Source organism: Streptomyces sp. NPDC048275 (assembly GCF_040652275.1).
In the GTDB taxonomy this organism is placed as follows: domain Bacteria; phylum Actinomycetota; class Actinomycetes; order Streptomycetales; family Streptomycetaceae; genus Streptomyces.
Map to the genome: position 1 here is coordinate 1 of NZ_JBEZLR010000015.1, position 56,950 is coordinate 56,950.

The following is a 56,950-nucleotide window of genomic DNA, read 5'->3' on the forward strand; positions in this document are numbered from 1 at the left end:
AGATGTTCATCACCGGCCCCGACGTCGTCAAGGCGGTCACCGGCGAGGAGATCACCCAGAACGGCCTGGGCGGCGCGGACGTGCACGCCGAGACCTCCGGCGTGTGCCACTTCGCGTACGACGACGAAGAGACCTGCATCGCCGAGGTGCGCTACCTCCTGTCGATGCTGCCGCAGAACAACCGCGAGAACCCGCCGCGCGTCGCCTCCGAGGACCCGGCCGACCGGCGTGGCGAGATCCTGCTGGACCTGGTCCCGGCGGACGGCAACCGCCCGTACGACATGGCGAAGGTCATCGAGGAACTCGTCGACGACGGCGACTACCTCGAGGTCCACGAGCGCTGGGCCCGCAACATCATGTGCGTGCTGGCCCGCCTGGACGGCCAGGTGGTGGGCATCGTCGCCAACCAGCCGCAGACCCTCGCCGGCGTCCTGGACATCGAGGCCTCGGAAAAAGCTGCGCGCTTTGTCCAGATGTGCGACGCTTTCAACATTCCGATCGTCACCCTCCTGGACGTCCCCGGGTTCCTCCCCGGTGTGGACCAGGAGCACGGCGGGATCATCCGGCACGGCGCGAAGCTGCTGTACGCGTACTGCAACGCGACGGTGCCGCGGATCTCGCTCATCCTCAGGAAGGCGTACGGAGGTGCCTACATCGTCATGGACAGCCAGTCCATCGGGGCCGACCTCACCTACGCCTGGCCCACGAACGAGATCGCGGTGATGGGCGCGGAGGGCGCGGCCAACGTCATCTTCCGCCGGCAGATCGCCGAGGCCGCCGACCCCGAGGCCATGCGCGTACGCATGGTCAAGGAGTACAAGGCCGAGCTCATGCACCCCTACTACGCGGCCGAACGCGGCCTGGTCGACGACGTCATCGACCCCGCCGAAACCCGCGAAGTCCTCATCCGCTCACTGGCGATGCTGCACACCAAGCACGCCGACCTGCCCTCCCGCAAGCACGGCAACCCCCCGCAGTAACCCTGCGGATCCTCCGCGGCAGTGCCGCGGAAACCTCTCTCACGGAGACTGAAACCTATGGACACCCCTGACATCCGCGTTGAGAAGGGCCACGCCGAGCCCGAGGAAGTCGCCGCCATCGCGGCCATCCTCCTGGCCCGCGCCGCCGCCCAGCCGGACACCACCCCGACCCACCGCGGCCGAGCGAAGGCCGGCTGGCGTCGCCTGGAGCGCGAGCCGGGCTTCCGCGCCCCGCACAGCTGGCACGGCTAGGCTGCGCCGCTCAAGCACGAGGAAGGGCCCGCTCCCTGAGGAGCGGGCCCTTTCCCTGTCCTACGAAAGGTCCCACAAAGGGCCCTAGGGAAGGTCCTACGAAGGGACCCACGAAAGGTCCCACGAAGGGCCCCAGGGAAGGTCCTGCGAAGGGACCCACGAAAGAAAGGGGCGCCCTCTCCACCGGAATGGAGAGGGCGCCCCTTCTGCGCTCGTCGCGCGGACGCGCTAGCGCAGGCGAGCCATGAGAGCGTGCTCGACCAGCGTGATCAGCGCGCTCTTCGCGTCCGCACGGTGCCGGGCGTCCGTAGTGATGATCGGCGCGTCCGGACCGATCTGCAGCGCCTCCCGGACTTCCTCCGGGTTGTACGGCTGGTTTCCGTCGAAGCCGTTGAGGGCGATGACGAACGGCAGCCCGCTGTTCTCGAAGTAGTCGACCGCGGGGAAGCAGTCGGCGAGACGGCGGGTGTCGACCAGAACGATGGCGCCGATGGCGCCGCGAACCAGGTCGTCCCACATGAACCAGAAGCGGTCCTGGCCGGGGGTGCCGAACAGGTACAGGATCAGGTCCTGGTCCAGGGTGATACGACCGAAGTCCATGGCGACGGTGGTCGTCGTCTTGTCTCCGGTGTGCGTGAGGTCGTCGATGCCCGCGGAAGCAGACGTCATCACGGCCTCGGTGCGCAGCGGGTTGATCTCCGAGACGGCGCCGACGAACGTGGTCTTGCCCACGCCGAAGCCGCCCGCCACCACGATCTTCGCGGACGTGGTGGAGCGGGAAGGCCCTCCGCTAGAGCTTGCGAAGTCCACTGAGCACCCTTTCGAGCAAAGTCACGTCTGGCTGGCCGCCGGCGTTCTCGTCGCCGCCGGGCTGATGGATGGCGACCAGGCCCGCCTCCGCCAAGTCGGCGACGAGAATCCTGGCCACGCCGAGAGGGATCGTCAGCAGCGCCGAGATTTCGGCCACCGACTTGATCTCCCGGCAGAGGTTGCAGATCCGCTGATGTTCGGGCAACTGGCCCTGCATCTGGTGCGGTTGTGCGGTGGTGTGCACCAGCGCCTCGATGGCGAGCTGGTAGCGGGGCCTGGTGCGGCCGCCCGTCATGGCATACGGGCGCACCAGAGGGTTGTTCGAAGACCCCGCGGGCGCCGCCTCTGGGGTGCGTCGCTGCGGTTGCACAGGCTGGATGCGCGGCGCCGAAGGCTGGTCGTACGGCGAGGGACCAGGACCCTGGGGGCCCTGGGGCGCGTACGGCTGGCCACGGTGGCTGGGCGCGGAGGGGAAGTTGAACCGGTTCGGGTTCTGAGAACCGTCACCCTGGCCCTGCCCCTGGCCGGGGCCGTACGACCAGTTGCCCGAAGACGAACCGCCTGGGGGTGTTGCCACTTTCTCCTCCTCCGACTGTGCCGGGTACCCATCACTGTGGGACCGCGTCCCGAAACCTTACGGCCACGGAACACCAAAACGCACGGTCTGTCTGCTAGTTGAGAAGGCTCCCTTGGAGCTCCGCTCGAAGGTCCGGGGTCAGGACCGTACCTGCACGGTCCACCAGAAGGGCCATCTCGTACCCGATGAGGCCGATGTCCGCTTCGGGGTGTGCAAGGACCGCGAGTGATGAACCATCGGATACGGACATGATGAAGAGGAATCCTCGCTCCATCTCCACAACTGTCTGGTTCACACTGCCGCCCTCGAAGATGCGGGAAGCTCCCGCGGTCAACGAGGTCAGACCGGACGCGACGGCCGCGAGCTGGTCGGCGCGGTCACGGGGAAAGCCTTCGGACATCGCCAGAAGGAGTCCGTCGGCGGAGACCACCACCGTGTGGGACACCCCAGGGGTGTTGTCCACGAAGTTGGTGATCAACCAGTTCAGGTTCTGCGCCGCCTGGCTCATCGGGCTCACACTAACGCTCCTGGTTGTAGGTGCTGTCAGGCCCACCGCGAGGATTCCCGGTGGCCTGGCCGTTCGTGTCACTACCTGCATTGCGCCCCTGCTGCACGCCGCGGCGCAGGTTGCTCAGCCTGCCCCGGATGTCCTCAGGAGCACGGGAGACCTGGGGGCCGCCCTGTGGGGTCGATTCCGCGGTTCCCTCGACCAGGTTGGCCTTGGGTACCCGCCGCGGCAGGCCGGAAGAGGTGACTCCACCCGCCTTGGGCTTCTTGAGCTGCTCGGCGCGCTGCCAGCGGTCGTCGTTGGACGAACGCCAGTCGTCGTTGCCCGGGGTGGCCGCAGGCGATACCTGGGACCCCTGGCCGACGGGCCGCTGGCCGTTGGTGCCGCTCGGGGCGGATCCGCGGCGCGGCAGCCCGGAGTCAGTCAGCGCGTGCGGGGCGGAAGGTGCCGGCCCCGGACGGCTGAAGCCTACGCGGTCCTGCTCACCTGCGTCAGCGGCCTGCGTGGATTCCGCTTCCGGAGCGTACTCGGACCGGTAACCGTTCTGGTACCCGTCCTGCTGCGGCCAATCGTCCTGGTGGGACGGCTTTTCGAAGCCGGAGAAGGCGTCCTGCGCGGCGCCACGGGCCCCGGAGTGCTCCCCCTGGACCGGTTCCGCATACGAGGGCTCCGGGTAGCCGCCGTTCGACGGGAAGTACGACTCGTCGTACGTCGCCTGCTGCGGTTCCTCGTACGCCGTCTGCTGGTCGTACGTCGCCTGCTGCTCCTCGTACGCGGGCCGGCCGTTGTCGTACGACGGCTGTCCGTTGTCGTAGGCCTGCTGGGGCACCTCGAAGTCATCCTGGTACCGCGGGGGCTCGATGGCCTCCGGCTGGCCCTGTGCCTGGGCCTCCAGGGCCGCACGGCGCTCCTCGCGCATCAGCGAGCGGCCTACGGGGTCCAGTTCGCGGATGTCGTCGGGGACTTCCGTGTAGCGGCTGTCGTCGAAGCCGAGCTCGGCCGCGGTGCGCAGCGGCTGCTGGGCCTGGAAGGCCTGCTCCGGCTGGAAGGCCTGCTGCTCCGGGATGATCTGCGAGACGGTGAACTCGTCACGCTGAAGGTGCTGTTCGCCGCCGCCACCACCGTGGGTGATCGCGTCGGGGAGCATGACCAGGGAGGTCGTACCGGCCTGCTCGCCGGAGGGGCGGAGCTGGACGCGGATGCCGTGCCGGTCGGACAGTCGGCCGACCACGAACAGACCCATGCGCTGCGAGATCGCGGCGTCCACGGTCGGCGGGTTGGCCAGCTTGTGGTTGATGTCGGCGAAGTCCTCGGCGGTGAGACCGATGCCCTTGTCGTGAATCTCGACCATGATCCGACCGTCGGGGAGACGGGTTGCGGTCACGCGAACCTTGGTCTGCGGGGAGGAGAACGTGGTGGCGTTCTCCAGCAGCTCGGCGAGCAGGTGCACGAGGTCGGTCACGGCGCGGCCGTGGATCTCGGCCTCCGGGACGCCGGAGAGCTCGATGCGCTCGTACTGCTCCACCTCGGAGGAGGCGGCGCGCAGGACGTCCACGAGGGGCACCGGCTGGTCCCAGCGGCGGCCGGGCTCCTCGCCGGCGAGGACCAGGAGGTTCTCGCCGTTGCGGCGCATACGGGTCGCGAGGTGGTCCAGACGGAAGAGGTTCTCCAGCTGGTCCGGGTCGGCCTCGTTGTTCTCCAGGTCGGTGATCAGGGTCAGCTGGCCCTCGATCAGCGACTGGTTGCGGCGCGACAGGTTGGTGAAGATCGCGTTGATGTTGCCTCGCAGGAGCGCCTGCTCGGCGGCCAGTCGGACCGCCTCACGGTGGACCTGGTCGAAGGCGCGGGCGACTTCGCCGATCTCGTCCGTGGTGGTGATCGGGATGGGCGTGACACGGGTGTCGACGCGGCCCGGGTCCGTGCGCGAGAGCTGGTCGACCAGCATCGGCAGACGCTGCTCGGCAACACTGAAGGCCGCGTTGCGCAGCTGGCGCATGGAGGTGCTCATCTGGCGTGCCATGATCCCGGCGAGGATGAACGCGGCGAGCAGGGCGATGACGACGATGGCGCCGTTGATGTAGGCGTCGCGCTGGGCGTCGGAGGCGATGGACCCGGCGTCGGTGACCGCTCGGTCGATGAGGTCGCTCTCGAGCTCGCTGTAGCCCTCGAACTTGAGGGTGGCGGCAGACATCCACGTAGCGGGAGTGATGCCCTTCGCGGCGAGCTCGGTGGGCGTGGCGCCACTGGCGATCGCCTGGACCATCTTGTCCATCGCGGGCGGCGCCACGAAGGTCTGGCCCGCGGCCTCGGCCTTGCTCTTGGCCTCGGCGAGCCGGCTCTTGCCCTCCGCGGTCTTCTCCTCCATCACGCTGGTGAGCCGGGTGGCGTCCTGCTCGGTTCCACCGGAGACGTACTCCTGAAGAGCGACGTTCTCCAGGTAGGCGTACGACGTGAAGGAGGTGAGCTGCTGCGCGCGGTTCTGCGGGTTGGTGCTGGGCTTCACGAGCAGGTGGGAACCGATCGAGCGCTGCAGCGACTCGGCGCCCTTGGCGAGCGCGATGGCGTACACCGTACGGCCGTAGCTCGTGATGTTGCCGGTGCCGAGGCCCAACTCGTTCGAGAACTCCATGAGCAGGTGCTCGATGGCGACGTAGCCCTCTTCGGTCTGCACCGGCTCCATGGACTTCGTGAACGCCGTTTTGCGGATCTGCTCGAGCTGAGGCTCGGCCTTCTCCACCAGGCTCAGTCGCCGCTTGAGCCCGTCCGTTTCCGGCATCCCGATGACTTCTTGGTGGAAGGCGTCGGCCTTCTCATCGGTGAGGGCACGAGCCTTCTTGACCGTCGCGTCGTTCCGATCGCCCAGCAGCAGAGGCTCGGCGGAGATGTCGCGCTCGTTCAGCATGGCCTCGGCGTATGCGCCGGCGGCCGCCACGACCTTCGCCACCTTCTCGGCGTCGCGGGCCTCCTGCCAGGTGTCGATCGAGCCCTTCACCTGGAAGCCGCCCATGACGAGGCCGACCAGCACGGGTATGAGCAGGATCGCGTTCAGCCTGGTGGGCACACGCCAGTTGCGGGGGGACAGACGGCCGCCGCTCGGCGCGGGCGCCGGTGGGGGCTCAGGGGCAGGCACCTGTACGGGCGCCGCTCCGCGCGGCGGCGGGGTGAAGTTGCCCCGTGCCGACGGCTCGGGACCGTTCTTGCTTCGCCTCACTCGACCAACAACCTCTCGGCGTCGGCACCTACGTTGTGCCGCGGTGTGTCCAGCGCCCTTGTCTACCGGGCAGTTCAGCGCATTCCAGCACGTCAGGCGGCGCCGTTCCAAACACTCGGAACCGATGGTTCCGGGTGACGGATACCCCAGATAAAACGGTCATAAAGAGCGAGCCCCGCCAAAAGGCGGGGCTTTTGTGAGCGCAGCGGCACCGGGTGACCGCGATGCGTGTCGATGCCCGTGGAATCCAATGTCGAAACGTTATGAACACTGAGGCCGACCGTGTCAAAGGACACAGCCGGCTCCAGAGCGTCTACGACAACTGCCTTATGCAACTGTCGACTTGAGTGCTACCTGAGACGTGCCATGAGAGCGTGTTCGACCAGCGTGATCAGCGCACTCTTGGCATCCGCGCGGTGCCGGGCGTCCGTCGTGATGATCGGCGCGTCCGGACCGATCTGCAGCGCCTCGCGCACCTCTTCGGGGTTGTAGGGCTGGTGTCCGTCGAAGCCGTTGAGGGCGATGACGAACGGCAGCCCGGAGTTCTCGAAGTAGTCGACCGCCGGGAAGCAGTCGGCGAGACGGCGGGTGTCCACCAGGACCACGGCACCGATGGCGCCGCGGACCAGGTCGTCCCACATGAACCAGAAGCGGTCCTGACCAGGAGTACCGAAGAGGTACAGGATCAGGTCCTGGTCGAGGGTGATGCGGCCGAAGTCCATGGCCACCGTGGTGGTGGTCTTGTCCCCGGTGTGGGTGAGGTCGTCGATGCCCGCGGACGCGGACGTCATGACGGCCTCCGTGCGCAGCGGGTTGATCTCCGAGACGGCGCCGACGAACGTGGTCTTGCCCACGCCGAAGCCACCCGCCACCACGATCTTCGCGGAGGTGGTCGTCCGACCTCCGTCAGAGCTTGCGAAGTCCACTGAGCACCCTTTCGAGCAAAGTCACGTCCGGCGCGCCGCCGTTGTTCTCATCGCCGCCAGGCTGGTGAATGGCGACGAGTCCGGCCTCTGCGAGGTCCGCGACGAGGATCCTGGCCACACCCAGCGGCATGGACAGGAGGGCCGACACCTCTGCTACCGACTTGACCTCACGGCACAGGTGGCAGATTCGCTGGTGCTCGGGGAGCAGCCCCATCAACTGCGCGGGGTCGGCCGTAGTGCTGATCAGCGCCTCGATGGCGAGTTGGTACCGCGGCCTGGTCCGGCCGCCGGTCATCGCGTACGGACGTACCAGCGGCTGGTCGCCCTCGTCCTCGTACGGCTGTGCGTACGGATCATGAGAGGCGGTGGGCGGTGTCATTAATCCTCCGGGCGGGACAGCAGGTGGGTCAGTCGTGCCGTCTGGATGGGGCCGGTGGGGGGATTGTGGCGGCCGGACGGTGATTTCGTGCTTTCTCTGGAACCCAGGGGGTTCAGTGGAGCAGACTTCCCTGTAGCTCGGCGCGCAGGTCCGGCGTGAGTACGGCGCCTGCACGGTCGACGAGCAGCGCCATCTCGTAGCCGACGAGGCCGATGTCGCATTCCGGGTGGGAGAGGACCGCAAGGGACGATCCATCCGAAACAGACATGAGGAAGAGGAAACCGCGCTCCATCTCGACAACCGTCTGTGCCACCGTGCCGCCCTCGAAGATCCGGGATGCCCCGGCGGTCAACGAGGTGAGCCCCGAGGCGACGGCCGCGAGCTGGTCGGCGCGATCGCGCGGGAAGCCTTCGGACATCGCCAGAAGGAGCCCGTCGGCGGACACGACGACGGTGTGGGACACCCCGGGGGTGTTGTCCACGAAGTTGGTGATCAACCAGTTCAGGTTCTGTGCGGCCTGGCTCATCTGACTCAACTAACGCTCCTGCTGGTGAGTGGGGCTGGGGAAGCTGCCGGTCTGGCCGGTACCGGCCTGGCGACCCTGCTGAATGCCCCGACGGAGATTGGTCAGCCGGCCGCGTACGTCATCGGGCGCACGTGAGACCTGCGGACCGCTTTGGTGCTGTTGCTGCTGTGCCGTGCCCGCGACGAGGTTGGCTCGCGGGACGCGGCGCGGCAGGCCTGAGGTGGTGACCCCACCCGCCGACGGCTGACGGACGCGTTCTGCCTGCCGGACGAGGTCGTCGTTCGGCGTGCTGCGCCAGGAGGTGGGGGCCTGTGCGGCGGCCGGCCGGTGCTGAGGGGTCGCGGGGGTCTGCGGCTGTTGCTGCGGAGCCTGCGAGCCGTTGTTGTGGACGCCGTTGTGGGCGCCGTTCTGCGGGCCGTTGTGAGCGCCGTTCTGGGAACCGTTCGCCTGACCGTGGAACCAGTTGGTCTCCAGCGTGTCGTACAGCGGCGTCCGTCCGTCACCCGGGCCGGTCGCCGGCGGCAACGCCTCGGGCTGCTGCGGACGCGCGGGCCGCTGCGGGGCCTGCGGCTGCTGGAACTGCCCGGTGGACGACGGGTCCTGGCGGTTGCCGTAGCCGGGCGTCGCGAACTGGCCGGGGGACGAGGGGTCCTGCCCGTTGCTGTAACCCGGCCGTGCGAACTGGCCTGTGGACGACGGGTCCTGGGAGTTGTTGTAGCCGGGCGTCGCGAACTGGCCGGTGGACGAAGGGTCCTGGCCGTTGCCGTAACCGGGGGCGGCGAACTGGCCCGTGGTGGACGGGTTGTGGCCGGCCGGAGCGGTGCTCCCGGAGCTGAAGACGTCCGGACGGACGAACTGACCCGAGTTCTGCCCGGCGTTCTGCGGCGCGTTCGTGCCGGGGCGCGGGGCGTCGAAGTCGGGGCGGGCGAACTCCGAGGTGGCAGCGGCGGAGGCCGGAGCACCGGGGCCCTGACGGTTGTCGATGCGTGGCATCTCCGAGGTCGCCCCCGGGCCCTGCCGGTCGTCGATCCGCGGCATGCGCGAAGTGGCGTCGGGCTCCTCGTGACCGCGCGGGGCGTCGAGGGACGCGCGCGGCACGGGCGGCTGCGCGTTCTCGTCGCTCCAGCTCGGCCTGGACTGCTGCGGGCTGCCACCGGGCAGCTCGGCACGCGGGCCACCGCGCCCCGGGAGCTGCGGCCTGCGACGGCCGCCGCCCTTGTTGCCCGACGGCTGCGGCTGCTGCGGAGGTGCGGCCGCGGGGGAGCTGTCACTGAAGTCGAAGCCGCCCTGGCGGGCGCCGGGTCCGTCGCCGAAGCTCTGGGGCGCACCGGGTCCGGCGGACTGAAGGCCCTGCGGGGCGCCCGACGGGCTCTGCCCGAAGAGACCGCCACCGGACGGGGCCGGCCTGCCCTGCTGCGGATTGCCTCCCGGACCCTGCGGCCCACGCGCTCCACCCGGCGCACCCGGGCGACCGCCCTGGTTGCCGCCGGGCAGCGCGGCCCGCGGACCCTGCCCCGCACCGACCTGCCCGCGCTGCGGCGGAGCACCGAGGAGACCGCCACCTGCGGCGGGGGCACCCGCCCCGAGGGACGGACCGCCACCCTGGCCACCGCCGCGGCGGGCCGCGGCGAGTCCGGCCGAGGCCTGCGCGGCGGCCGGACCGCCGGAGGCGGGAGCGCCCTGGCCCGGCTTGCCCGGAGCCTTCTTGCCGCCCTGGGCGACATCGACGGGGAGCATGACGAGCGCGGTGGTGCCACCCGAGTCGGACGGACGCAGCTGGATGCGGATGCCGTGGCGCTGCGACAGACGACCGACCACGAAGAGGCCCATGCGCCGGGAGACGGAGACGTCCACGGTGGGCGGCGAGGCGAGCCGCTCGTTGATCGCGGCGAGGTCCTCGGGGGACAGGCCGATACCGGTGTCGTGGATCTCGATCAGCACGCGGCCGTCGGGCAGCGCGTGACCGGTGACCTTGACCTTGGTCTGCGGGGAGGAGAACGAGGTGGCGTTCTCGAGGAGCTCGGCGAGCAGGTGCACGAGGTCGTTGACGACCCGGCCCGCGACCTGGGTCGCGGGGACCGAGGCCAGCTCGATGCGCTCGTACTGCTCCACCTCGGAGGCGGCGGCGCGGAGCACGTCGACCAGTGGGACCGGGCGGGTCCAGCGGCGGCCGGGCTCTTCACCGGCGAGAACGAGGAGGTTCTCACCGTTACGACGCATGCGGGTCGCGAGGTGGTCAAGCTTGAACAGGGAGGACAGCTGGTCCGGGTCGGCCTCGCGGGACTCCAGTTCGGAGATGAGCGAGAGCTGACGCTGGATGAGGCCCTGGGAGCGGCGCGAGAGGTTAGTGAACATCGCGTTGACGTTGCCCCGCAGCAGGGCCTGCTCGGCGGCGAGTCGCACGGCCTCGCGGTGCACGTCGTCGAAGGCCGCGGCCACCTGGCCGATCTCGTCCCGGGAGTGCACACCGACGGACTCGACGGAGGTGTCGACGTCCTGCGGGTCGGACTCGGAGAGCTGCTTGACCAGCTCGGGCAGACGGTCCTGGGCGACCTTGGTCGCGGTGTCCTGCAGCCGGCGCAGCGAGCGGATCATGGACCGGGCCACGACGAAGGCGCCCACGAGCGAGACACCGAGGACCAGCAGGATCAGCGCACCGGAGATGATCGCTTCGCGCTGCGACTCGTTGCGCAGCTCACGGGCCTTCTGCTCCATCTGGTTGAGCAGCGTCAGCTCGATCTTCGACATCTGCTCGATCTTGGCGGAGTCGTCGTCGACCCAGTCCTTGTACGAGCGCTTGTCCTGGGTGCTCAGACCGTCCTTCGAGTCGAGTATGCGCTTGGCGTACTGGTCGGCGGACTGGATGGTCGGGTTGCCCTGGTCGATGGGCTTGGTGAGGTCTTCTGCCCCGGCGCCGTAGATGCTGGCGAAGCTGGTGCGTTCGGAGGTCTCGCTGTCCTTCGCAGACTTCGCGTACAGCCGGTCGTTCTCGGACAGCTTGCCGAAGACGTCTTTGTCCTCGGGCAGCGCGGCGCCGATGACGGCGCGCTGGATGGAGGCGTATTCCTTGGCGGAGGAGAAGGCGGACAGAGCGCGGGTGCGCGTGATCATCTCCGGGTTGCTGGTCGCCTGCGCCATGTCCTGCGAGAGGTCGATCAGTTGGGCGATGAGGCGGTGGTACCCGTCGACCGTCTGGGAGGAGTTCCGGGAGTCGCTGTAGGCGCCGTTGCGGATGGTGCTGAGCTTGTTCAGCTCGCTCGCGATGGCGACGAGGCTATCGCGGACGCCGGTGAGCTGTCCGCTCGCGCTGGCGTCGTCGACCTCCTGGGTGCCCGCGATGAACTGCTTGCGGGCGTTGTCCGTCGCGTCGCGGACGCTCTTGACCGTGTAGTCGGTGGGCGTCGCGCCGTGCGCGAGCGGGCCCGCCGACTGGTCACGCTCCTTCTGGAGCGCGGCGGCGAGCTCGGTCGCCTGCTTGGTCATGTCCGTCAGCAGCTTCATGTTGTCGAGCTGCTGGATGTCGTCCATGGACTGGCTGATACGCAGTCCACCCAGGGTGGTCGCGGCCACCACGGGGAGCGCGAGCAGCGAGACCAGACGCGTGGAGATGCGCCAGTTGCGCAGGGCTATTCGGGAGCCGGGGCCGCTGGGGCCCGTCGGCTTCGCGGGCGGTGTGGCGGGAGCTGTCGCGCCGGGGCGCGCGGAGCGTTCACCGCTGCCGCCGACCTCCGACTGTCCCGGGTTCTGGGCGTGCTGGGGCGAGGAACCGCGCTCGGTCCCGCCTTGCGGCTCCGGCTCCGCCGAAGCGCTGCCATCCCTCTTGAAACGTCCCTGCACTAGCGTCGCAACCTCTGGACCAGGCGTCCCTCCGTGGAAGCGGCGGGACGGTGTCGGCGTCGTTCAGGGGCGCAGACGCGCCCCCTGGTGTGGTCGTGAGTGACCGGCGCTGCTTCCCCTTCCCGCCGCCACTCGGCGCTGAGTCGCGCCCCCTGCGCGCCGGTTCGTTCCTGCGGCGGTCCGAGGAATTCCAGCACAGTGCCGGATCTCCAACAAGGGCCATGGGCCAGGCCGTGACCTTCGTGACACGTTGTGAGGGGCGCGTCACAAGACGTAGAAAACGATGTAGTACATAACGGACGTATGCCTGCGAGCCGTTGGCGTGTGCGGGGTGTCCCAGTCGCGATGATCAGGAGCGGAATGTTGGCTTCAGTTAAGCAATGTCCGTTTCGCCGAGGAGGGTTGGCGGCCTGAATTGACCGGTTTGCCTACCAGTGAGTGAGCAAACTCACACGATGATCGCGAGGTCTTCACGGCTTCACACGGGAATTGCATGTTTAGCCTGGCGCTTTACAGGGATGGCAAATCCGACAACCCGTGCCTACGCGGAGGCTCTTGAGCCCGCCAGGCGCCCGGCAAGACAGAGGTCGAGTACAACAGTGAAGACGACGATGATGTTCCGCAACATAGCCAACCCGCGACGCACCACGCTGGCGCACCTCGAGGACGCCGAGGCGCTGCGGACGCCGGAGCAGCCGGAGCACTCGATCGACCTCCCCGCCCAGACCGCCAACCCCCGGCGGACCATCCTCATGGAAGCCCCGGTCACGGCCTCCGTCGCGGAGTAGTACGCGCACAGGCCACCGCTCGCTCGCCGCGCCGGCGGACTCGCTCACCGTGCCGACGGGACATACGCGAAGCCCGCACCCCTCTCCGCGTTAGCCTGGAGCGTCAGACTCCAGCCAGCTCAGTGAGGGGCGCAAGGATCCCGTGCGCATCGCCAGGTTTTCCATCGACGGCAACGTCGCATTCGGCGCGGTCGAGGGCGACAAGCCGGACGAGCTCGTCCTCGACATCATCAAGGGCATCCCGTTCGCGGACTTCGAGCTCTCCGGTACGAAGGTCCCGCTGAGCAAGGTGCGGCTGCTGCCGCCGGTGCTCCCCAACAAGGTCGTGGCCTTCGGCCGCAACTACGCGGAGCACGCGAAGGAACTCGGCAACGAGGTGCCCGACGCCCCGTTCGCCTTCTTCAAGCCGTCCACCTCGGTGATCGGCCCCGGCGACGACATCCAGTACCCCTCCTTCTCCAGCGAGCTGCACCACGAGGCCGAGCTCGCCGTGGTCATCGGCCGGATGTGCCGCGAGGTCCCGCGCGAGCGCGTCAAGGACGTCATCCTCGGCTACACCTGCGCCAATGACGTCACCGCACGTGATGTCCAAAAGCGCGAGAAGCAGTGGGCCCGGGCCAAGGGCTTCGACAACTCCTGCCCGCTCGGCCCCTGGGTGGAGACGGACCTCGACCTCACCGCGATCGCCGAGGGCATCACCATCCAGTGCACGGTCAACGGCCAACAGCGCCAGCTCGGCCGCACCAGCGAGATGATCCACTCCATCGAGGACCTGATCGTCAACATCACCGAGGCCATGACGCTGCTCCCCGGCGACGTGATCCTCACCGGCACCCCGGCTGGGGTCGGCCCCCTGAACGTCGGCGACGAGGTCGCCGTCACCATCGAAGGCATCGGCACTCTCACCAACAAGGTGATCAAGCGTGGCTAACGCGAACTCCCCCAAGTCCTCGACTCCGCTCGGACAGGGGGTGCCCCCCCGCGTACGTTTCTGTCCGTCCCCGACCGGCAACCCCCACGTGGGCCTGGTCCGCACCGCCCTGTTCAACTGGGCGTTCGCCCGGCACAACGAAGGCACCCTGGTCTTCCGCATCGAGGACACGGACGCGGCCCGCGACTCCGAGGAGTCGTACACCCAGCTGCTCGACTCGATGCGCTGGCTGGGCTTCGACTGGGACGAGGGCCCCGAGATCGGCGGCCCCCACGCGCCGTACCGCCAGTCGCAGCGCATGGACATCTACAAGGACGTTGCACAGAAGCTCCTGGACGCGGGCCACGCGTACCACTGCTACTGCTCGACCGAGGAGCTGGACGCCCGCCGCGACGCCGCCCGCGCCGCCGGCAAGCCGTCCGGCTACGACGGCCACTGCCGCGACCTGACCGCCGAGCAGAAGGCCGCGTACGAGGCCGAGGGCCGCACCTCCATCGTCCGCTTCCGGATGCCCGACGAGGCGATCACCTTCACGGACCTGGTCCGCGGCGAGATCACGTACCTCCCGGAGAACGTGCCGGACTACGGGATCGTACGAGCCAATGGAGCACCCCTCTATACGCTCGTGAACCCGATCGACGACGCCCTGATGGAGATCACCCACGTCCTGCGCGGCGAGGACCTGCTGTCCTCCACCCCGCGCCAGATCGCCCTCTACAAGGCGCTGATCGAGCTGGGTATCGCGAAGTCGGTCCCCGCCTTCGGCCACCTCCCGTACGTGATGGGCGAGGGCAACAAGAAGCTCTCCAAGCGCGACCCGCAGGCCTCGCTCAACCTCTACAGGGAGCGCGGTTTCCTTCCGGAGGGCCTGCTCAACTACCTCTCCCTCCTTGGCTGGTCGCTCTCGGCGGACCGCGACATCTTCGCCATCGACGAGATGGTCGCCGCCTTCGACGTCGCGGACGTGAACCCGAACCCGGCCCGCTTCGACCTCAAGAAGGCCGAGGCGATCAACGCCGACCACATCCGCATGCTCGACGTGAAGGACTTCACCGAGCGCTGCGCCCCCTGGCTCAAGGCCCCCTTCGCCCCGTGGGCGCCGGAGGACTTCGACGAGGCGAAGTGGCAGTTGATCGCCCCGCACGCGCAGTCCCGGATGAAGGTCCTCTCCGAGATCACGGACAACGTCGACTTCCTGTTCCTGCCGGAGCCGGCCTTCGACGAGGCCTCCTGGACGAAGGCCATGAAGGAGGGCTCGGACGCCCTCCTGCGTACGGTCCGGGAGAAGCTCGAGACGGCCGACTGGTCCTCGCCCGAGTCGCTGAAGGAGGCCGTCCTGGCCGCCGGTGAGGAGCACGGCCTCAAGCTAGGCAAGGCCCAGGCCCCGGTCCGCGTCGCCGTCACCGGCCGCACGATCGGCCTGCCGCTCTTCGAGTCCCTGGAGATCCTGGGCAAGGACAAGACGCTGGCGCGCATCGACGCGGCACTGGCGAAGCTGTAGGTGGATGACGGAGGGGGCGGCGTCCGGTTCGGGCGCCGCCCCCTTTGTGTACGGGTTACGGTCGGACCATGACCATCAAGGCCGTGATCTGGGACGTGGACGACACCCTCTTCGACTACACCACCGCGGACCGGGACGGGATGCGCGGACACCTGGTGGCGGAGGAACTGCTCGACGGCCACGAGACCGTGCAACAGGCCTTGGTGCGCTGGCGGGAGATCACCGACCGGCAGTGGGCGCGATTCGCGGCGGGGGAGACCGACTTCGAAGGACAGCGCCGAGACCGCGTCCGGGTCTTCCTCGGTCAGGAGCTGACCGACGCCGAGGCCGACGCGTGGTTCGAGCGCTACCTCGTGCACTACGAGGCCGCCTGGGCCCTCTTCCCGGACGTCCTGCCCGCACTGGACACCCTGGCCACCAGCCACCGGCACGGGGTGCTGTCCAACTCCAGTCTCCTCGTCCAGGATCGCAAGCTGCGCGTCCTCGGGGTGCGCGACCGCTTCGAGGCGGTCCTGTGCGCCGCCGAGCTCGGCGTCTCCAAGCCGGACGCCCAGGCCTTCCACGCGGCCTGCGAGGCCCTGGAACTCGCCCCGCACCATGTCGCGTACGTCGGCGACCACCCGGAGATCGACGGGCGCGGCGCCGCGGACGCCGGCCTGCTGTCGGTCTGGATCGACCGCGACGGCGGGCACACCAGCGGTGACGCACTCGCGGGACTGCACCGCATCGCGTCGCTCGCCGAACTTTCCTCGATCCTCGACACGCATACCCGTTTTGGAGCGCCGTCCACCTTCAGGTAATGTTCTTCCTGCGCCGCCGGAAAGCGGGCCGAAAGGTCCGGAAACCGGAGGCGCAAGCTAAAACAAAAACCCCACGGGGTTGCGTTTCAGTGGCCTATGGTGTAATTGGCAGCACGACGGTTTCTGGTTCCGTTAGTCTAGGTTCGAGTCCTGGTAGGCCAGCTCGCAGAGCTCATCTGCAACCGCAGAGACCAACTCTGCAAGGCCCCCGTTGTGTAGCGGCCTAGCACGCCGCCCTCTCAAGGCGGTAGCGCCGGTTCGAATCCGGTCGGGGGTACAGATCCTTCTCAGGGGGACAGTCCGGGTCGCACCCGCTGACTCTCATGCAGGATCGCTAGGGCCCCCGTTGTGTAGCGGCCTAGCACGCCGCCCTCTCAAGGCGGTAGCGCCGGTTCGAATCCGGTCGGGGGTACTGAGTGGTCTAGACCACTATTGGGCTATGGTGTAATTGGCAACACGACGGTTTCTGGTTCCGTTGTTCTAGGTTCGAGTCCTGGTAGCCCAGCTGGATCGCTTGTGATCCTTGCCCCCGTTGTGTAGCGGCCTAGCACGCCGCCCTCTCAAGGCGGTAGCGCCGGTTCGAATCCGGTCGGGGGTACGCAGTCCGATGGGCCTTCACTCCGGTGGGGGCCCATCGGCGTTCCCGCTCACTCGATGCCGTACCGCCGCGCCGACTCCTCCTCCTGGGCCAGCCGATGCAGCGCCTTCAGTACCGGCTCGAAGAGGATCGTCGCCGCGACCGCCGTCTCGACCTTCTCCTCCTCCGAGGGGTGCTTCTCCACGAAGTCCAGGTCACGGACGGCCGCCTGGTGCATCAACCGCGCGTACGGCGTCATGAGTTCGGCGTCCCAGGGATAGCCGAGCCGGATGAGCGTGGCCACCGCCGACACCAGGGAGCGGTGCACGGGGGAGAGGGTGCTCAGCTCCCGGGCGGTCTCCCAGCCCAGTCCCTCCAGCAGTCGGTCCACCTCGCGGCGCGCGGACTGCACGGCAGGGTCCTGTTCATCCGGTTCGGGTTCCTGCGGCAGTGACCACAGGGCCGCGCCCAGCCGGATCGTCCGGCCGAGGGAGTCGTCGTCGATGTGCCCCAGGACCTCCCGGGCTGTCGCCACCCGAACCCGGCCGACCTGGATGAGCGCGCGCACCAGGCGGAGCCGACGCAGATGGCTCTCGTCGTACTCGGCCGTCGTGGCGCTGATCCGGCGGCCGGGCGCCAACAGCCCTTCACGCAGGTAGTACTTGATCGTCGCGATCGACACGCCGCTGCGCTCGCTCAGTTCCGTCAGCCGCATCTCTTGTGCCTTCCCATGGATAAGAGCACTATCCAAGCATCGCGCGATTGGATAGTGCTCTATCCAACCGCGGATTCATCCAGGGGAATCATCGAGGGGAACCATCAAGGGGGAGTCGTGATGTTCGTCAAGCCCATCGCGGGCCGTACCACCGCCGCAGCCGAGGGGGACGTGGTCGTCCTGTTGATCGGCATGCGCGTCAACCACTTCTGGGCGGTGCACCACTGGGTGCCCGCGCTCCTGGCGATGCCGCGCATGCTCCGTGAACTGGCCAGGGACAAGAGCCGCGGGCTGCTCGGCCACGTTCTGCTGACGGCCTCGCCGAGGACGTACTACGTCGTCCAGTACTGGGAATCCAAGGAGCAGCTGTACGCGTACGCGGCGGCGCCCGACATGTTCCACCACAAGGTGTGGGCGATCATCAACCGCAAGGAACGCGCGGGGAAGGTGCGGCAGCACGTGGGGATCTGGCACGAGGCGTACATCGTGCCGGCGGGGTCGTACGAGTCGATCTACGCGGACATGCCGCCCTTCGGGCTCGGAGCGGCGCATGGCGTACTGCCCATCGAGCGGCGGGGACGGCGGGCGGCCGAACGGTTCGCGCACCGCGAATCCGGGACCGGTGAGGCCGAGGTGCGGGAGTCCAGGGCATAGAAGCCCGAGGTGGGGAAGACCGAGGTGAGGGAGGGCCTGCCGCGGCGTTGAGGCGGGCCCTACCTGGCGTGGGTCAGCCCGTGCGGCGCAGGGCCTCGGAAAGGCGGCCGGCGGCGTCGATGACCGCCTGGGCGTGCATCCGGCCCGGATGCCGGGTCAGGCGCTCGATCGGTCCGGAGACCGAGACGGCGGCCACGACACGGTTGGAAGGGCCGCGTACCGGCGCGGAGACCGACGCGACGCCCGGCTCGCGCTCGCCGATCGACTGGGCCCAGCCCCGGCGTCGTACGCCCGAGAGCGCTGTGGCCGTGAAGCGGGCGCCCTGCAGGCCCCGGTGCAGACGCTCGGGCTCCTCCCAGGCCATCAGGATCTGGGCCGAGGACCCCGCTTTCATCGTGAGTGTGGAACCGACCGGGACCGTGTCCCTGAGGCCCGACAGGCGCTCGGCCGCGGCGACGCAGATGCGCATGTCGCCCTGGCGGCGGTAGAGCTGCGCGCTTTCGCCCGTGATGTCGCGCAGGTGAGTGAGCACCGGGCCCGCCGTCGCGAGGAGGCGGTCCTCGCCCGCGGCCGCGGCCAGCTCGGCCAGCCGAGGTCCGAGAATGAAACGGCCCTGCATGTCGCGCGCCACCATGCGGTGGTGTTCAAGTGCCACGGCGAGGCGATGTGCCGTGGGTCGTGCCAGTCCGGTCGCAGCGACCAGGCCCGCGAGGGTGGCCGGACCGGACTCCAGAGCGCTCAGGACAAGGGCTGCCTTGTCCAGAACGCCGACGCCGCTACTGTTGTCCATGCAACGATACTCGCGTCTCACTCTGTGAAACGCAAGTTCAATTTTCGGTGGAACGCGCCACTCTGGTAGACACAGCGGCCCGCGGACCAACGGGCCCGGCGGCAGGCGTCCGGTACGAGGGGTACGAGCGCCGCCGCCTCGGAAATCTCTAGTTGGGCCGGCGCCACACAGGCCGGCCGGAGGGAAAGCGATGGGTAGGACACTCGCGGAGAAGGTCTGGGACGACCACGTCGTCCGGCGCGCCGAGGGCGAGCCCGACCTCCTCTTCATCGATCTGCACCTGCTGCACGAGGTGACCAGCCCGCAGGCCTTCGACGGCCTCCGTCAGGCGGGGCGTCCCGTGCGCCGCCTCGACCTCACCATCGCCACCGAGGATCACAACACCCCGACCCTCGACATCGACAAGCCCATCGCGGACCCGGTCTCCCGGGCCCAGCTGGAGACGCTGCGCAAGAACTGCGCCGAGTTCGGTGTGCGCCTGCACTCGCTGGGCGATGTCGAGCAGGGCGTCGTCCACGTCGTGGGACCGCAGCTGGGCCTGACCCAGCCCGGCACCACCGTCGTGTGCGGTGACTCCCACACCTCCACGCACGGCGCCTTCGGCGCGCTGGCGTTCGGTATCGGCACCTCGCAGGTCGAGCACGTGCTGGCCACCCAGACGCTGCCGCTGGCCCGCCCCAAGACCATGGCCATCACGATCGACGGCGAACTGCCCGACGGCGTCACCGCCAAGGACCTGATCCTGGCGATCATCGCCAAGATCGGTACCGGCGGCGGCCAGGGCTACATCCTGGAATACCGCGGCTCCGCCATCGAGAAGCTCTCGATGGAAGCCCGGATGACCATCTGCAACATGTCGATCGAGGCCGGCGCCCGCGCGGGCATGATCGCCCCCGACGAGACCACCTTCGAGTACCTCAAGGGCCGTGCGCACGCCCCCGAGGGCGAGGACTGGGACGCCGCGGTCGCCTACTGGTCGACCCTGAAGTCGGACGCGGACGCGGAATTCGACGCGGAGGTCGTCATCGATGCCGCCTCGCTCTCCCCGTTCGTGACCTGGGGCACCAACCCCGGCCAGGGCGCGCCGCTTTCGGCGTCCGTCCCCGACCCGGCTTCGTACGAAGACGCTTCGGAGCGCCTGGCCGCCGAAAAGGCCCTGGAATACATGGGGTTGACCGCCGGAGAGCCGCTGCGCGACATCAAGGTCGACACCGTCTTCGTAGGTTCGTGCACCAACGGCCGCATCGAGGACCTGCGTGCCGCCGCCGCGATCGTCGAGGGCCGCAAAGTCGCCGACGGCGTACGGATGCTGGTGGTACCCGGCTCCGCGCGGGTCGGTCTGCAGGCCGTCTCCGAGGGCCTGGACGTGGTCTTCAAGGAGGCCGGCGCCGAATGGCGGCACGCGGGCTGCTCGATGTGTCTGGGCATGAACCCCGACCAGCTGGCCCCCGGTGAGCGCTCCGCGTCCACCTCCAACCGCAACTTCGAGGGCAGGCAGGGCAAGGGAGGCCGTACGCACCTGGTGTCGCCGCAGGTCGCCGCCGCCACCGCCGTGCTGGGTCACCTGGCCTCCCCGGCCGACCTGTCCGACTCGTCTGCCGCCCGTACGCCCGCTGGAGTCTGAGAAGTCATGGAAGCATTCACCACGCACACCGGCCGGGCCGTTCCGCTGCGCCGCAGCAACGTCGACACCGACCAGATCATCCCCGCCCACTGGCTCAAGAAGGTCACCAGGGACGGTTTCGAGGACGGGCTGTTCGAGGCCTGGCGCAAGGATCCCGAGTTCGTGCTCAACCGGCCGGAGCGGCAAGGCGCCACGGTCCTGGTCGCCGGTCCCGACTTCGGTACGGGCTCCTCGCGCGAGCACGCCGTCTGGGCGCTGCAGAACTACGGATTCAAGACCGTCATCTCGTCCCGTTTCGCGGACATCTTCCGTGGCAACTCGCTGAAGAACGGCCTGCTCACAGTGGTTCTGGAGCAGAAGATCGTGGACGCGCTACAGGAGCTCACCGAGAAGGACCCGCAGGCCGAGATCACGGTGGATCTTGAGGCCCGTGAGGTGCGCGCCGAGGGTATCACCGCCGCCTTTGAGCTCGACGAGAACGCCCGCTGGCGGCTGCTGAACGGCCTTGACGACATCTCCATCACCCTCCAGAACGAGGGCGACATCGCGACGTACGAGGCCAAGCGGCCGTCGCACAAGCCGAAGACGCTCCAGGTCTGACGCACGGCTGATTTCAGCCAACGCAACACGCCTCTGTACCCCCAATCGTGGACGGTTGGGGGTACAGCTGTGTCTGCCCCCGGAGGGCATCGCGGAGCCGCTCGGGAGGGCCCCAACTCCCCTAGTTACAAGGGCGATTGCCTGGGTACGCGCACCTTGGCGCCGGAGCGTGCGGAGGCGCTCAGGACCCTCTCCGGGTACGGCAGTTACCCCCTGCGCAGGCGACAACTCGCCCCAGATGGCACAATCTGTGCATGGAACACGACGGCCAACTCGAGCTCTATACGGCAGTCGCGGCCCAACTGAAGGAAGCGCACACAAGAGTGCGCGCACTGCAAGTCCCGGAGGGCGTACGGATGGCGCTGACCCGGAAGCTGCTGGTCATTACGGCCGTGGCCAAGCACGATCTCGCCGATGCGACAAGGCGGCTGGAGCGGTTCACCACCGACCTCGACGAGGGCCGATTCCTCGAAGAGGAACGCTGAGGAACTCCGCAACAGCCCGAGTTCGTTGCGGCACAAGGGTGATTAGCCCGTTTCGTGTTTGATTTGCGGTATATATCTGCCTAACGTGCGAAAAAGCTTGAACGCATTCGTTCGGGCGATGTCTCCGAAGGGGAAGACGTGAACAAGGCGCAGCTCGTAGAAGCGATTGCCGACAAGGTCGGCGGGCGTCAGCAGGCCGCCGACGCGGTCGACGCGGTACTGGACGCCATCGTCCGTGCGGTCGTCGGCGGGGACCGGGTCTCGGTCACCGGCTTCGGTTCCTTCGAGAAGGTGGACCGTCCCGCTCGTTACGCCCGCAACCCGCAGACTGGTGAGCGTGTTCGGGTCAAGAAGACCTCGGTGCCGCGCTTCCGCGCGGGCCAGGGTTTCAAGGACCTGGTGAGCGGCTCGAAGAAGCTCCCTCGTGGTGGCGAGGTCGCGGTCAAGAAGGCGCCCAAGGGCAGCCTGACCGGCGGCGCCGCGGCCACGGTCAAGAAGGCCGCGGCCAAGAAGGCCACCACCGCCAAGAAGGCGGCGGCCAAGAAGACCACGGCGAAGAAGACGGTGGCGAAGAAGACCACCGCCGCCGCGAAGAAGACCACGGCCAAGAAGACGACCGCCAAGAAGACCACGGCGACCGCCAAGAAGGCCACGGCCAAGAAGGCCACCGCCAAGACGGCGACGGCCAAGAAGGCCCCGGCGAAGAAGGCGACGGCCAAGAAGGCCCCCGCCAAGAAGTCGACGGCACGCAAGACCACCGCCAAGAAGGCCACCACCGCCCGCCAGTAACAGGGCGCAGGGCAACTCACGCGCCGGGCCGGGCTCCCCTGGGGAGCCCGGCCCGCGGCGTGTTCGGGAACGGGTTCAGGGGCTGGTTCAGGAAGGGGTTCAGGAACCCTTCCAGGGGGGTCAGAAGGTCTGGAGCGTGACCAGGGTGATCCGGCGTGCGTCGCCGTCCCCCTCGGTCTCGATGCGCACGCGCTGCCCCGGGCGCAGCAGTCGCAGCCCCCCGGCGTCGAACGCCGGCCCGTCGAAGGGCACCGGGGTGCCGTCGTCGAGCAGCACTTGGCCGCTGTGGGTCTCGGGGTCGTACGTGTACGCGGTCGCCTGCATGCCGGAAGCCTACGGCCGCACGCCCGGGAGTGGCATACGGGCTGCCCCCGTGATCAGGGGCCGGGGCGGGCGCCGGTCAGCAGGAGGGGCGCCGGGAGCCGCGGCGGAGTCGGAGGTGATGGCGGGTGGGTGGAGCGCCGCCTGTCGGTGGTCGGGGCGGCGCTGACCGGAGCCCGAGGCTTCGAGGGGCCGCGAGCACGTCGGTGGGCGGCGCCCCGGGTCAGCCGCCGGGCTGGCCCGGGATCAGCAGATTCGCCGCCACCGCGGCTGTGCGCGGGCCCACGCCCAGTGCGAGCGCCGTCCGCAGGTCGTCGCCGGTGTCCACGTCCTGACGTACGGAATCCACCGAGTCGAGGCGGAGTTCCACGGCGCCCGAGGCGCGATGACGGGCGCGGGAATCGGTACCGAAAGCGGGGAGCAATTCATGGTCGGGGGAAGCTGTCAGCAGGGTCGTGCCGATTGCGGCCGCATCAGGGAGAAAAGCGCGTGGGAATTCCGCGGCCGCCTCGAGTACCCGGGCCAATTCAACGGGCCGCAACGCGGGCAGATCGGCGTTCAGGGCCGCCACGGCGCATTCGGGACTGTAGGAGCGTACGATCCCCGCCCCGTGCGCTAGTGCGGAGTTCAGGCCCCCTGCGGGTTCGTCCGGGACGATCCGCGCGCCGAGCGCGGCCAGCTCCCGTCCGGCCAGGGCGTCGTCCGTGACTACCGCCACATTTCGGACCGCCGCACAGGCCAGCGCGGCCGCCACGGTGTCCTGCGCGAACGCGAGAGCGAGGCTGGGACGCACTACGTCGCCTGCGGTGTCCGACAGCCTGCTCTTGGCTCGCGCCAGGGGTTTGAGGGGTACCACCAGGGTCCACTGCACGAGCGCTCCGTTCCTCCCTTGTCGCGCCCATTGTGACCCGGCAGCCCTGGAGGCCCGGACGTCGGGGCGTACGGTGTTCTCGACAGACAGACGGCCTGGGGCGACACTTGTGCGGCCCCCCAGGCCCTAAGAGGAAGGTGTCCGCGTGCCCCGCCGCAGAATCGGCTTCTGGTACCGCTTCGCAGCGGTCCTCTGCAAACCGCCACTGGTGGTTCTGATCAAGCGGGACTGGCGCGGAATGGAGAACATTCCGGTCGAGGGCGGATTTATCACCGCGGTGAACCACAATTCTCATGTGGATCCGTTCGCGTATGCGCACTATCAGTACAACACCGGGCGTGTTCCGCGTTTTCTGGCGAAGGCCGGGCTTTTCCGGAAGGGATTTGTGGGGGCCGCGATGCGCGGCACCGGACAGATCCCCGTCTATCGCGAGAGCACCGACGCGCTGAGCGCCTTCCGGGCCGCGATCGACGCCGTGGAGCGCGGCGAATGCGTCGCTTTCTACCCCGAGGGCACGCTCACCCGCGACCCCGACGGCTGGCCGATGACCGGCAAGACCGGTGCCGCACGGGTCGCTCTGCAGACCAAGTGCCCGGTGATCCCGGTCGCCCAGTGGGGCGCCAACGAACTGCTGCCGCCGTACGCCAAGAAGCCCAACCTCCTTCCGCGCAAGACCCACTACGTGCTCGCGGGCCCCCCGGTCGACCTGTCTGGCTTCTACGACAAGGAGATGAGCCCGGACCTCCTGAAGGAGGCCACCGAGGTCATCATGGCCGCCGTCACCGCGCAGCTGGAGCAGATCCGCGGCGAGAAGGCGCCCGAAACGCCCTACGACCCGCGTCAGGTGCGGATCGAGCAGCGCAGGCGCACCGCTGCTTACGAAAAGGCGCAGGTGCAGGCACAGGCACAGGCGCAGGTGCAGGCCCAAGCACAGGCACCCGCACAGCGAAAAGCACAGCAGGAAGAGGGGCAGGGCACGTGAGCAAGCCGGTCAAGGCGGCCGTCTTCGGGACCGGATCGTGGGGTACGGCCTTCGGCATGGTGCTCGCCGACGCGGGGTGCGAAGTCACCCTGTGTGCGCGTCGTGCCGAACTCGCCGAAGCGGTCAACTCCACGCGGACGAACCCGGACTATCTGCCGGGCGTCGAACTCCCCGAGAACCTGCGGGCCACCACCGACGCCGCCGCGGCCGCGCGCGACGCCGACTTCACCGTGCTCGCCGTGCCCTCGCAGACGTTGCGCGGCAACCTTGCCGAGTGGACGCCGTTGCTCGCGCCCGACACGATCCTCGTCTCCCTCATGAAGGGCGTCGAACTCGGCTCCGCGATGCGGATGAGCGAGGTGATCGAGGACGTCGCCGAGGTCGGCGCGGACCGCGTCGCCGTGGTCACCGGACCCAACCTCGCCCGTGAGATCGCCGCCCGGATGCCGGCCGCAGGCGTCGTCGCGTGCACCTCCGAAGCGGTCGCCCAGCGACTCCAGGCCGCCTGCCACACCCCGTACTTCCGCCCGTACACCAACACCGACGTGGTGGGCTGTGAACTCGGCGGCGCGATCAAGAACGTGATCGGTCTCGCCGTGGGCATCGCGGACGGCATGGGGCTCGGCGACAACGCCAAGGGCTCGTTGATCACGCGCGGACTCGCCGAGACCACCCGGCTCGGCCTCGTGATGGGCGCCGATCCGCTGACCTTCTCCGGACTCGCGGGCCTGGGCGACCTGGTGGCGACCTGCTCCTCGCCCCTCTCGCGCAACCACACCTTCGGCACCAACCTCGGCAAGGGCATGACCCTCCAGGAGACCATCGCGGTCACCAAGCAGACCGCCGAGGGCGTCAAGTCCTGTGAGTCCGTGCTGGATCTGGCCCGCCGGCACGGCGTCGACATGCCCATCACGGAGACGGTCGTCGGCATCGTCCACGACAGCAAGCCGCCGGTCGTCGCGCTCAAGGAACTGATGGCGCGCAGCGCCAAGCCCGAGCGCCGCTGAACTTCGGGTGGAGGACCGAACCCTCAGGTGGACGACGCTCCGCAACGGCTCGTACGACGCTGAGCAACGACCGCCGTGGGGCGCTGACTCAGCGCCGTACCAACGGGTACTCTCAACCCGATATGAGCACCCAGAACCTCCCCCAGAGCCCTGAGCAGCCGCCTCGCAAGCCGCGCGTGGCCGTCGTCTTCGGCGGCCGCAGCTCCGAACACGGGATCTCCACTGTCACGGCCGGCGCCGTCCTGCGCGCCATCGACAGGACGAAGTACGACGTCCTGCCGATCGGCATCACCCAGGACGGCCGTTGGGCGCTCACCGCCGACGAACCGGAGCGGATGGCCATCATCGACCGGCGGCAGCCGAGCGTGGAGCAGCTCGCCGAGTCCAACGAGGGCGGCGTGGTCCTGTCCGTCGACCCGGCCAACCGCGAGGTCGTCTACACCGAGCCGGGCTCCGTTCCCAAGGCTCTCGGCGAGGTCGACGTCGTCTTCCCCGTGCTGCACGGCCCGTACGGCGAGGACGGCACCCTCCAGGGACTCCTGGAGCTCTCCGGAGTCCCGTACGTCGGTTCCGGCGTGCTCGCCTCGGCGGTCGGCCAGGACAAGGAGTACATGAAGCGGGTGTTCACCTCCTTCGGGCTGTCCGTCGGCCCGTACGTGGTGATCCGGCCCCGTGAGTGGGAGCGCGACGAGTCGGCCGCCCGCAAGAAGATCATCGACTTCGCGGGTGACCACGGCTGGCCGTTGTTCATCAAGCCTGCGCGCGCGGGTTCCTCGATCGGCATCACCAAGGTCGACTCCCTCGAAGGCCTCGACGAGGCGATCGAGGAGGCCCAGCGCCACGACCCGAAGATCATCGTGGAGGCGCTGCTGCGCGGCCGCGAGATCGAGTGCGGGGTGCTGGAGTTCGAGGATGGGCCGCGCGCGAGCGTGCCCGCCGAGATCCCGCCCGTGCAGTCGCACGCCTACTACGACTTCGAGGCGAAGTACATCGACTCGGCGCCCGGCCTGGTGCCGGCCCCGCTGACCACCGAGCAGACCGCCGAGGTCCAGCGGCTCGCGGTCGAGGCGTTCGAGGCCGCTTCCTGCGAGGGCCTGGTGCGCGCGGACTTCTTCCTCACCGAGGACGGGGAGTTCGTGATCAACGAGATCAACACCATGCCGGGCTTCACGCCCATCTCCATGTACCCGAAGATGTGGGAGGCGAGCGGCGTGGGCTACCAGGAACTGGTGGACCGCCTGGTGCAGGCGGCGCTGCACCGCTCGACGGGGCTGCGCTAGGGCCGGTCCGGCGGATCAGGTCGCAGGGAAGCAACGGCGCCTGACAGCCCAGGTGAGCGGGGTCTGGTGCGTCCAGCTGCAAGACGGAGGAGGGCGACGACGCGATGGGGGTCCCCCCTGTTCGAGCGAAGCCGAGAACTTGGGGGAGTCGGCAACCGACGACAACGCCGCAGATGGGCGCACCAGACCCCGCGTCTGCGACCTGATCCGCCGGACAGGCCCTAGACCCCTGGCGCGGGGCCGCGACAGCGCTCCTGTACGTCTGTACGTCAGTCGGCGATTCCTTCGGGGATCGCCTTCTTGATGGGCGCGGCCAGATCGACGAGCGAGCCCGAGCCGTCCTGCTGCACCCACTGGGACGGCACGCTGACCTCGACGTACGCGCGGCGCAGACTGCTGGTGAAGACGTATGACCCGTCGTCCTGCTTCTCCATCAGCCAGCCGACGCCGTTCACCTCGCCGCTGAGCGCGTTCTGGTTGCTCATCGCGGCGGGTCGTTCGACACCGCAGCGCAGTATGATCGCCGGGCTTCCCCAGCCCGCGGTCAGCGCGGACCGGGGCTCGGGATCGTCCCGGTCGAGGCCGTCAATTTTCTTCGGCAGCGCCTTGTCCAGGTTCTGACACAGCTTGACGACCTTCGCGTCCGGGCTGGGAACCGCGGCCGAGGCGTCGTCGTCCGCCGAGGAGCAGCTCGTGACGGTGATCAACAGGGCGAGAACGGGCAGCCCGAAGAGAGCGGTGCGCCGGTGACGGGAGAAGTCCACCGGCCAAGGGTAGACGGGGGCTACAGATGAACGACCGGGCAGGTCAGGGTGCGGGTGATGCCGTCCACTTGCTGGACCTTCGCGACCACCATGCGGCCGAGTTCATCAACCGTGTCGGCCTGGGCCCGCACGATCACGTCGTACGGTCCTGTCACGTCCTCGGCCTGGATCACCCCCGGGATCTTGCTGATCGTCTCGGCGACGGTCGACGCTTTGCCGACCTCCGTCTGGATCAGGATGTACGCCTGTACCACGGAACCTCCAGGGCGGCCACGAGGATCATGTGGGGAAAAGGAACGCCACGGTATCGCGTCGCCGCTCGCCGCGGGGAGACCCGCGGTGGCTGGGGCTTGCGCGCCGGGGTGCACAGACTGCACAAGTTGACGGTCAACTCGACCGTACCGAGTACACAGACGGCCCGCGACCGCACCGAGGACGGCTCGCGTACCGCGGCGCAGACAGGAACAGAAGGGGCAGTACGACTATGAAGGGCACCGTGGGCGAGTTGGGGGAGTTCGGGCTCATCAAGGAGCTCACCTCGCGTCTCACCACCACCCCGGCGGTCCGGGTCGGCCCCGGCGACGACGCCGCGGTGGTCGCCGCGCCCGATCGCAGGGTCGTCGCGAGCACCGACATCCTCCTGGAGGGGCGGCATTTCCGCCGTGACTGGTCCACGGCGTACGACGTCGGACGCAAGGCGGCCGCGCAGAACCTCGCGGACATCGCCGCGATGGGCGCCGTACCGACCGCGCTGCTGCTCGGCCTGGTCGTCCCGGCCGAACTCCCGGCCACCTGGCCCTCCGAGCTGATGGACGGGCTGCGCGACGAGTGCCAGGTCGCGGGCGCGGCCGTGGTCGGCGGCGATGTCGTACGCGGCGACACCATCATGGTCTCGATCACCGCGCTCGGCGATCTGCGCGGCCACGAGCCGGTGACCCGGGGCGGGGCACAGCCCGGCGACGTGGTCGCCGTGACGGGCTGGCTGGGCTGGTCCGCGGCCGGGTTCGCGGTGCTCTCCCGGGGCTTCCGCTCGCCGCGCGCCTTCGTGGAGGCCCACCGGCGCCCCGAACCGCCGTACCACGCGGGTCCCGCGGCCGCCGGGCTCGGGGCGACGGCGATGTGCGACGTGAGTGATGGGCTGATCGCCGATCTGGGGCACATCGCCGAGGCGAGCAAGGTACGCATCGACATCCGCTCGGGCGCGATCGACATCCCGTCCCAGATGAACGACATCGGCCAGGCCGTCGGAGTCGACCCGATCCAATGGGTGCTCACCGGCGGCGAGGACCACGCGATCGTGGCGACCTTCCCGCCGGACGTGAAGCTGCCCGCGCGCTGGAAGGTGATCGGCGAGGTCCTCAACCCGTCGGCGCTGCCGCAGGTCACGGTGGACAGCGCACCCTGGACCAGCAAGGGGGGCTGGGACCACTTCGGGGACATCGAGTCGTGAACAGGTGACCACCTGAGCGTTCAGACGGGGTACTCGCGAAGCTTGATGCCGGTGGCCGCCTTCTCCGTCAGCTTCTTGAAGAAGCCGGCCAGGAGGCGAGAGCTCAGCAGCCGGTACACGCGGTCGCGACTGCGGATCCCCCGCTCGGTCGGCGGGGCGAAGAACGGCCCCGCGTTGCCGGAGATCTTCTGGCAGCCCTTGGCGAAGTCCCGGATGCGCGTCTCGTATTCGGCGAACGCGGTGCGGTGGTCGCCGTTCGCGAGAGCCAGTTCGCCCGCCAGGACGTGCGCGCCGACGATCGCGACGCCGGTGCCCATGCCGCCCATCTTGCGAGGCCGGTGGGAGCAGCAATCACGATTCCGGTCTCCTTGAGAATCCGCCCCGTGCCCAGGAAAGCGACGCGGGGTCCCCGCCCCACCCGGGTCCGAACCGGGTGGAAAGCGTCCGGCGGGGCGGCTGCCCCAGTCACCGAAGCACCGCAGCCGGCGGCGCCACAGGCGGCAGGTACCGCAAGCGATGAGCACCGTGCCCCCGCCGGCGGCACGGACCGCGAGCCACCGGCGGGGGTCCATACCCAGCCAGGCACCACGGGCCGCTTCCCGCGATCCAGGAAAACCCAGGATCGCCGAGGAAACCTCAGCTCATCTGCGACGCTCCGAGGAGCAGTCCGGCGATCCGGGCCACGTCCTCGACCAGGTGCTCGCAGTTGTCGAGGACCAGCAGCAGCTCGCGGTCCTCCAGGGCGGCGAGGAGCCGCTGCGTGGTGTCTGCCGAGGGGATGCGGAGGCCTTCGCGCAGGCCGAGGGCGGTGAGGAGGGCGTAGGGGAGCTGGGAAGGGTCGGTGAGGGGGGCGAGCTCGACGAGGTACACGCTTGCGCCGGCATTTACGCGGGCCTGGGCGGCTTCGATCGCAAGGCGGTCTTCCCCGCGCCGCCCGGCCCGGTGAGCGTGACCAGCCGTTCTTGGGTGAGCAGCGCGCCGATCCGCGCGAGTTCGGCTTCACGGCCGATGAAGTGGGTCAGCTGGGCCGGCAGGCGCTGGGGAGCGGGACCCGTGCCCTGGAGCAGCTCCAGGTGGAGGGCGGACAGTTCGGGCGAGGAGTCGGCGCCCAGCTCGTCCGCGAGGATGCGCCGCGCCTCCTCGTACACCGTCAGGGCCTCCGCGGGCCGCCCCTCCGCGTGCAGGGCCCGCATCAGCTGTCCGTACAGCCGCTCGCTCAGCGGATGCGCGGTGAGCAGCTCGCGCAGCTCCGGGACCAGTTCGGGGCCGCCGCCGAGCGCGAGTTCCGCCTCGACACGGTCCTGTACGGCGGTGAGCCTGAGCTCTTCGAGGCGGGCGACCTGGGCCTGCGCGTCGGGGAGGTCGGCGAGGGCCGGGCCGCGCCACAGGGCGAGCGCCTCCCGGAGCAGGGCTGCGGCCCCGGTGTGGTCGCCCTGGGCGAGGGCCGCGCGGCCCTCGCGGGACAGCCGCTCGAAGCGGTGGGCGTCGACGGCGTCGGGGGAGACGGCGAGGCGGTAGCCGGCGGGGCCGGCCTCGATCTCCGTGCGGGGGCCGAGCCGCTTGCGCAGTCGGGACACCTGGGACTGGAGGGCATTGGCGGCCCCGGCCGGCGGCGCGGCGCCGTACAGGAAGTCGGTCAGTCGCTCCGTGGAGATGGTGCGGCCCGCCTGGAGGAGGAGCAGCGTGAGCAGGGCGCGGGGGCGGGGACCGCCGGGATCCACGGGGCTGCCGTCCTCGGCGCGGATGTCGAGGGCCCAGGATGCCGAAGCGCATTCCACAGATTCTGGCAGGTCGCACGCGCGCGTACGACAAAAAACCGGCCCACCGTGAGGTGGACCGGTTTTCTGTAAGCGAACCAGCAGTGGCCGCGCGCGATGGGGGTCCCCCTGCTCAAGCGGAGCCGAGAGCGTGGGGGAGTAGCGTCAGCGCGAGACCTTGCCGGCCTTGATGCACGAGGTGCAAGCGTTCACGCGCTTCGGCGTCCCGCCGACCACGGTACGGACGCGCTGGATGTTGGGGTTCCAGCGACGGGACGTACGGCGGTGCGAGTGCGAGATGTTGTTGCCGAAGCCCGGCCCCTTGCCGCAGACGTCGCAGTTGGCAGCCACGGGTCACTCCAAAGACTTCAGATGCACTTACGGTGGATCCCGGCATGCCGGGATCAAGATCTAGGATCTGAGTGGCGGTGCCAGGGGGAAGGCCCGATCGGATCGGGCAACTGGAGCAGCATACAACGACTGCGTCCAGAGAACGAAACTACCATGGCTGCTCCCCGGACCTGCCCTGCGTCCTCCTCAGGGCCCCCTACCGACGGTAACCCGTCCTGGGTCTACGCTGCGTCCCACGTCCAGCAGCTCAAGGAGGCGCAGGTGCCGCAGGTGCCGCAGACATTGGACGCATCCGCGGTGCGCACCTGGTGCGGTCTCGCGCTGGAGGCGCTGGGGCGGGCGCGCGAGGAGATCGACGCGATCAACGTCTATCCGGTGGCCGACGGGGACACCGGGACGAATCTGTATCTGACGGTGGAGTCGGCGGTCGCCGCGGTCGAGGCGGTTTTCGAGGGCCACGGCGCCGTGTCCACCACAGCTGACGACCCCTTCACCACCTCCACGGAGGTGGGGCGGCCCGCCCTCGCCGATGCGGTGCGGGCGATGGCGCACGGGGCACTGATTGGGGCCCGGGGGAACTCCGGGACGATCCTCGCGCAGCTGCTGCGCGGCATGGCGCAGGTACTCGCCGCCGACGGGGAGACCGCTCACGCCGACGGACAGGGTCTCCGTCTCGCCCTCCAGCAGGCCGCCGACTCCGCACGCGAGGCTGTCGCGCACCCCGTCGAGGGAACGGTCCTCACGGTCGCCTCGGCCGCCGCCGAAGCGGCCACCGGCACCGAGGGCGACTGCGGCACGGTCGCCCGCGCCGCGTACGAGGGAGCGCGGGCGGCCCTCGCCGCGACCCCTGGACAGCTGGCCGTCCTGAAGCGTGCCGGTGTCGTCGACGCGGGCGGGCGGGGGCTGGTGGCGGTGCTCGCGGCGCTGGTCGAGACGTTCACGGGGGAAGTGCCGGGGGTGGTTCCGAGCGCGAGGCCGCTCTCCGGTGCGGTGTTCGATGCGGCTTCTGGTGCGGTTCCCGGGGAGGTCCACGCGCGCGGGGACGCCGACGGGAACGACGCCTGTGCGGAAGGCGGGCCGGGCGAGGGCGGGCCCGCCTTCGAGGTCATCTACCTGTTGGAGGCGCAGGACGCGGCCGTGGCTCGGTTGCGGGACCGGCTCGACCGGCTGGGGGACTCACTCGTCGTGGTCGGCGGGGACGGGCTGTGGAACGTCCATGTGCATGTGGACGACGCGGGTGCCGCCGTGGAGGCGGGTGTCGAGGCCGGGCGGCCGTACCGGATCAGGATCACGCACTTCGGGCTCGGTGACGCCCACACCGCGGGCGCGGCGGGACGGCCGCCGCGGGAGCGGGCGCAGCGGGCCGTGGTGGCGGTCGTGCCCGGTGAAGGGCTGGCCGGGCTGTACACCGAGGCCGGCGCGACCACCGTGCTCGCGCGGCCCGGGGAGCCGCCCGCCAGCGGCGAGCTCGTCGAGGCCGTACGGCGTGCCCACGCGCGCGAAGTGGTGCTTCTGCCCAACGACGCCGAGCTGCGTCACACCGCGGCGGCCGCCGCCGAACAGGCCCGTACGGAAGGTGTCCGGGTCGCGCTGATCCCGACCCGCTCCGCGGTCCAGGGCATCGCCGCGCTGGCCGTTCACGAGCCCGACCGTCGCTTCGACGAGGATGTCGTCGCCATGACCTCGGCGGCGGGTGCCACCCGCTACGCCGAAGTCGCCGTCGCCGAGCGTCAGTCCTGGACCATGGCCGGCATCTGCCAGGCCGGCGACGTCCTCGGTCTCATCGACGGTGACGTCGCCGTGATCGGCTCCGACGTCACCGCCGCCGCCGAAACCGTCCTCGACCGTATGCTCGCCGCCGGCGGTGAGATGGTCACCCTGGTCCTGGGCGACGAGGCTCCCGACTCCATTGCCGCGCATCTTGAATCGCGGGTCAGGGAGTCGTACTTGGCGGTGGATACGGTGGTGTATCGGGGCGGGCGGCAAGGGGCGCTGCTGCTGATAGGCGTGGAGTAGCGGTCGCGCCACGTTTCCTGCGTACCTGGGGGCTGCCGCCCCCAGACCCGCGAAGGCGGGGGTCCGGGGGCGGCAGCCCCTGGGTATGGGACGGGTAGGGGCGGCGGGGGCGAAAACCCGCCCGTCAGCGCGCCGGGTGCTTCTCCAAACGGTCCAGCAGATTTCCCGCTTCCGCCCGGCGAGCCGCCGCGGTCTCCCCCTCCACCCCGGCATACGCGGAAAGCACGGCACGCGCGCGTGCGGACGCCGCCGCGGGCAGCCGCAGGTCGGCCTCCACCCACCCCGCGGCGAGCTCGGCGCCCGTACGCGCGTCGAGGGCATCGTCTCCGAGCGGGACGAACACCGAGACGGCCTGCGTGAAGTGGGTCAAGGCCTCCTCGAGGAGGCCCGGCACCGCAGCCTCCTCCGCGTCGTCGGGGACGCAACGCGCGACGAGGTCACCGAACTGCCGGTGGGTGTGACCGAGTTCGGCGACAAGGCGGTGACGCGCCTCCTCAAGCCCCTCACCTTCGCCCTCGCCCTCGCCCTCGCCCTCGCCCTCGCTCTCCGCGAGAAGCGCCCCCTCGCACTCCCGCACCGCCACCGACATCAACTCCCGCGCCGCGTCCAGCCCCGCATCCGTGCCCACTGCCGCCCAGGCCCGCGCCCGTAGCGCCCGGATCAGGCCGTGGACGTTGCCCAGGGCACGCCACAGGTCGCCGGCCCGGGCGTACGCCAGGTCAGCCTGGGCGGGCAGCCCGGCGTGGCCGAGCGCCTCGGCGGCGAGGTGGGCGAGCATCGCGTGGTCACGCTGCTCGGGCCAGTGCCGGGCGATGTCCGCGGCCTGCAACCAGCGCTCGGCGGCCTCGCGATGGTCGCCGAGCTCGGTGAGACAGTCGCCGAGCCACCACTGCGTCTGCACGATCGCACCGTCGCCGTGCATGTCGGTGGTCAGATCGGGCAGCGCCGACTCCAAGATCTCCGCAGCCTCGGCCCAACGCCCCTGACGGAGCAGGAAACCGCCGAGCTGGTGCCGGGCCCAGGCACCGAGCGTGGCGCTCTCGCCCGCCTCGTCGGCCCAGTGCGCGGCCTCCAGAGCGTGTTCCGAGGCAAGCCCGAACTGTTCGGTGGCGCCGAGGACCTCGGCGAGCTGCAGATGCAACTGCGCGTGTCCCATCGGCTCCAGGTGGGGCCCGCCGTGCTCCAGCGCCGCGCGTGCGGCCCGCTCGGCCTCCGCCGCGTCGCCGAGGTGCCGGGCGATCCCGGCGAGCCGGGACTCGTACTCCACGGCGAGCCACGGCAGCCCGGCCGCCACGAACGACTCCGCGGCCCGCGCGAGCAGTTCGGCGGCGGCCTCGGCGTCCCCGACGCGCGCCGCGAGCTCACCGAGTATCGCCTGCGCCTCCGCGGCCCGGGAGCCCATGCGTACGTCCGCGATGTGCGGCTCGGCGAGAACCAGCAGCTCGCGTGCGGCCTCCTCGGCGGCGGCCAGGACATCGCCGTCGTCCGTCTCCGTCGACGCCGCCGGCCCCGACTCGTCCGAGCCCTCCCCCTCCTGCACCCGATGCATCAAGATCCGCGCCCGCCCCACCAGCACGGACGCCGTCTGGGACACCCCCGTCCCGCCGTCCGCGCGGAGCGCCAGCACCTCCTCGTACAGCGACGAGACGGCCGCCAACGCCTCCTCCGTCCCGCCGGTGAGGGCGAGGACGTACGCGGCGCGGGCGCGGGCCGCGAGCGCCTCGCCGGGGTCGCCCGCCTCGGCGTACAGCTCGGCCGCCCGATGGAAGAGTTCGATGCCCTCGGGACCGCGGTCCATCGCCTCGTGGTCGGCGATCTCCGCGCGGTCGCGGACGTCCAGTTCCTGGCCCTCGGCGGCGCGCGAGACCGCCGCCCAGGCCGCGACGGCCTCCGGGCTGCGGGACGCCGACAGCCGCCGGGCCTCAGCGAGCAACTCGGCCAGGTCAGGCCCGGCGGCCGACCTCACGCCGCCGCCCGATCGTCCCGCCGAAGCCGAAGCCGAAGCCGAAGCCGAAGCCCCCGTTGCCGTCGCCGTCGGCGGCGACACGTGCCGCGTGGAGCGCACGCCCAACGGCAGCCGGTCCACCAGCGGCCGCTGGGCCATCCGCACGCGGGCGCGCTCGCTCACGTACGACGTTCCGTTGCGCGCGTCGAAACGCGCGGCCAGCGAAAGGGCGTCCCCGCGCGCGTGGACCGCGAGTTCCGCCGCGGTCCACGCGCGTCCGGCCGGTCCGGTCACGGTCCGCCCGCCGAGGCCGAGCTCGGTCAGCCGGTCCATGAGCAGGGCCGTTACGGCCATGAAGTCGAGCTTGCTGCGCGGTTCCCCGGAGTCGGTGAAGTAGGCCGGCCGCTCGGCGAGCAGTTCCAGGGCACGCGCCTCATTGCCGGTGAGCGCGCAGAACTCCACGTGGTCCGCGTACGCGTCGCGCATGCTCTCCATGGAGCGGACCAGCCGGAAGCCCCGCAGATGGTGGGCGCGGGCCTCGTCCAGGCGGCCCAGGCGCAGCAGGGGGACCAGGGAGGACGCCAGGACGGTGTGCGGCTCGTGGGCGCACGTGTACTCGCCCTCCAGGACCGGGCGCCACAGCTCCAGCGCCTCCGCGTCCGCGTCGCACTGCGCCCGCCACCACCCCTGACTCTGCAGCTCGCACGCGTGGCAGTCGGCCATGGTGTCGCGGTCGGCGGCCAGCCACGCGGTGTACGCCCGCTCGGCGCGCTCCAGGTCCCCGAGATGGGCGGCGACGCTGAACTCGGCTCCACGCACCGCCCGTTCGGAGTGCCCGGCGAGCCGGTAGCGGTGCTCCATCTCGCCGAGCCACTTCTCTATGGAGGCGAGCGGAATGTGCGGCTGGTCCAGCATGCCGGAGGACATCCACTTGAAGACCCAGTGCAGCGAGTGGATTTCGTACTCGTCGAAGTCCTCCGGGCGCTCGTCCCACATGCGCAGCAGGCGCGCGAAGGGGACGAACATCTTGTCCTTCTCGGAACTGTAGTTGTAGACCTGCAGCTGGTGTCCGAGCGCCTCGATCACGGCGAGCGGGATGTTCAACTTCTCGGCTTCGACGAGCAGGTGCTCCGCGCGCGCGTTGCGGGCGGGGCCCTCCGGCTGCTCGTGGTTGTCCGCCATCGCCTGGCGCAGCATGTCGAAGTCCATGGCCTGGCTCATCGGCGGTCGTCCTTCCCGGGATCGGTGTGGGTGGCCCACTCGAGGAGGCCGATGAACGCGCGGTTGAGGAGCGCCGAGTCAGCGGGCCGCAGGGGGCGCTGGGCCATCAGGAGGGCCTGTCCGTAGAGGGACTCCGTGGCGGTGCCTATCAGCTCCGGGTCGTTCAATCCACTGATCCTTCGGATCAGTGGATTGAGATGGTTGAGCACCAGACGCGCGCGTGGAGCGCTGCCGCGCAGCGAGCCCAGGATGCCCGCCCACAGGTCGTCGGCCTGTTCCTCGGCCTCCGCGCGGGCCTGCTCGTGGCGGGCCGCCCGGTCGTCCAGGTGCAGGGCCGGGACCGAGAGCGGGTGGAAGGCGCGCAGCGCCACATCGCAGCCCAGAGGGTCGAGTTTGGCCCGTGCGGCCCCCAGGAAGGCGGACAGGGCCAGTTCCTCGGCCGGGTCGACGGCGTCCAGATGTGCCGTCACGGTGTCGGCGTCCAGCTCCGACACGACCGTCCCCGGACGCACCGACGGCAGCGCCTCCACCAGCTCGCTGTCGTAGGTGTAGCCGCCGTTGACGACGCCGATGCCCTGCGCGGAGGCGATGGGGGCGACCTGCCGGTACTCCTCCACGGTCCGGGTGAAGTGCACCACCGGGTGGCGCTGGGCGAACTCCTCCAGGGACAGCCGTCCGTCGGTCGTCTCGAAGGGCAGCCACGGCAGCATCGTCCGCAGCATCTCGCTGTCGTGCCGCGCCAGGGACTTCACACCCAGGTAGTGCACGGACAGGAAGGCGGCCAGCCGCTCCGGGTCGCCCGCCGCCAGCCCCGTCAGCCACGACCGGATGCGCTCGCCCAGGGCCTCGCGTACGGCCGCCAGAGTCTCGTCCTCGTACAGCGCCTCGCGGGACGCGGTGGGCCGCAGGCTGTCCGTGTCCAGGACGCAGCGCACGAAGAACGCCCAGTCCGGCAACAGCTGTTCGGCCCGCTCGGTGAGGAGCATGCCCTTCAGATGCACCCGGTGGCTCGCGCGCTGGGCGGGGCTGACCGCGGACGGCAGCACGTACGCCACGCCCCGGACCCCGGCGAGCGGCACGTCCAGGTCGATCGAGTCCAGCGGCGTGAACCCGAAGAGGTCGTGGCAGTGGCGGGCCAGGGCCACCCTTCGGGTGGCAGGGCTCGGGTACGCGCGGTCCCAGGGCGCCGGAAGTTCCGCGATCGCCTCGTCGCCGACGCGTACGTCGTAGGGCAGCAGCGATCCGAAGTCCCGGGCCAACGACCGCACCCGCTCCTCGGCCAGCCATTCGCCGGCCCCCGCGCGCGCCACCAGGTGCACGGTCGTGCCCGGTTCGGTGCGGGCCTCGTGCGGCAGCGTCCGCACGGTGTACGAGCCGTCGTCGGTCGCCGTCCACTCCACGGGCGCCGCGTCGGGCGTACGCGCGCTGCGGCTGACGACCCGGATGCGCTCGGCGACCACGAAGCACGCCAGCAACCCGATGCCGAACTGCCCCAGGAAGTCGGAGCGCGCCGCCTGAAGGCCGTCGTCCCGCTTGGAACTGCGGCCGATCGTCGCGAGGAGGCTGTGCACGTCGGACTCGGTGAGCCCGACACCGGAGTCCTCCACGCGCAGGGTGCCCTCCGCGCCCTTGTCGACGTACACCCGGACCGTGGCAGGGGCGTCCGGCTGCTCGGCCCGCCGCGCGGTGATCGCGTCCACGGCGTTCTGCAGCAGCTCGCGCAGATAGACCTTGGGGCTGGAGTAGAGGTGGTGGGAGAGCAGGTCCACGAGGCCACGCAGGTCGACCTGGAACGTATGGGGAGACTGAGGTGTCTGGAATGACTGAGAAGTCTGAGAGTCCATCGTCGCAGCGCCGGTGGGGGGACGGGCGACGGCGCGGGGTCGGGCGGTCCCGGGGGACGGTGACCGCGAAGCGGGCCGGAGCGCGCCATCCTAGGCCCGGACCGACCGGCCTGACCAGCGGATTTCCAGGACGTATACGGCATTGTCAGTGGTGTGGTGTGCAATGGATCTCGTGCCCGCGCTCGATGAACCACTGAAGAAGGTGCTCGGTCCCCCCACCGCGAAGGTGATGGCCGAGCACCTCGACCTGCACACCGTCGGTGACCTGCTGCACCACTATCCGCGCAGATATGAGGAGCGCGGGCAGCTCACGCACCTCGCCGACCTGCCCATGGACGAGCATGTGACGGTGGTCGCCCAGGTCGCCGACGCGCGCCTGCACTCCTTTGCCTCGTCCAAAGCCCCCCGCGGCAAGGGCCAGCGCCTCGAAGTGACCATCACGGACGGCAGCGGCCGCCTCCAGCTGGTCTTCTTCGGCAATGGTGTACACAAGCCCCACAAGGACCTCCTGCCCGGCACGCGCGCGATGTTCTCGGGCAAGGTCTCCGTCTTCAACCACCGCCTCCAGCTGGCCCACCCGGCGTACGAGCTGTTGCGCGGCGACGGCGACGACGAGACCGTCGACTCCTGGGCCGGCGCGCTCATCCCGATCTACCCGGCCACCGCCAAGATGGAGTCCTGGAAGATCGCCAAGTCCGTCCAGACGGTGCTGCCCAGCGCCCAGGAGGCCGTCGACCCCCTGCCGGACTCCCTCCGGGACGGCCGTGGTCTGGTCTCCCTCCCCGAAGCCCTCCTGAAGATCCACCGCCCGCACACCAAGGCGGACATCCACGACGCCCGCGCCCGCCTCAAGTGGGACGAGGCCTTCGTCCTCCAGGTCGCCCTGGCCCGCCGCCGGTATGCCGACGCGCAGCTGCCCGCAGTGGCCCGCAGGCCCAAGCCGGACGGCCTGCTCACCGCCTTCGACGCCAAGCTGCCGTTCACCCTCACCGAGGGGCAGGAGAAGGTCTCCAAGGAGATCTTCGACGACCTCGCCACCGAGCATCCGATGCACCGGCTGCTCCAGGGAGAGGTCGGATCGGGCAAGACGATGGTGGCCCTGCGCGCCATGCTCGCCGTCGTCGACGCGGGCGGGCAGGCCGCGATGCTCGCGCCCACCGAAGTGCTCGCCCAGCAGCACCACCGGTCGATCACGGAGATGCTGGGGGAGCTGGCCGAGGGCGGCATGCTCTCCGGGGTCGAGCACTCCACCAAGGTCGTGCTGCTCACCGGATCCATGGGGGCGGCGGCGCGGCGGCAGGCGCTGCTCGATCTGGTCACCGGTGAGGCCGGGATCGTCATCGGCACGCATGCGCTGATCGAGGACAAGGTGCAGTTCCACGACCTGGGCCTGGTCGTCGTCGACGAGCAGCACCGCTTCGGCGTCGAGCAGCGCGACGCCCTGCGCGGCAAGGGCAAGCAGCCCCCGCACGTCCTGGTGATGACCGCCACGCCCATTCCGCGCACGGTCGCGATGACCGTCTTCGGCGACCTGGAGACCTCCGTCCTCGACCAGCTCCCCGCCGGGCGCTCACCGATCGCCAGCCATGTCGTCCCGGCCGCCGACAAGCCGCACTTCCTCACGCGCGCGTGGGAGCGCGTGCGCGAGGAAGTGGAGAAGGGCCATCAGGCGTACGTGGTCTGCCCCCGCATCGGGGACGAGGAGGACGACCCGAAGAAGGGCAAGAAGAAGTCCCCCGAGGACGAGGCCGAGAAGCGCCCGCCCCTCGCCGTCCTCGACATCGCCGACCAGCTCGCCAAGGGTCCCCTCCAGGGCCTCGGAGTCGAGGTGCTGCACGGCCGCATGCAGCCCGACGACAAGGACGCCGTGATGCGCCGCTTCGCCGCCGGCGAGACCCACGTCCTGGTCGCGACGACGGTGATCGAGGTCGGGGTGAACGTGCCGAATGCCACGGCGATGGTGATCATGGACGCCGACCGGTTCGGTGTGTCCCAGCTCCACCAACTGCGTGGCCGCGTCGGCCGCGGCTCCGCCGCCGGACTCTGCCTCCTGGTCACCGAGATGCCCGAAGCGAGCCCGGCACGCCAGCGGCTGAACGCGGTGGCGTCCACACTCGACGGCTTCGAGCTCTCCCGTATCGACCTCGAACAGCGCCGGGAGGGCGACGTCCTGGGGCAGGCCCAGTCCGGAGTCCGCTCCTCGCTGCGCATGCTCACCGTCATCGACGACGAGGAGATCATCGCCGAGGCGCGCGAGGAGGCCGCCGCGGTCGTCGCCGCAGACCCCGAGCTCACCGGGATCCCCGGCCTGCGCACCGCCCTGGAGGCGCTCCTCGACGAGGAGCGCGAGCAGTACCTGGACAAGGGCTGAGAGACCCTCATGAGAGGCACCCCACAGAGGAGGCTGACAGGCACTACCCGGACCGCGGCTGAGAGACTGGGATCCGACGCACCACCAGCGCACCCGACCCCTACCACCAGCGCAAAGGACCCTCATGACCCGCGTGATCGCCGGCCGGGCCGGCGGACGCCGTCTGGCCGTCCCGCCGGGCACCGGCACCCGGCCCACCTCCGACCGGGCGCGCGAGGGCCTCTTCTCCACCTGGCAGTCCCTGCTCGGCGGTCCGCTGGAGGGTGAACGCGTGCTCGACCTGTACGCCGGCTCGGGCGCCGTCGGCCTGGAAGCGCTCAGCCGCGGCGCCGGCCACGCCCTCCTCGTCGAGGCCGACGCCCGTGCCGCCCGGATCATCCGCGAGAACGTGAAGTCACTGGGCCTGCCCGGCGCCGAGGTCAGGTCGGGCAAAGCGGAACAGATCGCCCAGACGCCAGCGCCGGCGGAACCGTACGATCTCGTCTTCCTCGACCCTCCGTACGCCGTCTCGGACGACGATCTTCGCGAGATTCTGCTCACACTCCGGACGCAGGGCTGGCTCGCGGCCCAAGCCCTCGTCACCGTGGAGCGCAGCACCAGAGGCGGCGAATTCAGGTGGCCGGACGGTTTCGACGCGATCCGGGCCCGTCGTTACGGCGAGGGGACGTTTTGGTACGGTCGCGCCGCCTCTACGTGCGAAGACGCACGATGACCGGACCGGAGAGCGAGGGACCTCAGTTGCGCCGCGCCGTCTGTCCCGGGTCATTCGACCCGATCACCAATGGACATCTCGACATCATCGGCCGAGCCTCAAGGCTCTACGACGTCGTACACGTCGCGGTGATGATCAATCAGTCCAAGAAGGGGCTGTTCGAGATCGAGGAGCGGATCGATCTGATCCGCCAGGTCACCGCCGACTTCGGCAATGTCGAGGTCGAGGCCTTCCACGGCCTTCTCGTCGACTTCTGCAAGGAGCGCGACATCCCGGCCATCGTCAAGGGCCTGCGCGCTGTCAGCGACTTCGACTACGAGCTGCAGATGGCCCAGATGAACAACGGCCTCTCGGGCGTGGAGACCCTCTTCGTGCCCACCAACCCGACCTACAGCTTCCTGTCGTCCTCCCTGGTCAAGGAGGTCGCGACGTGGGGCGGCGATGTGTCCCACCTGGTGCCGCCGGTGGTCCTCGAGGCGCTCAAGGAGCGCCTGAAGAGGGACTGAGGTGGGACGGGGGAGGGGGCTAGGGGCCCTCAAGGGCCTGACAGTCCGTCACCCGGTGTCGGGCGGGGCGGGAGTGGTCGTACAGTCGACCCGTCCGTCTTCAACACAGCTGTAGAGAGTGGCGAGCACACGGTGGACGTGCAGAAGAAGCTCGATGAGATCGTCTCGGCGGTCGGCAGCGCCCGTTCCATGCCCATGTCGGCCTCGTGCGTGGTCAACCGCGCCGAGCTGCTCTCGATGCTCGAAGAGGTGCGCCAGGCTCTGCCCGGCTCCCTCGCCCAGGCCGAGGAGCTCATCGGCGGCCGCGAGCAGATGGTCGAGCAGGCCCGCCTGGAGGCGGAGCGGATCATCGAGTCCGCGCACGCCGAGCGCGGCTCGCTGATCTCCGACACCGAGGTCGCCCGCCGCTCGCAGAACGAGGCGGACCGCATCCTCGCCGAAGCCCGCCAGGAGGCCGAGGAGGTCCGCGCCGAGGCCGACGACTACGTCGACTCCAAGCTCGCCAACTTCGAGGTCGTCCTGACCAAGACCCTCGGCTCCGTCGGCCGCGGTCGCGAAAAGCTCCTCGGTACCGGTCCCGGCACCGACGAGCAGGGGTACGAGGACGAGGACGCCCCCGAGCGCAGCCATGACCCCGAGACGCTGCGCCGCAGCGCCGACGACTACGTCGACGTGAAGCTCGGCGCCTTCGAGGCCGTCCTCGCCAAGACCCTGGAGGCGGTCGGCCGCGGCAGGCAGAAGCTGCACGGCCGGATCGCCAGCGACGACCTGGGCGAACTGGGCGGCTTCGAGGACGACGGCACCCCCGGCCGGCACACCAGCGACGCCGACTACCTGGCCGGCCTCGCCGAGCTCTCGGACGCCCCCGAGCGGCCCGCCCAGACTCCCGAGGTGCCGGCCCAGCCGTCCTACGAGCAGCAGCAGGACGCCTACGCGTACCAGCCGCAGTCCGATCCGTACGGCTATCAGCAGCAGTACGCCCAGCAGGACGCGTACGGCTACCCGCAGGCCGACCCGTACGCGGCCTACCCGCAGCAGGGCTACGACCAGCAGCCGGCGTACGACCAGAGTGGGCAGCAGGCCTACGCGCAGCAGCAGCACGCCGCGGACCCGGAGACGCATGCTCTGGACGAGACCAGCCTCTTCGACACCAGCATGATCAGTGCGGAGCAGCTGCGGGCGTACGAACAGGGGCGCGGCGGCCACTGAGGGCGGCGCGCACCGGCGCTCGAGTCCGGGGCCGTACACCGGATTGGGCCGTGAGCGAAAGGTCCAGTATCCTGGCTCTTCGGTCGCGTGTACGTCCGCGATCAGCGCTGCCCACGGAACACCAGGGGTGGCGTCCCTCGAGCTTCGAAGATCGAAAGCAGGAATGGCTCTGAACACCCGCCTCGACCACCGCAACCCTCTCGTGTTCGACACACACGAGCTGGGTCGGCGTCCTGGTGCGCTGCAGCGCTTGACCCGCGAGATCGACGCCCCCAAGGATCTCGGGATCCAGGGAGTCATCGGAGTGCCGGAAGGCGCCCCGGTGGAGCTCGAACTCCGCCTTGAGTCGGTCATGGAAGGGGTGCTTGTCACAGGCACCGCCCGTGCACAGGCCAAGGGGGAGTGCGTAAGGTGTCTGGAGCCGCTCGAGCAGCAGCTCGAAGCGGACTTCCAGGAGATGTTCTCGTACCCTGACGCCGACGACCGGGGCCGTGTGAAAGCGGAGCCGGCCGACGACGCCGAGGAAGACGAGGACACGCTCTTCATCGAGGACGGCCTGTTCGACCTCGAACCCGTGCTGCGTGATGCGGTGGTGCTCGCACTGCCGATGCAGCCGGTGTGCCAGGACGACTGCCCCGGCCTGTGCTCCGAGTGCGGAGCCCGGCTCGCGGACGACCCGGACCACCACCATGACGCCGTCGACATCCGTTGGGCGGCACTGCAGGGACTCGCCGGTTCACTCGAAGATGGCGAGAAGGACGAGATGAGCGGCGGCGCGCTTCCATCAGCGCACGCCGACGAGAAGCAGGAGAAGTAGCCGTGGCTGTTCCGAAGCGGAAGATGTCGCGCAGCAACACGCGCCACCGCCGGTCGCAGTGGAAGGCTGCGGTCCCCACCCTGGTTGCGTGCGAGCGCTGCCACGAGCCCAAGCTGCAGCACATCGCGTGCCCGGCTTGCGGCACCTACAACAAGCGCCAGGTCCTCGAGGTCTGAGCGGCTGGTGAGAGGTCTGATGTCTGACGCCAAGGCGGATACAAACGCCAAGAACAAGGCGGACAACACAGCCTCGTCCCACACGCTTCTGGAAGGGCGGCTCGGGTACAAGCTCGAGTCCGCCCTTCTGGTGCGTGCGCTGACCCACCGTTCCTACGCGTACGAGAACGGCGGTCTGCCGACCAACGAGCGACTGGAGTTCCTCGGGGACTCCGTGCTCGGCCTCGTGGTCACGGACACGCTGTACCGCACCCACCCCGACCTGCCCGAAGGCCAGCTGGCCAAGTTGCGGGCCGCGGTGGTCAATTCGCGTGCGCTTGCGGAAGTGGGCCGCGGCCTCGAACTCGGCTCCTTCATCCGGCTCGGCCGGGGCGAGGAAGGCACGGGAGGCCGGGACAAGGCATCCATCCTCGCCGACACCCTTGAAGCGGTGATCGGCGCGGTCTATCTCGACCAGGGTCTGGAAGCGGCGGGCGAACTCGTCCACCGGCTCTTCGACCCGCTGATCGAAAAGTCCTCGAATCTGGGCGCCGGCCTGGACTGGAAAACCAGCCTCCAGGAACTCACCGCGACCGAGGGGCTCGGCGTTCCCGAGTACCTGGTCTCGGAGACCGGCCCGGACCACGAGAAGACCTTTACTGCTGCCGCCCGCGTCGGAGGCGTCTCGTACGGCACCGGCACCGGCCGCAGCAAGAAGGAGGCGGAGCAGCAGGCCGCGGAGTCCGCGTGGCGTGCGATCCGCTCCGCCGCGGACGAACGCGCGAAGTCGGCCCAGGCCGCCGAGCAGGCGGCTCAGGCCGCCGAGGGGACCGTCGACGCCCCCTCGGCTCCGACGAGCGACCCGGCCACGGCTTGATTCCTTCGTAACCGCAGAGTCGAAACCCCGTCGAGGCGTCCGCGCCGCGACGGGGTTTCGAACATCTCCGTGACCCGTCAGCGTGATCCGTTTCTCCGGAGGAGCACCGTGCCCGAGTTGCCCGAGGTCGAAGTCGTACGGCGCGGCTTGGAGCGCTGGGTCAGCGGGCGGACCGTGACATCGGTCGAGGTGCGGCACACGCGGGCCGTGCGGCGGCATCTGACGGGGCCCGAAGGCTTCGCGAAGGCGCTCATGGGACAGCGCGTCGGACCGGCCATGCGCCGCGGCAAGTACCTCTGGCTGCCCCTGGACGACTCCCCGTACTCCGTGCTCGCACACCTCGGAATGAGCGGACAGCTCCTGGTGCGGCCCGTGGATGCCACGGACGAGAAGCACCTGCGCATCCGGGTCCGCTTCGACGACGCGCTCGGCACCGAACTGCGCTTCGTCGACCAGCGCACCTTCGGTGGACTCTCCTTGCACGAGACCACCCCGGACGGTCTCCCGGACGTCATCGCGCACATCGCCCGCGACCCGCTCGACCCCCTCTTCGACGATGCCGCGTTCCACACCGCCCTGCGTGCCCGCCGTACGACGATCAAGCGCGCGCTGCTCGACCAGTCGCTGATCAGCGGGGTCGGCAACATCTACGCGGACGAGGCGCTCTGGCGCTCCAAGCTGCACTACGAACGCCCCGCGGGCACCTTCACCCGGCCGCGCACCGCCGAACTCCTCGGCCACATCCGCGACGTCATGAACGACGCCCTCGCCGCCGGCGGCACCAGCTTCGACAGCCTGTACGTCAACGTCAACGGCGAGTCGGGCTACTTCGACCGCTCGCTCGACGCGTACGGCCGCGAGGGTGAGCCCTGTCGGCGGTGCGGAACGCCGATGCGGCGGCGTGCTTGGATGAACCGGTCCAGCTACTTCTGCCCGCGCTGCCAGCGCCCGCCGCGCGTCACGCCGTAGGAAAGTCCTGAGGAGTCAGCGCTCGCGCGTCGCGTCGTAGCGTGTGCGGGCCTCCAGGACGGCGTCCATGCGGCCCTCCACGAAGTGGATGAGGGACAGTAGGCGCTCGGCGACCTCGCGGCCGAGCGGCGTGAGCGTGTAGTCGACACGCGGCGGGTTCGTGGGCTGCGCCTCACGGTGCACCAGACCGTCACGCTCCAGCGCGTGCAGCGTCTGGGAGAGCATCTTCTCGCTGACGCCGTCTACACGGCGGCGTAGCTCGTTGAAGCGGAACGAACCGTCGTGCAGCGCTCCGAGCGTGAGCGAGCCCCAGCGTCCGGTGACGTGCTCGAGCGTGCCCCGGGACGGGCAGCCGCGGGCGAACGCGTCGTACGCGAGGTCTTGAAAGTCACCGCTCTCGGCGGGCTGCACGGTGGGTTGCATGCTTTTACCCTACTAGGGCACAGCGCCAACCAGAAGGTTGCGCTAACCAGCAGTTAGCGCTCTCTCCGTCGGTCAGTAGCCGAAGTCCTGCGTCCACCAGGGGCCGCCGCTGCCGTAGTGCACACCTACGCCCAGGGTCTTGAAGTCGCAGTTCAGGATGTTGGCGCGGTGACCGGGGCTGTTCATCCAGGCCTCCATGACGGCTGCCGCGTCGGCCTGGCCGCGGGCTATGTTCTCGCCGCCCAGGCCGGTGATACCGGCCTTCGCCGCCCGGTCCCAGGGGCTGAGCCCGTTCGGGTCGGTGTGGTCGAAGAAGCCGCGCGTGGCCATGTCGTCGCTGAAGGCCTCGGCCAGCGCGGACAGGGCGCTGTTCGCCGCCACCGCGCCGCAGCCGACCTTGGCCCGCTCCTCGTTGACCAGCTTGAGCACCTCGGCCTCGGCCGCTGCCTCGGCGGACACCGTCACCGGGGCGGTGGTCTTCGGGCCCTTCGTGGCGGTCTTGATCGGCTTCGGCTTCTTCGTCTTGACGGGCTTGGTGGCGGGCTTCGTCTTCTCGGGCGCCTTGGTCGGCTCGGCCGATGACGAGGAAGGGGCGGCCGAGGGTGTGGCGGCGGCGGAGGCCGAACGGTCGGCGTCACGGCTCGTCGACGTGTCCTCGCGTTCCTCCGCGCTGCCCGACGTACCGCCCTGCTGGGTCTCCTGACTGGACGGGGAGCCCACGGCCTGCACACTGTCGGAGCTGCCGCCGCCACCGCCGAGCGCGTAGTTGTCGCTGCCGGGCAGTACGCCGGCCGCGACGGCGACGGTGCCCAGCGCCACGGCCGCGGAGACGCCGAGCAGACCCGTGCGTACAGGGGTCGCGACCTTCCCCTTGCGGTGCGAGCGGGCGGCGGCATTGCTCGGGAGATCGGCGATCGCGGCGTAGCCGTACAGATTCTCCGGACCGTAATGGTCCGTCTGGGCCCCGTACGTACCCGTTGTGTCGGTCACCTCGGTGGCGCGGCCCATGGCGGCGCGGCCGGCGGCGGAGCGTCGGTGGCGTCCCATCTTCTGGCCTTCCTCGATCTTTGGGTCAGCGACCCTCACTCGAAAGAGTGAGTTTCATATGAGACTCATTGGGTCGGGACGGTACCGCATGGCGGGAGGGAAGGAAGTGCCCGGAGAGACTTTGTCCGGTTAGCGTGCACCCATGAACGAGGTTGTACGGCTGGTGGTCTGGGTACGCGGACGCGTCCAAGGTGTGGGTTTCCGCTGGTTCACGCGGGCCAAGGCGCTGGAGATCGGCGGCCTGAGTGGCTTTGCTCTCAATTTGGACGACGGACGGGTCCAAATAGTCGCCGAGGGACCACGGGCCGAATGCCAAGGGCTGCTCGACTGGCTCCAGGGGGACGACACACCCGGGCGTGTGGACGGAGTCACTGAGATCTGGGACACGCCCCGGGGGATCTACGAGGACTTCGCCATCCGGTGACGGCGACCGCCGCAACTGCCCAGGCGGAAGCGGTATGGCATGCCACTGGCACCTGCCAGAAGCAGAAATGGCCTGGTGGTTGCCAAGAACGGCTCGTCGTGGCAGGCTCCCCAGACAAGGATGATCTCGACGCCCCCAGGGCCCCGCAGGAGTCGCAGCGCAGCCGCCCCAAGGGCCGCGCGACCGTGGGTTGCCCGCCGATACGGGGCGTGATCGTGTTGACCGTCAAACTTTTTGGTGAGACGCTGAAAGCCCCGCGCACCTTAGCTGTTTGGCATGTGGAACGGCAGCAAGACTTTAGTAAGTGTCAAGCATCGCGGGTGCGATTCCCTCACGACCCACACCGCTTCGGTCGGTCACTCAGTGTGGAGGACCATCCATCATGGCAAAGGCGCTTCTCGGTTACGTCGGCGGTTCCGACCCGCGACTCATCGCCGAGATGCGACGGCTCCAGCAGCGCGTACAGGACCTCGAATCCGAGCTCGTACGGATCCAGGCCGAGAACGACGCGCTCGCGGCTGCCGCTTCTCACGACTCGCTTCTCGAGAGCATCGACGTACCCCAGGCGGAGCCTGCGCTCACCTGATCACTGCACCGCACTACGACAGCAGTGGTTGGGCTGCCCGTATCAACCGCTAAGTTGTCAGATTTGCAAGGGACGCCTCTTAGGCGTCCCTTCTTCTTTCCCCCGCGCGCTCTTCCACTCTCTTTAACGTCTGGTGTGCCCTGCACGTTCATGGGTGAAACCGCGGGTTCATGGAGTGAGACGGGCCTGAAAGGTAGAGTCCGGCGGCGTGCACCTCAAGGCTCTGACCCTGCGCGGGTTCAAATCGTTCGCCTCGGCGACCACGCTGCGGTTCGAGCCGGGCATCACCTGTGTCGTGGGCCCCAACGGCTCGGGCAAGTCCAATGTGGTGGACGCCCTGAGCTGGGTCATGGGCGAGCAGGGGGCGAAGTCGCTGCGCGGCGGCAAGATGGAGGACGTCATCTTCGCCGGCACCACCGGGCGGCCGCCGCTCGGCCGGGCCGAGGTGTCCCTGACCATCGACAACTCCGACGGGGCGCTGCCCATCGAGTACGCCGAGGTCACCATCACGCGGATCATGTTCCGCAACGGCGGCAGCGAATACCAGATCAACGGTGACACCTGTCGGCTCCTCGACATCCAGGAGCTGCTGTCCGACTCCGGCATCGGCCGCGAGATGCACGTCATCGTCGGGCAGGGCCAGCTCGACTCCGTCCTGCACGCCGACCCCATGGGCCGCCGGGCGTTCATCGAGGAGGCGGCAGGCGTCCTCAAACACCGCAAGCGCAAGGAGAAGGCGCTGCGGAAACTGGACGCGATGCAGGCGAACCTGGCCCGCGTCCAGGACCTCACGGACGAGCTGCGACGGCAGTTGAAGCCGCTCGGGAGGCAGGCCGCGGTGGCGCGCCGGGCGGCGGTGATCCAGGCCGACCTCCGGGACGCCCGTCTGCGGCTCCTCGCCGACGACCTCGTACGCCTGCGCCAGGCGCTCCAGACCGAGATCGCGGACGAGGCCGCCCTGAAGGAACGCAAGGAAGCGGCCGAGACCGAGCTGAAGAAGGCGCTTCAGCGGGAGGCTCTCCTGGAGGAGGAGGTGCGCCGGCTCACCCCGCGCCTCCAGCGGGCGCAGCAGACCTGGTACGAGCTGTCGCAGCTCGCCGAGCGGGTGCGCGGTACGGTCTCGCTGGCCGAAGCGCGCGTGAAGAGCGCCACGTCGGTGCCTGCCGAGGAGCGGCGCGGACGTGACCCTGAGGACATGGAACGCGAGGCCGCGCGGATCCGTGAGCAGGAGGCCGAGCTCGAAGCGGCCCTGGAAGCGGCCGAGCACGCCCTGGAGGACACGGTCGCGCACCGGGCCGAGCTGGAGCGCGAGCTCGCCGTCGAGGAGCGGCGCCTCAAGGACGTGGCCCGCGCCATCGCCGACCGCCGTGAGGGCCTCGCCCGTCTCAACGGCCAGGTCAACGCCGCCCGTTCGCGGGCCGCCTCCGCCCAGGCCGAGATCGACCGCCTAGCCGCCGCCCGTGACGAGGCTCAGGAGCGGGCGGTCGCGGCGCAGGAGGAGTACGAGCAGTTGAAGGCCGAGGTCGACGGTCTCGACGCCGATGACGCGGAACTGACGGAGCGACACGAGGCGGCCAAACTGGCGCTCGCCGAGGCCGAGTCCACTCTCACGGCGGCCCGCGAGGCGGCCACCGCGGCCGAGCGCAGGCGCGCCGCGACCCAGGCCCGCCACGAGGCCCTCGCCCTCGGTCTGCGCCGCAAGGACGGCACGGGCGCGTTGTTGGGGGCGACGGGCCGACTCACGGGGCTCCTCGGCCCCGCGGCGGAGCTGCTCTCGGTCACTCCGGGCTTCGAGGTCGCCCTCGCCGCCGCCTTCGGCGCGGCGGCCGACGCGATCGCGGTGACGACACCCGCCTCGGCCGCCGACGCCATCCGCCTGTTGCGCAAGCAGGACGCGGGGCGGGCGGCGCTGCTGCTGGCGGGGGCGCCGGAGGAGGCAGGGCGCAGGGACGGCTCCGGCCTGCGGACCGGGAACGTAGGCATGCGTGGCGATGGCGATGCGGCAGGATCCGCAAATGTAGGCACGCGTGGCGATGGCGATGGCGATGGCGATGCGGCAGGGTGGACCACCGCTGCCGGGGAGCGGCCTGCGGTGCCGGCTCCGGGCCATGGGCCGGGGGTCCGGGCCGAGGTGCCGACCGCGGGTCACGACTTCGAGTCCGGGACCGGCGCGCTCGACTCCACCCGGGCCACGCGCCACGGCACCCCTGGTGAAGCGACCAACGCAGCCTCGCAAGCTCGTCCGGCCGGCCCCCCGTACGCAGCCGACCTCGTTCGAGGCCCTGCCGAGCTCATGCCCGCCGTACGGCGGCTGCTGCGCGGGATCGTCGTCGTCGACACTCTCGAGGACGCCGAGGATCTCGTCTACGCGCGGCCGGAGTTGACCGCAGTCACCGCCGAGGGAGACCTCCTCGGGGCGCATTTCGCGCACGGTGGATCCGCCGGGGCGCCGAGTCTGCTCGAGGTGCAGGCGTCGGTCGACGAGGCGGCGGCCGAGCTCGAAGAACTCGCCGTACGGTGCGAGGAGTTGACCGAGGCTCACCACCTGGCCACCGAACTCCGCAAGGAGCGGGCCGCGCTCGTCGAGGAGGCGGGAGAGCGACGGCGGGCCGCCGAGCGGGAGAAGTCGGGCGTGGCACAGCAGCTGGGGCGGCTGGCCGGGCAGGCGCGCGGCGCTGCCGGGGAGGCCGAGCGGAGCACCGCTGCCGCGGCGCGGGCGCAGCAGGCGCTCGATCGGGCCGTGGAGGAGGCGGAGGAGCTGGCGGAGCAGCTCGCCGTCGCCGAGGAGATGCCCGTGGAGGAGGAGCCCGACACCGCCGTACGGGATCGGCTCGCCGCCGACGGGGCCAACGCGCGGCAGACCGAGATGGAGGCCCGGCTCCAGGTGCGTACGCACGAGGAGCGGGTGAAGGGGCTGGCCGGGCGGGCCGAGGGACTCGACCGGGCCGCGCGGGCGGAGCGTGAGGCACGTGCGCGTGCCGAGCAGCGCCGCGCCCGGCTGCGGCACGAGGCGGCGGTCGCCGAGGCCGTCGCCTCCGGCGCACGGCAGCTGCTCGCGCACGTCGAGGTCTCGCTGACCCGGGCCGAGGAGGAGCGGGGCGCCGCCGAGAACGCCAAGACGTACAAGGAGCAGGCGCTCGGCGCCGCTCGGGGCGAAGGCCGCGACCTCAAGGCCGAGCTCGACAAACTCACGGATTCGGTGCACCGCGGCGAGGTACTCGGTGCCGAGAAGCGGCTGCGCATAGAGCAGCTGGAGTCGAAGGCGCTGGAGGAGCTCGGTGTCGAGCCGGAGGGGCTTGTCGCGGACTACGGTCCGGCCCAGCTCGTGCCGCCCTCGCTCCCCGCCGAGGGCGAGGAACTGCCCGAGGACCCGGAACACCCGCGCAACCAGCCCCGGCCGTTCCACCGCGCTGAGCAGGAGCGGCGGCTCAAGTCGGCCGAGCGGGCGTATCAGCAGCTGGGGAAGGTCAACCCGCTCGCGCTGGAGGAGTTCGCCGCGTTGGAGGAGCGCCATAAGTTCCTCAGCGAGCAGTTGGAGGACCTCAAGAAGACCCGGGCCGATCTGCTTCAGGTGGTGAAGGAGGTCGACGAGCGCGTCGAGCAGGTCTTCACCGAGGCCTATCGGGATACGGCCCGGGAGTTCGAGGGCGTCTTCAGCCGGCTGTTCCCCGGAGGTGACGGGCGGCTGATCCTGACCGATCCCGACAACATGCTCACCACAGGTGTGGATGTCGAGGCCAGGCCCCCCGGGAAGAAGGTCAAGCGCCTGTCCCTGCTGTCCGGCGGCGAGCGGTCGCTGACCGCCGTCGCGCTGCTCGTGTCGATCTTCAAGGCGCGGCCCAGCCCCTTCTATGTGATGGACGAGGTCGAGGCGGCGCTCGACGACACCAACCTGCAGCGGCTGATCCGGATCATGCAGGAGCTGCAGGAGGCCTCGCAGCTGATCGTCATCACGCACCAGAAGCGCACGATGGAGGTCGCCGACGCGCTGTACGGCGTCTCCATGCAGGGCGACGGTGTGTCGAAGGTCATCAGCCAGCGGCTGCGCTAGGCCCCCCAGATGCATGTAGCCCACACCGGTCGTGACCTGGGGCTTCCCGTTCTGTTCAAGTCTTGAACGCTCTCCTGATACTTCTGCCGTAGAAATTCACAGCTTTCGAACTGTTGACTTCGGAACTTGAAGACATAGTCTCTGCAACGTTGCTTTTACCTTCAGGTGGTGGGCCGTGCGAAGTTGTGCGCCACTGGTACCACTACCGAAGGGCTTGCCCCCACACCCCCGGCAGCGAGGCCGGTGGCCCGAGGAGTTACACGTGACCAGCACTGCGCAGGCACCTCAGTCAGGAGCCCGGGAAGCTCATCCCGAGCATCTCAGCCATGTCATCTTCATCGCGGCGGCGGCCGCGATGGGCGGCTTCCTCTTCGGCTACGACAGTGCCGTGATCAACGGCGCCGTCGAAGCCATCCGAAGCCGCTATGACATCGGCTCCGCGGCGCTGGCCCAGGTCATCGCCATCGCGCTGATCGGCTGTGCCATCGGCGCGGCGACCGCGGGTCGCATAGCCGACCGCATCGGCCGCATCCGCTGCATGCAGATCTCCGCCGTCCTCTTCACGGTCAGCGCCGTCGGTTCGGCGCTGCCCTTCGCGCTGTACGACCTCGCGTTCTGGCGTGTCATCGGCGGTTTCGCCATCGGTATGGCCTCCGTGATCGGCCCCGCGTACATCGCCGAGGTCGCCCCGGCGGCGTACCGCGGTCGTCTCGGCTCCTTCCAGCAGGCCGCCATCGTCATCGGCATCGCCATCTCGCAGCTGGTCAACTGGGGCATCCTGAACGCCGCCGGCGGCGACCAGCGTGGTGAGGTCCTGGGCCTCGAGGCATGGCAGGTCATGCTCGGTGTCATGGTCGTCCCGGCCGCCCTCTACGGTCTGCTCTCCTTCGCGATCCCCGAGTCGCCGCGCTTCCTGATCTCCGTCGGCCGCGACGCCCGCGCCCGTGAGGTGCTCAAGGAGGTCGAGGGCGACAAGGTCGACCTGGACGCCCGCGTCCTCGAGATCGAGCACGCCATGAAGAGCGAGCACAAGTCGACCTTCAAGGACCTGCTCGGCGGCAGCTTCTTCTTCAAGCCGATCGTCTGGATCGGTATCGGCCTCTCGGTCTTCCAGCAGTTCGTCGGCATCAACGTCGCGTTCTACTACTCCTCGACGCTGTGGCAGTCGGTCGGCGTCGACCCGACGGACTCGTTCCTCTACTCGTTCACGACGTCGATCATCAACATCGTCGGCACCGTGATCGCCATGATCTTCGTCGACCGGATCGGCCGTAAGCCGCTCGCCCTCATCGGTTCCGTGGGTATGGTCATCGGTCTCGGACTCGAGGCCTGGGCCTTCTCCTTCGACCTGGTGGACGGCAAGCTGCCGGCGACCCAGGGTTGGGTCGCGCTGATCGCCGCCCACGTCTTCGTCCTCTTCTTCGCCCTCTCGTGGGGTGTCGTGGTCTGGGTCTTCCTCGGCGAGATGTTCCCGAACAAGATCCGTGCCGCCGCGCTGGGCGTCGCCGCCGCCGCGCAGTGGATCGCCAACTGGGCCATCACCGCGAGCTTCCCGTCGCTGGCCGAGTGGAACCTCTCCGCGACCTACGTGATCTACACGATCTTCGCCGCGCTCTCCATCCCCTTCGTACTCAAGTACGTGAAGGAGACGAAGGGCAAGGCCCTGGAGGAGATGGGCTGACCCGCCCCGTAACTCCTCCTGTGGACTCGGGGGGAAGGGCCAACCCCCCGCTGCCCCTCTCCCCGTACTCGTAAGACGTACTGCCCCTGCTCAGCCTCCGAGATCCTCGAGGTCCTTGAGCCGGGGCAGTACGTTTTCGCAGAACAGACGCAGACTGCGCCAGCCCTCGTCGACGGGCATCCCGCCGGACAGCGGATGCAGCACGTAGCTGGCAAGGCCCTGCGCCACGCACGCCTCCGGCGTGAGGATGCGGTACACGCCCTCGGCGCGCAGCTCGTCGACCGTCGTGGCCGCCGACTTCACCGCCGAGCGGATGTCGCCGGACTGCCACGAGGCATACGTCCGTGCCTCGTGCAGGAAGTGGGCGCCGTACTCGGCCCAGGCCCGGTCCGGGTCCTCGGCGATGTGCAGCAGCGGAGTCTCGGCGGCGGGCATCATGGTCCAGCCCTCGGTGCCGTACTCGATGAGCCGCTCCTTGTAGTACGCCTCCAGCTCGGGGAGGTGTGCGCTGGGGAAGAACGGCAGGCCGAGACGGGCGGCGCGACGGGCCGCGGCCCGGGACGAACCGCCGACCAGCAGCAGGGGGTGCGGGTCGGAGAAGGGGCGCGGGGTGACCCGTACCGTACGGCCCCGGTAGCTGAACTCCTCGCCGGTCCACGCCTTCAGCACCGTCTCCAGGAGCTCGTCCTGCAGTGCGCCGCGGCGCTTCCAGTCGACGTCGAAGAGGGCGTACTCCTCGGGCCGGTAGCCGATGCCCGCTACGGTGATGAGCCTTCCGCCGCTCAGCAGATCGAGTACGGCGATGTCCTCGGCGAGGCGCAGTGGATCGTGCAGCGGGCCGATGACCGCCGAGACGGTGACCGCGAGATGCCGGGTGGCGCCGAAGACCGCGCCCGCGAAGGCGAACGGCGAGGGCAGCCAGTTGTTGGCGACGCCATGGTGCTCCTCGGTCTGCACCGTGGTGACGCCGCGCTCGTCGGCGTAGGCGGCCATCTCGACCGCCGCCTTGTAGCGGGCACTCAGCGAGGCCGGAGTGGCGTCGGGGTCGACGAGGTTGAAGCGCACGACCGATACGGGCATGAGGAGCCCCCCTTCGTGTGTGGAGGGGGGACGCTAGCTGACGGTGCGTCAGACGGCTAGGGATGTGGGCTCTTCGGCGGCCTGCGGGGTCCGGGCGACCGCCGGTTTCGGCAGGACGACGTACAGCAGGAAGGAGACCGCGACGGTGGCCACCCAGCCGAGGCCGTACTCACCGACGGGGTTGTTCGCGGCCAGGGGGCCCGTGAACCAGTCGGATGTCGTGAACAGCGCTCCGGAGCCGAGGCCGACCGCCCAGGCGGCGACCGCGGCCGGGCTGAAGCCGCCCCGGTACCAGTAGGCGCTGGTCCGCGTCGTGTCGAGCAGGGCGCCGGCGTCGTACTCCTTGCGGCGCAGCATGTCGGCACCGAAGACGCCGACCCACGCCGAGAAGGCGACCGCGAGCAGCGACAGGAACGCGATGAACGACCCCATGAAGGAGGTCGCGAACAGCATCAGGAAGCCGCCGAGGACCAGCGAGATCACGGCGTTGACCGAGACCGCCCAGTGCCGCGGCACCTTGAGGCCGAGGGTCTGTGCGGTGAAACCCGCCGAGTACATCGACATCGCGTTGATCAGCAGCATGCCGACCAGGGCGATGAGCAGATACGGCACCGCCATCCACATCGGCAGGATCGCGCCGACGAACGAGACCGGGTCGGCCGCCGAGGCCAGGCCCGGCGTGTCGAACGCCATGACCGCTCCCATCAGGACCATGGGGAGTACGACGATGGCGGCGCCGCCGACGCAGTTGCGCACGATCGCCCCGGACGGGGCCGTACGCGGCAGATAGCGCGTGAAGTCGGGGGAGGAGGGAGCCCAGCTGATGCCGCCCGCGGCGATCAGTCCGACCCCCGTGATCATCAGGGGCGTCGGGCCCGCCGACCGCCCGAAGACCTCGCCCCAGTCCGTGTTCACGATCAGACGGCCCAGGACGAGCACGGAGAAGCCGCCGAAGAGATACGTCGCCCACTTGTTGCACTTCCGCACGGCGCGGATGCCGAGGCCCGAGATCGCAAACGTCGCGACCACGAAGAGCAGCAGCGTCACCACGATCAGGAACGTGTTGCTCTTCACGCCGAACACGATGTCCAGGACGGTCAGCAGGGCGTAGGCGCCGGTCACCGCGTTGATCGTCTCCCAGCCCCAGCGGGCGATCCAGATCAGCGAACCGGGCAGCAGATTGCCGCGCTGCCCGAAGACCGCCCGGGACAGGGCCATGCCGGGCGCGCCGCCCCGCCTGCCCGCGATGCCGATCAGCCCGACCAGGCCGAACGCCACGATCGGCGCCGTGACGCCGACCATGCAGGCCTGCCAGATGTTGAGCCCGTACGAGACGGCCAGGGTCGCACCCATGGTCAGCAGCAGGACGGTGATGTTCGCGGCGACCCAGGTGGGGAAGAGGTCGCGGGTTCTGGCAGTGCGCTCGGGGAGAGGGACCGGCTCGATTCCGTGCGTTTCCAGGGCGCCATCGTGGGGTCCGGCGGTGCTCATGAATGATCAGTTTACTTTAGTCCCATTAAAGTAATCTAAATGGCTTATGTTCCTCCCCGGGGGACGCGGGCTGGGTTCCCCTCCGAGGAACGGGCATGGCCGATACTGGATGGGTTATGGAAATCATCCTTGCTGTAGTCATCGCCGTGATCGTGCTCGGCGCGCTCGGCGGGCTCGTCATCGGCAGTCGCCGCAAGAAGCCACTGCCCCCGGCGCCCCCCACGACGCCCGACATCACCGCCCCTCCGGCCGAACCGCACCTCGGAGACGAGGCCGAGACCCCGCGCGAGGAACCGCGCCGGACGATAGAGGAGGTGGATCTCCCGGACGGCTCGGCGGCGACGCCGGTCGCCGTCGAGGAGCCGACGCCCGCCGTCGAGGTTCCCGCGATCGAGATCCCCGAGCCGACCGCGGGGCGCCTGATCCGCCTGCGCGCCCGGCTCTCCCGCTCGCAGAACGCGCTCGGCAAGGGGCTGCTCACG

50 protein-coding genes, 5 tRNA genes and 2 pseudogenes (1 of these 57 cut by a window edge) are annotated in these 56,950 nt (G+C 69.7%); 34 read left to right on the forward strand and 23 right to left on the reverse strand.

Translation table 11 applies throughout. The features are described from left to right. Positions 1-980, forward strand: a 980-nt coding sequence (locus AB0D57_RS11990) for a carboxyl transferase domain-containing protein (RefSeq protein ID WP_362070637.1), incomplete at its 5' end; no start/stop codon positions are given. A gap of 57 nt (positions 981-1,037) precedes the next feature. Further along, entirely contained in the window at positions 1,038-1,232 is a 195-nt protein-coding gene (locus AB0D57_RS11995; protein ID WP_362070639.1) for an acyl-CoA carboxylase epsilon subunit, read from the forward strand. Between the two features lie 228 nt (positions 1,233-1,460). On the opposite strand, the gene AB0D57_RS12000 is transcribed toward AB0D57_RS11995, so the two are convergent. The 8 genes from AB0D57_RS12000 to AB0D57_RS12035 form a co-directional block, all read right to left on the reverse strand. Continuing rightward, on the reverse strand, positions 1,461-2,042 hold the full coding sequence (locus AB0D57_RS12000; RefSeq protein WP_103554950.1) for an ATP/GTP-binding protein: 582 nt from the start codon (positions 2,040-2,042) through the stop codon (positions 1,461-1,463). Then, a complete protein-coding gene (locus AB0D57_RS12005) occupies positions 2,023-2,619 on the reverse strand; it encodes a DUF742 domain-containing protein (RefSeq protein ID WP_362070642.1) in 597 nt (198 codons plus the stop codon). Before AB0D57_RS12005 ends, AB0D57_RS12000 begins: the two co-directional genes overlap by 20 nt. A 94-nt stretch (positions 2,620-2,713) precedes the next feature. Then, on the reverse strand, positions 2,714-3,127 hold the full coding sequence (locus AB0D57_RS12010) for a roadblock/LC7 domain-containing protein (RefSeq protein WP_005479603.1): 414 nt from the start codon (positions 3,125-3,127) through the stop codon (positions 2,714-2,716). A gap of 10 nt (positions 3,128-3,137) precedes the next feature. Next, complete coding sequence (locus AB0D57_RS12015; protein WP_362070644.1) at positions 3,138-6,338, reverse strand: nitrate- and nitrite sensing domain-containing protein; 3,201 nt, start codon at positions 6,336-6,338, stop codon at positions 3,138-3,140. Between the two features lie 350 nt (positions 6,339-6,688). Continuing rightward, positions 6,689-7,264: an ATP/GTP-binding protein gene (locus AB0D57_RS12020; RefSeq protein ID WP_054235412.1), complete on the reverse strand. Its 576-nt coding sequence runs from the start codon at positions 7,262-7,264 to the stop codon at positions 6,689-6,691. Then, positions 7,245-7,643 (reverse strand): DUF742 domain-containing protein, encoded by a 399-nt coding sequence (locus tag AB0D57_RS12025; protein ID WP_095936861.1) that lies wholly within the window; start codon positions 7,641-7,643, stop codon positions 7,245-7,247. The genes AB0D57_RS12020 and AB0D57_RS12025 overlap by 20 nt, the downstream gene beginning before the upstream one ends. Before the next feature lie 112 nt (positions 7,644-7,755). Further along, the gene (locus AB0D57_RS12030) at positions 7,756-8,169 is read right to left on the reverse strand and encodes a roadblock/LC7 domain-containing protein (RefSeq protein ID WP_010984127.1); all 414 of its coding nucleotides are present in this window, start codon (positions 8,167-8,169) and stop codon (positions 7,756-7,758) included. Between the two features lie 9 nt (positions 8,170-8,178). Then, on the reverse strand, positions 8,179-12,006 hold the full coding sequence (locus AB0D57_RS12035; RefSeq protein WP_362070647.1) for a nitrate- and nitrite sensing domain-containing protein: 3,828 nt from the start codon (positions 12,004-12,006) through the stop codon (positions 8,179-8,181). 599 nt (positions 12,007-12,605) lie between these two features. Between AB0D57_RS12035 and AB0D57_RS12040 the strand changes: the two genes are divergently transcribed. The 9 genes from AB0D57_RS12040 to AB0D57_RS12080 all read left to right on the forward strand — a co-directional run bounded on the left by AB0D57_RS12040 (position 12,606) and on the right by AB0D57_RS12080 (position 16,624). Next, entirely contained in the window at positions 12,606-12,794 is a 189-nt protein-coding gene (locus AB0D57_RS12040) for a hypothetical protein (protein WP_362070649.1), read from the forward strand. A gap of 142 nt (positions 12,795-12,936) precedes the next feature. Continuing rightward, positions 12,937-13,725 carry a fumarylacetoacetate hydrolase family protein gene (locus AB0D57_RS12045; RefSeq protein ID WP_266430993.1) on the forward strand — a complete coding sequence of 263 codons (789 nt, stop codon included), beginning with the start codon at positions 12,937-12,939 and terminating at the stop codon, positions 13,723-13,725. Then, a complete protein-coding gene (gltX, locus tag AB0D57_RS12050; RefSeq protein ID WP_362070651.1) occupies positions 13,718-15,226 on the forward strand; it encodes a glutamate--tRNA ligase in 1,509 nt (502 codons plus the stop codon). The genes AB0D57_RS12045 and gltX overlap by 8 nt, the downstream gene beginning before the upstream one ends. Before the next feature lie 68 nt (positions 15,227-15,294). Then, positions 15,295-16,026: an HAD family hydrolase gene (locus AB0D57_RS12055; RefSeq protein ID WP_362070653.1), complete on the forward strand. Its 732-nt coding sequence runs from the start codon at positions 15,295-15,297 to the stop codon at positions 16,024-16,026. Between the two features lie 90 nt (positions 16,027-16,116). Next, positions 16,117-16,188 (forward strand) — tRNA-Gln (locus AB0D57_RS12060). Between the two features lie 42 nt (positions 16,189-16,230). Further along, a tRNA-Glu gene (locus AB0D57_RS12065) sits at positions 16,231-16,303 on the forward strand. Positions 16,304-16,365: 62 nt separating this feature from the next. Continuing rightward, a tRNA-Glu gene (locus AB0D57_RS12070) sits at positions 16,366-16,438 on the forward strand. A gap of 21 nt (positions 16,439-16,459) precedes the next feature. Continuing rightward, positions 16,460-16,531 (forward strand) — tRNA-Gln (locus AB0D57_RS12075). Between the two features lie 20 nt (positions 16,532-16,551). Then, positions 16,552-16,624: transfer RNA gene (locus AB0D57_RS12080), tRNA-Glu, on the forward strand. Between the two features lie 49 nt (positions 16,625-16,673). Here the strand turns inward: AB0D57_RS12080 and AB0D57_RS12085 are convergent. Further along, positions 16,674-17,318: a MerR family transcriptional regulator gene (locus AB0D57_RS12085; protein ID WP_362070655.1), complete on the reverse strand. Its 645-nt coding sequence runs from the start codon at positions 17,316-17,318 to the stop codon at positions 16,674-16,676. Between the two features lie 120 nt (positions 17,319-17,438). On the opposite strand from AB0D57_RS12085, the gene AB0D57_RS12090 reads away from it, so the two are divergent. After that, positions 17,439-17,972 (forward strand): DUF4188 domain-containing protein, encoded by a 534-nt coding sequence (locus tag AB0D57_RS12090; RefSeq protein ID WP_362070657.1) that lies wholly within the window; start codon positions 17,439-17,441, stop codon positions 17,970-17,972. 73 nt (positions 17,973-18,045) lie between these two features. Here AB0D57_RS12090 and ndgR read toward each other — a convergent pair whose 3' ends face one another. Beyond that, positions 18,046-18,762 (reverse strand): IclR family transcriptional regulator NdgR, encoded by a 717-nt coding sequence (ndgR, locus tag AB0D57_RS12095; protein WP_028806673.1) that lies wholly within the window; start codon positions 18,760-18,762, stop codon positions 18,046-18,048. A gap of 190 nt (positions 18,763-18,952) precedes the next feature. Between ndgR and leuC the strand changes: the two genes are divergently transcribed. The 4 genes from leuC (at position 18,953) to AB0D57_RS12115 (ending at position 22,260) form a co-directional block, all read left to right on the forward strand. After that, complete coding sequence (gene leuC / locus AB0D57_RS12100; RefSeq protein WP_362070659.1) at positions 18,953-20,386, forward strand: 3-isopropylmalate dehydratase large subunit; 1,434 nt, start codon at positions 18,953-18,955, stop codon at positions 20,384-20,386. Between the two features lie 6 nt (positions 20,387-20,392). Further along, on the forward strand, positions 20,393-20,986 hold the full coding sequence (leuD, locus tag AB0D57_RS12105; RefSeq protein WP_362070661.1) for a 3-isopropylmalate dehydratase small subunit: 594 nt from the start codon (positions 20,393-20,395) through the stop codon (positions 20,984-20,986). A gap of 254 nt (positions 20,987-21,240) precedes the next feature. Beyond that, positions 21,241-21,471, forward strand: coding sequence for a hypothetical protein (locus AB0D57_RS12110; protein ID WP_362070663.1), 231 nt, complete (start codon positions 21,241-21,243; stop codon positions 21,469-21,471). Between the two features lie 138 nt (positions 21,472-21,609). Beyond that, positions 21,610-22,260, forward strand: a complete 651-nt coding sequence (locus AB0D57_RS12115; protein WP_362070665.1) for an HU family DNA-binding protein — start codon at positions 21,610-21,612, stop codon at positions 22,258-22,260. A 120-nt stretch (positions 22,261-22,380) separates the two neighbouring features. On the opposite strand, the gene AB0D57_RS12120 is transcribed toward AB0D57_RS12115, so the two are convergent. Both AB0D57_RS12120 and cofC read right to left on the reverse strand, forming a co-directional pair. After that, positions 22,381-22,584 (reverse strand): hypothetical protein, encoded by a 204-nt coding sequence (locus AB0D57_RS12120; RefSeq protein ID WP_362070667.1) that lies wholly within the window; start codon positions 22,582-22,584, stop codon positions 22,381-22,383. Positions 22,585-22,804: 220 nt separating this feature from the next. Continuing rightward, positions 22,805-23,452: a 2-phospho-L-lactate guanylyltransferase gene (gene cofC, locus AB0D57_RS12125; protein ID WP_362070669.1), complete on the reverse strand. Its 648-nt coding sequence runs from the start codon at positions 23,450-23,452 to the stop codon at positions 22,805-22,807. 145 nt (positions 23,453-23,597) lie between these two features. On the opposite strand from cofC, the gene AB0D57_RS12130 reads away from it, so the two are divergent. The 3 genes from AB0D57_RS12130 (at position 23,598) to AB0D57_RS12140 (ending at position 26,721) form a co-directional block, all read left to right on the forward strand. Further along, a complete protein-coding gene (locus AB0D57_RS12130) occupies positions 23,598-24,434 on the forward strand; it encodes a lysophospholipid acyltransferase family protein (protein ID WP_362070671.1) in 837 nt (278 codons plus the stop codon). Continuing rightward, complete coding sequence (locus AB0D57_RS12135) at positions 24,431-25,441, forward strand: NAD(P)H-dependent glycerol-3-phosphate dehydrogenase (protein ID WP_362070673.1); 1,011 nt, start codon at positions 24,431-24,433, stop codon at positions 25,439-25,441. Before AB0D57_RS12130 ends, AB0D57_RS12135 begins: the two co-directional genes overlap by 4 nt. 122 nt (positions 25,442-25,563) lie before the next feature. After that, the gene (locus AB0D57_RS12140) at positions 25,564-26,721 is read left to right on the forward strand and encodes a D-alanine--D-alanine ligase family protein (RefSeq protein WP_362070675.1); all 1,158 of its coding nucleotides are present in this window, start codon (positions 25,564-25,566) and stop codon (positions 26,719-26,721) included. Positions 26,722-26,990: 269 nt separating this feature from the next. Here AB0D57_RS12140 and AB0D57_RS12145 read toward each other — a convergent pair whose 3' ends face one another. Together AB0D57_RS12145 and AB0D57_RS12150 are read right to left on the reverse strand one after the other, a co-directional pair. Further along, the gene (locus tag AB0D57_RS12145; protein ID WP_362070677.1) at positions 26,991-27,485 is read right to left on the reverse strand and encodes a DUF3515 domain-containing protein; all 495 of its coding nucleotides are present in this window, start codon (positions 27,483-27,485) and stop codon (positions 26,991-26,993) included. Positions 27,486-27,505: 20 nt separating this feature from the next. Continuing rightward, positions 27,506-27,739, reverse strand: coding sequence for an Lrp/AsnC ligand binding domain-containing protein (locus tag AB0D57_RS12150; protein WP_028802415.1), 234 nt, complete (start codon positions 27,737-27,739; stop codon positions 27,506-27,508). Positions 27,740-27,969: 230 nt separating this feature from the next. Here AB0D57_RS12150 and AB0D57_RS12155 point away from each other — a divergent pair, with 230 nt between their 5' ends. Then, a complete protein-coding gene (locus AB0D57_RS12155) occupies positions 27,970-28,935 on the forward strand; it encodes a thiamine-phosphate kinase (RefSeq protein ID WP_362070679.1) in 966 nt (321 codons plus the stop codon). 20 nt (positions 28,936-28,955) lie between these two features. Here AB0D57_RS12155 and AB0D57_RS12160 read toward each other — a convergent pair. From AB0D57_RS12160 to rpmB, 3 genes and pseudogenes are all read right to left on the reverse strand, one after another. Further along, positions 28,956-29,261: pseudogene (locus tag AB0D57_RS12160) on the reverse strand (FAD-dependent oxidoreductase); the annotation flags it as partial. A gap of 328 nt (positions 29,262-29,589) precedes the next feature. After that, positions 29,590-30,708 (reverse strand): annotated as a pseudogene (locus AB0D57_RS12165) (BTAD domain-containing putative transcriptional regulator); the annotation flags it as partial. 149 nt (positions 30,709-30,857) lie between these two features. Then, complete coding sequence (gene rpmB, locus AB0D57_RS12170) at positions 30,858-31,043, reverse strand: 50S ribosomal protein L28 (protein ID WP_003993230.1); 186 nt, start codon at positions 31,041-31,043, stop codon at positions 30,858-30,860. A gap of 261 nt (positions 31,044-31,304) precedes the next feature. Between rpmB and AB0D57_RS12175 the strand changes: the two genes are divergently transcribed. Then, the gene (locus tag AB0D57_RS12175; protein ID WP_362070681.1) at positions 31,305-33,059 is read left to right on the forward strand and encodes a DAK2 domain-containing protein; all 1,755 of its coding nucleotides are present in this window, start codon (positions 31,305-31,307) and stop codon (positions 33,057-33,059) included. Between the two features lie 124 nt (positions 33,060-33,183). On the opposite strand, the gene AB0D57_RS12180 is transcribed toward AB0D57_RS12175, so the two are convergent. Then, the gene (locus AB0D57_RS12180; RefSeq protein ID WP_362070683.1) at positions 33,184-36,225 is read right to left on the reverse strand and encodes a tetratricopeptide repeat protein; all 3,042 of its coding nucleotides are present in this window, start codon (positions 36,223-36,225) and stop codon (positions 33,184-33,186) included. After that, a complete protein-coding gene (locus tag AB0D57_RS12185; RefSeq protein ID WP_362070686.1) occupies positions 36,222-38,069 on the reverse strand; it encodes an HSP90 family protein in 1,848 nt (615 codons plus the stop codon). The genes AB0D57_RS12180 and AB0D57_RS12185 overlap by 4 nt, the downstream gene beginning before the upstream one ends. 163 nt (positions 38,070-38,232) lie before the next feature. Here AB0D57_RS12185 and recG point away from each other — a divergent pair, with 163 nt between their 5' ends. From recG to mutM, 8 genes are all read left to right on the forward strand, one after another. Further along, on the forward strand, positions 38,233-40,440 hold the full coding sequence (gene recG / locus AB0D57_RS12190) for an ATP-dependent DNA helicase RecG (RefSeq protein ID WP_362070688.1): 2,208 nt from the start codon (positions 38,233-38,235) through the stop codon (positions 40,438-40,440). A gap of 124 nt (positions 40,441-40,564) precedes the next feature. Next, positions 40,565-41,152, forward strand: a complete 588-nt coding sequence (gene rsmD, locus AB0D57_RS12195; protein WP_362070690.1) for a 16S rRNA (guanine(966)-N(2))-methyltransferase RsmD — start codon at positions 40,565-40,567, stop codon at positions 41,150-41,152. Between the two features lie 26 nt (positions 41,153-41,178). Further along, the gene (gene coaD / locus AB0D57_RS12200) at positions 41,179-41,658 is read left to right on the forward strand and encodes a pantetheine-phosphate adenylyltransferase (protein WP_362070825.1); all 480 of its coding nucleotides are present in this window, start codon (positions 41,179-41,181) and stop codon (positions 41,656-41,658) included. A 132-nt stretch (positions 41,659-41,790) separates the two neighbouring features. Beyond that, the gene (locus tag AB0D57_RS12205; protein WP_362070692.1) at positions 41,791-42,867 is read left to right on the forward strand and encodes an ATP synthase F0 subunit B; all 1,077 of its coding nucleotides are present in this window, start codon (positions 41,791-41,793) and stop codon (positions 42,865-42,867) included. Between the two features lie 163 nt (positions 42,868-43,030). Further along, the gene (locus tag AB0D57_RS12210; protein ID WP_362070694.1) at positions 43,031-43,684 is read left to right on the forward strand and encodes a YceD family protein; all 654 of its coding nucleotides are present in this window, start codon (positions 43,031-43,033) and stop codon (positions 43,682-43,684) included. A 2-nt stretch (positions 43,685-43,686) separates the two neighbouring features. Then, positions 43,687-43,860: a 50S ribosomal protein L32 gene (gene rpmF / locus AB0D57_RS12215; RefSeq protein ID WP_006139588.1), complete on the forward strand. Its 174-nt coding sequence runs from the start codon at positions 43,687-43,689 to the stop codon at positions 43,858-43,860. 19 nt (positions 43,861-43,879) lie between these two features. Further along, complete coding sequence (gene rnc / locus AB0D57_RS12220; RefSeq protein WP_362070696.1) at positions 43,880-44,716, forward strand: ribonuclease III; 837 nt, start codon at positions 43,880-43,882, stop codon at positions 44,714-44,716. A 108-nt stretch (positions 44,717-44,824) separates the two neighbouring features. Further along, positions 44,825-45,685: a bifunctional DNA-formamidopyrimidine glycosylase/DNA-(apurinic or apyrimidinic site) lyase gene (gene mutM / locus AB0D57_RS12225; RefSeq protein ID WP_362070698.1), complete on the forward strand. Its 861-nt coding sequence runs from the start codon at positions 44,825-44,827 to the stop codon at positions 45,683-45,685. Positions 45,686-45,700: 15 nt separating this feature from the next. On the opposite strand, the gene AB0D57_RS12230 is transcribed toward mutM, so the two are convergent. Together AB0D57_RS12230 and AB0D57_RS12235 are read right to left on the reverse strand one after the other, a co-directional pair. After that, positions 45,701-46,108 carry a helix-turn-helix domain-containing protein gene (locus tag AB0D57_RS12230; protein ID WP_362070700.1) on the reverse strand — a complete coding sequence of 136 codons (408 nt, stop codon included), beginning with the start codon at positions 46,106-46,108 and terminating at the stop codon, positions 45,701-45,703. Between the two features lie 72 nt (positions 46,109-46,180). Beyond that, entirely contained in the window at positions 46,181-47,155 is a 975-nt protein-coding gene (locus AB0D57_RS12235; protein WP_362070702.1) for a CAP domain-containing protein, read from the reverse strand. A gap of 142 nt (positions 47,156-47,297) precedes the next feature. Here AB0D57_RS12235 and AB0D57_RS12240 point away from each other — a divergent pair, with 142 nt between their 5' ends. The 4 genes from AB0D57_RS12240 (at position 47,298) to AB0D57_RS12255 (ending at position 53,897) form a co-directional block, all read left to right on the forward strand. Next, on the forward strand, positions 47,298-47,579 hold the full coding sequence (locus tag AB0D57_RS12240) for an acylphosphatase (RefSeq protein ID WP_362070704.1): 282 nt from the start codon (positions 47,298-47,300) through the stop codon (positions 47,577-47,579). Positions 47,580-47,961: 382 nt separating this feature from the next. Further along, positions 47,962-48,165 (forward strand): hypothetical protein, encoded by a 204-nt coding sequence (locus tag AB0D57_RS12245; RefSeq protein ID WP_028802434.1) that lies wholly within the window; start codon positions 47,962-47,964, stop codon positions 48,163-48,165. A 208-nt stretch (positions 48,166-48,373) separates the two neighbouring features. Further along, entirely contained in the window at positions 48,374-52,216 is a 3,843-nt protein-coding gene (locus AB0D57_RS12250; RefSeq protein ID WP_362070706.1) for an AAA family ATPase, read from the forward strand. Positions 52,217-52,478: 262 nt separating this feature from the next. Further along, positions 52,479-53,897 (forward strand): sugar porter family MFS transporter, encoded by a 1,419-nt coding sequence (locus AB0D57_RS12255; protein ID WP_362070708.1) that lies wholly within the window; start codon positions 52,479-52,481, stop codon positions 53,895-53,897. Positions 53,898-53,987: 90 nt separating this feature from the next. Here the strand turns inward: AB0D57_RS12255 and AB0D57_RS12260 are convergent, their stop codons facing one another. Together AB0D57_RS12260 and AB0D57_RS12265 are read right to left on the reverse strand one after the other, a co-directional pair. Next, positions 53,988-54,977: an LLM class flavin-dependent oxidoreductase gene (locus tag AB0D57_RS12260; protein ID WP_362070710.1), complete on the reverse strand. Its 990-nt coding sequence runs from the start codon at positions 54,975-54,977 to the stop codon at positions 53,988-53,990. A gap of 48 nt (positions 54,978-55,025) precedes the next feature. Then, the gene (locus tag AB0D57_RS12265; RefSeq protein ID WP_362070712.1) at positions 55,026-56,468 is read right to left on the reverse strand and encodes a cytosine permease; all 1,443 of its coding nucleotides are present in this window, start codon (positions 56,466-56,468) and stop codon (positions 55,026-55,028) included. Positions 56,469-56,584: 116 nt separating this feature from the next. Between AB0D57_RS12265 and ftsY the strand changes: the two genes are divergently transcribed. Continuing rightward, positions 56,585-56,950, forward strand: the 5' end (the start) of a protein-coding gene (gene ftsY / locus AB0D57_RS12270; protein ID WP_362070827.1) for a signal recognition particle-docking protein FtsY. Its footprint extends 843 nt past the window's final position; the window shows 366 of its 1,209 coding nt (coding positions 1-366); its start codon is at positions 56,585-56,587; its stop codon lies off the right edge, out of view.

Coding starts and splice junctions, on each gene's coding strand:
- AB0D57_RS11995 (WP_362070639.1), top strand. CDS start 1,038: ATGGACACCCCTGACATCCGCGTTGAGAAGGGCCACGCCGAGCCCGAG.
- AB0D57_RS12010 (WP_005479603.1), bottom strand. CDS start 3,127: ATGAGCCAGGCGGCGCAGAACCTGAACTGGTTGATCACCAACTTCGTG.
- AB0D57_RS12025 (WP_095936861.1), bottom strand. CDS start 7,643: ATGACACCGCCCACCGCCTCTCATGATCCGTACGCACAGCCGTACGAG.
- AB0D57_RS12030 (WP_010984127.1), bottom strand. CDS start 8,169: ATGAGCCAGGCCGCACAGAACCTGAACTGGTTGATCACCAACTTCGTG.
- AB0D57_RS12055 (WP_362070653.1), top strand. CDS start 15,295: ATGACCATCAAGGCCGTGATCTGGGACGTGGACGACACCCTCTTCGAC.
- AB0D57_RS12085 (WP_362070655.1), bottom strand. CDS start 17,318: ATGCGGCTGACGGAACTGAGCGAGCGCAGCGGCGTGTCGATCGCGACG.
- AB0D57_RS12090 (WP_362070657.1), top strand. CDS start 17,439: ATGTTCGTCAAGCCCATCGCGGGCCGTACCACCGCCGCAGCCGAGGGG.
- ndgR (WP_028806673.1), bottom strand. CDS start 18,762: ATGGACAACAGTAGCGGCGTCGGCGTTCTGGACAAGGCAGCCCTTGTC.
- leuC (WP_362070659.1), top strand. CDS start 18,953: ATGGGTAGGACACTCGCGGAGAAGGTCTGGGACGACCACGTCGTCCGG.
- leuD (WP_362070661.1), top strand. CDS start 20,393: ATGGAAGCATTCACCACGCACACCGGCCGGGCCGTTCCGCTGCGCCGC.
- AB0D57_RS12110 (WP_362070663.1), top strand. CDS start 21,241: ATGGAACACGACGGCCAACTCGAGCTCTATACGGCAGTCGCGGCCCAA.
- AB0D57_RS12120 (WP_362070667.1), bottom strand. CDS start 22,584: ATGCAGGCGACCGCGTACACGTACGACCCCGAGACCCACAGCGGCCAA.
- AB0D57_RS12140 (WP_362070675.1), top strand. CDS start 25,564: ATGAGCACCCAGAACCTCCCCCAGAGCCCTGAGCAGCCGCCTCGCAAG.
- AB0D57_RS12155 (WP_362070679.1), top strand. CDS start 27,970: ATGAAGGGCACCGTGGGCGAGTTGGGGGAGTTCGGGCTCATCAAGGAG.
- AB0D57_RS12180 (WP_362070683.1), bottom strand. CDS start 36,225: ATGAGCCAGGCCATGGACTTCGACATGCTGCGCCAGGCGATGGCGGAC.
- AB0D57_RS12185 (WP_362070686.1), bottom strand. CDS start 38,069: ATGGACTCTCAGACTTCTCAGTCATTCCAGACACCTCAGTCTCCCCAT.
- recG (WP_362070688.1), top strand. CDS start 38,233: ATGGATCTCGTGCCCGCGCTCGATGAACCACTGAAGAAGGTGCTCGGT.
- rsmD (WP_362070690.1), top strand. CDS start 40,565: ATGACCCGCGTGATCGCCGGCCGGGCCGGCGGACGCCGTCTGGCCGTC.
- AB0D57_RS12210 (WP_362070694.1), top strand. CDS start 43,031: ATGGCTCTGAACACCCGCCTCGACCACCGCAACCCTCTCGTGTTCGAC.
- rnc (WP_362070696.1), top strand. CDS start 43,880: ATGTCTGACGCCAAGGCGGATACAAACGCCAAGAACAAGGCGGACAAC.
- AB0D57_RS12230 (WP_362070700.1), bottom strand. CDS start 46,108: ATGCAACCCACCGTGCAGCCCGCCGAGAGCGGTGACTTTCAAGACCTC.
- AB0D57_RS12235 (WP_362070702.1), bottom strand. CDS start 47,155: ATGGGACGCCACCGACGCTCCGCCGCCGGCCGCGCCGCCATGGGCCGC.
- AB0D57_RS12240 (WP_362070704.1), top strand. CDS start 47,298: ATGAACGAGGTTGTACGGCTGGTGGTCTGGGTACGCGGACGCGTCCAA.
- AB0D57_RS12245 (WP_028802434.1), top strand. CDS start 47,962: ATGGCAAAGGCGCTTCTCGGTTACGTCGGCGGTTCCGACCCGCGACTC.
- AB0D57_RS12260 (WP_362070710.1), bottom strand. CDS start 54,977: ATGCCCGTATCGGTCGTGCGCTTCAACCTCGTCGACCCCGACGCCACT.
- AB0D57_RS12265 (WP_362070712.1), bottom strand. CDS start 56,468: ATGAGCACCGCCGGACCCCACGATGGCGCCCTGGAAACGCACGGAATC.